The organism is Cryobacterium sp. Sr3 (genome assembly GCF_004402835.1).
GTDB classification, from domain to species: Bacteria; Actinomycetota; Actinomycetes; order Actinomycetales; family Microbacteriaceae; genus Cryobacterium; species Cryobacterium sandaracinum.
The window spans coordinates 1-57,671 of sequence record NZ_SOFA01000033.1; the positions used below are offsets into that span (position 1 = coordinate 1).

Annotated in this window: 49 protein-coding genes, 1 tRNA gene and 1 pseudogene (1 of these 51 running past the window's edge); 30 read left to right on the forward strand and 21 right to left on the reverse strand. The window is 67.8% G+C overall.

The window, feature by feature from the left end; genetic code table 11:
• Positions 1–225 precede the first annotated feature (225 nt).
• Both arsA and arsD read right to left on the reverse strand, forming a co-directional pair.
• Positions 226–2,043: an arsenical pump-driving ATPase gene (gene arsA, locus E3N94_RS09010; RefSeq protein ID WP_277870678.1), complete on the reverse strand. Its 1,818-nt coding sequence runs from the start codon at positions 2,041–2,043 to the stop codon at positions 226–228.
• Positions 2,044–2,051: 8 nt separating this feature from the next.
• Complete coding sequence (arsD, locus tag E3N94_RS09015; protein ID WP_134415774.1) at positions 2,052–2,516, reverse strand: arsenite efflux transporter metallochaperone ArsD; 465 nt, start codon at positions 2,514–2,516, stop codon at positions 2,052–2,054.
• 191 nt (positions 2,517–2,707) lie between these two features.
• Between arsD and E3N94_RS09020 the strand changes: the two genes are divergently transcribed.
• Together E3N94_RS09020 and E3N94_RS09025 are read left to right on the forward strand one after the other, a co-directional pair.
• A complete protein-coding gene (locus tag E3N94_RS09020) occupies positions 2,708–3,190 on the forward strand; it encodes a heme-degrading domain-containing protein (RefSeq protein ID WP_134415772.1) in 483 nt (160 codons plus the stop codon).
• A 154-nt stretch (positions 3,191–3,344) separates the two neighbouring features.
• Positions 3,345–4,349 (forward strand): acyl-CoA thioesterase, encoded by a 1,005-nt coding sequence (locus tag E3N94_RS09025; RefSeq protein ID WP_241973083.1) that lies wholly within the window; start codon positions 3,345–3,347, stop codon positions 4,347–4,349.
• A gap of 133 nt (positions 4,350–4,482) precedes the next feature.
• On the opposite strand, the gene E3N94_RS16550 is transcribed toward E3N94_RS09025, so the two are convergent.
• A complete protein-coding gene (locus tag E3N94_RS16550; RefSeq protein ID WP_166784790.1) occupies positions 4,483–4,650 on the reverse strand; it encodes a hypothetical protein in 168 nt (55 codons plus the stop codon).
• A 370-nt stretch (positions 4,651–5,020) separates the two neighbouring features.
• Here E3N94_RS16550 and E3N94_RS09030 point away from each other — a divergent pair, with 370 nt between their 5' ends.
• Positions 5,021–7,672 carry an excinuclease ABC subunit UvrA gene (locus tag E3N94_RS09030; protein WP_166784789.1) on the forward strand — a complete coding sequence of 884 codons (2,652 nt, stop codon included), beginning with the start codon at positions 5,021–5,023 and terminating at the stop codon, positions 7,670–7,672.
• 58 nt (positions 7,673–7,730) lie between these two features.
• Positions 7,731–9,017: a GNAT family N-acetyltransferase gene (locus tag E3N94_RS09035; RefSeq protein ID WP_104170965.1), complete on the forward strand. Its 1,287-nt coding sequence runs from the start codon at positions 7,731–7,733 to the stop codon at positions 9,015–9,017.
• 43 nt (positions 9,018–9,060) lie between these two features.
• Here E3N94_RS09035 and E3N94_RS09040 read toward each other — a convergent pair whose 3' ends face one another.
• The gene (locus E3N94_RS09040; RefSeq protein WP_158250247.1) at positions 9,061–9,756 is read right to left on the reverse strand and encodes an FCD domain-containing protein; all 696 of its coding nucleotides are present in this window, start codon (positions 9,754–9,756) and stop codon (positions 9,061–9,063) included.
• A 211-nt stretch (positions 9,757–9,967) separates the two neighbouring features.
• On the opposite strand from E3N94_RS09040, the gene E3N94_RS09045 reads away from it, so the two are divergent.
• The 8 genes from E3N94_RS09045 to E3N94_RS09080 all read left to right on the forward strand — a co-directional run bounded on the left by E3N94_RS09045 (position 9,968) and on the right by E3N94_RS09080 (position 17,090).
• Positions 9,968–11,371 (forward strand): gluconate:H+ symporter, encoded by a 1,404-nt coding sequence (locus E3N94_RS09045; RefSeq protein WP_241987094.1) that lies wholly within the window; start codon positions 9,968–9,970, stop codon positions 11,369–11,371.
• A 1-nt stretch (position 11,372) separates the two neighbouring features.
• Entirely contained in the window at positions 11,373–11,957 is a 585-nt protein-coding gene (locus E3N94_RS09050; protein ID WP_104100588.1) for a gluconokinase, read from the forward strand.
• Positions 11,958–12,036: 79 nt separating this feature from the next.
• Complete coding sequence (locus tag E3N94_RS09055) at positions 12,037–12,312, forward strand: hypothetical protein (protein ID WP_134375211.1); 276 nt, start codon at positions 12,037–12,039, stop codon at positions 12,310–12,312.
• A gap of 199 nt (positions 12,313–12,511) precedes the next feature.
• On the forward strand, positions 12,512–13,036 hold the full coding sequence (locus E3N94_RS09060; protein WP_134570107.1) for a hypothetical protein: 525 nt from the start codon (positions 12,512–12,514) through the stop codon (positions 13,034–13,036).
• Between the two features lie 95 nt (positions 13,037–13,131).
• Positions 13,132–13,725, forward strand: a complete 594-nt coding sequence (locus E3N94_RS09065) for a DUF305 domain-containing protein (protein WP_134375215.1) — start codon at positions 13,132–13,134, stop codon at positions 13,723–13,725.
• Between the two features lie 3 nt (positions 13,726–13,728).
• Entirely contained in the window at positions 13,729–14,691 is a 963-nt protein-coding gene (locus tag E3N94_RS09070) for a F510_1955 family glycosylhydrolase (protein ID WP_134401987.1), read from the forward strand.
• Positions 14,692–14,798: 107 nt separating this feature from the next.
• Complete coding sequence (locus E3N94_RS09075) at positions 14,799–16,028, forward strand: aminotransferase class V-fold PLP-dependent enzyme (protein WP_158250248.1); 1,230 nt, start codon at positions 14,799–14,801, stop codon at positions 16,026–16,028.
• A 36-nt stretch (positions 16,029–16,064) separates the two neighbouring features.
• A complete protein-coding gene (locus E3N94_RS09080; RefSeq protein ID WP_233191368.1) occupies positions 16,065–17,090 on the forward strand; it encodes a hypothetical protein in 1,026 nt (341 codons plus the stop codon).
• A gap of 20 nt (positions 17,091–17,110) precedes the next feature.
• Here the strand turns inward: E3N94_RS09080 and E3N94_RS09085 are convergent, their stop codons facing one another.
• From E3N94_RS09085 to E3N94_RS09120, 8 genes are all read right to left on the reverse strand, one after another.
• Complete coding sequence (locus E3N94_RS09085; protein WP_134401985.1) at positions 17,111–17,560, reverse strand: DUF2269 family protein; 450 nt, start codon at positions 17,558–17,560, stop codon at positions 17,111–17,113.
• Positions 17,561–17,633: 73 nt separating this feature from the next.
• Positions 17,634–18,281, reverse strand: coding sequence for a hypothetical protein (locus E3N94_RS09090; protein ID WP_134342761.1), 648 nt, complete (start codon positions 18,279–18,281; stop codon positions 17,634–17,636).
• Between the two features lie 110 nt (positions 18,282–18,391).
• Positions 18,392–19,582 (reverse strand): ferrochelatase, encoded by a 1,191-nt coding sequence (locus E3N94_RS09095; protein ID WP_241987095.1) that lies wholly within the window; start codon positions 19,580–19,582, stop codon positions 18,392–18,394.
• A 22-nt stretch (positions 19,583–19,604) separates the two neighbouring features.
• Positions 19,605–20,792, reverse strand: coding sequence for a TIGR04053 family radical SAM/SPASM domain-containing protein (locus E3N94_RS09100; protein WP_134570108.1), 1,188 nt, complete (start codon positions 20,790–20,792; stop codon positions 19,605–19,607).
• Positions 20,789–22,219 (reverse strand): protoporphyrinogen oxidase, encoded by a 1,431-nt coding sequence (hemG, locus tag E3N94_RS09105; RefSeq protein WP_134570109.1) that lies wholly within the window; start codon positions 22,217–22,219, stop codon positions 20,789–20,791. Before hemG ends, E3N94_RS09100 begins: the two co-directional genes overlap by 4 nt.
• Positions 22,220–22,411: 192 nt before the next feature.
• Positions 22,412–23,827 (reverse strand): aminotransferase class V-fold PLP-dependent enzyme, encoded by a 1,416-nt coding sequence (locus tag E3N94_RS09110; RefSeq protein ID WP_134419637.1) that lies wholly within the window; start codon positions 23,825–23,827, stop codon positions 22,412–22,414.
• 468 nt (positions 23,828–24,295) lie between these two features.
• Entirely contained in the window at positions 24,296–24,526 is a 231-nt protein-coding gene (locus E3N94_RS09115; protein WP_134342759.1) for a hypothetical protein, read from the reverse strand.
• Between the two features lie 663 nt (positions 24,527–25,189).
• Positions 25,190–26,218 (reverse strand): NYN domain-containing protein, encoded by a 1,029-nt coding sequence (locus E3N94_RS09120; protein ID WP_104100603.1) that lies wholly within the window; start codon positions 26,216–26,218, stop codon positions 25,190–25,192.
• A 157-nt stretch (positions 26,219–26,375) separates the two neighbouring features.
• Between E3N94_RS09120 and E3N94_RS09125 the strand changes: the two genes are divergently transcribed.
• Positions 26,376–27,194 (forward strand): pyruvate, water dikinase regulatory protein, encoded by an 819-nt coding sequence (locus E3N94_RS09125; protein WP_104194700.1) that lies wholly within the window; start codon positions 26,376–26,378, stop codon positions 27,192–27,194.
• 162 nt (positions 27,195–27,356) lie between these two features.
• Positions 27,357–29,795 (forward strand): phosphoenolpyruvate synthase, encoded by a 2,439-nt coding sequence (gene ppsA / locus E3N94_RS09130; protein ID WP_134570110.1) that lies wholly within the window; start codon positions 27,357–27,359, stop codon positions 29,793–29,795.
• A 236-nt stretch (positions 29,796–30,031) separates the two neighbouring features.
• On the opposite strand, the gene E3N94_RS09135 is transcribed toward ppsA, so the two are convergent.
• The 3 genes from E3N94_RS09135 to E3N94_RS09145 all read right to left on the reverse strand — a co-directional run bounded on the left by E3N94_RS09135 (position 30,032) and on the right by E3N94_RS09145 (position 33,353).
• Positions 30,032–30,796 carry a TIGR03943 family protein gene (locus E3N94_RS09135; protein ID WP_134570111.1) on the reverse strand — a complete coding sequence of 255 codons (765 nt, stop codon included), beginning with the start codon at positions 30,794–30,796 and terminating at the stop codon, positions 30,032–30,034.
• On the reverse strand, positions 30,786–31,808 hold the full coding sequence (locus tag E3N94_RS09140; RefSeq protein WP_134401981.1) for a permease: 1,023 nt from the start codon (positions 31,806–31,808) through the stop codon (positions 30,786–30,788). The genes E3N94_RS09135 and E3N94_RS09140 overlap by 11 nt, the downstream gene beginning before the upstream one ends.
• A gap of 81 nt (positions 31,809–31,889) precedes the next feature.
• A complete protein-coding gene (locus tag E3N94_RS09145) occupies positions 31,890–33,353 on the reverse strand; it encodes a hypothetical protein (protein WP_134570112.1) in 1,464 nt (487 codons plus the stop codon).
• Positions 33,354–33,683: 330 nt separating this feature from the next.
• On the opposite strand from E3N94_RS09145, the gene E3N94_RS09150 reads away from it, so the two are divergent.
• On the forward strand, positions 33,684–34,406 hold the full coding sequence (locus E3N94_RS09150; protein ID WP_104100609.1) for an HAD-IA family hydrolase: 723 nt from the start codon (positions 33,684–33,686) through the stop codon (positions 34,404–34,406).
• On the forward strand, positions 34,403–36,910 hold the full coding sequence (locus E3N94_RS09155) for a glycosyl hydrolase family 65 protein (protein WP_104100610.1): 2,508 nt from the start codon (positions 34,403–34,405) through the stop codon (positions 36,908–36,910). The genes E3N94_RS09150 and E3N94_RS09155 overlap by 4 nt, the downstream gene beginning before the upstream one ends.
• 237 nt (positions 36,911–37,147) lie before the next feature.
• Here the strand turns inward: E3N94_RS09155 and E3N94_RS09160 are convergent, their stop codons facing one another.
• Positions 37,148–37,942, reverse strand: coding sequence for an SGNH/GDSL hydrolase family protein (locus E3N94_RS09160; RefSeq protein WP_134419623.1), 795 nt, complete (start codon positions 37,940–37,942; stop codon positions 37,148–37,150).
• Positions 37,943–38,201: 259 nt separating this feature from the next.
• Entirely contained in the window at positions 38,202–39,677 is a 1,476-nt protein-coding gene (locus tag E3N94_RS09165; RefSeq protein ID WP_104100612.1) for a hydroxymethylglutaryl-CoA synthase family protein, read from the reverse strand.
• 189 nt (positions 39,678–39,866) lie between these two features.
• Here E3N94_RS09165 and mvaD point away from each other — a divergent pair, with 189 nt between their 5' ends.
• Genes mvaD through E3N94_RS09180 form a run of 3 tightly spaced genes read left to right on the forward strand, consistent with a single transcriptional unit; the run spans position 39,867 to position 44,319 of the window.
• Positions 39,867–40,877, forward strand: a complete 1,011-nt coding sequence (gene mvaD, locus E3N94_RS09170; RefSeq protein WP_241986092.1) for a diphosphomevalonate decarboxylase — start codon at positions 39,867–39,869, stop codon at positions 40,875–40,877.
• A 2-nt stretch (positions 40,878–40,879) separates the two neighbouring features.
• Positions 40,880–41,947 carry a hypothetical protein gene (locus tag E3N94_RS09175; protein WP_134570113.1) on the forward strand — a complete coding sequence of 356 codons (1,068 nt, stop codon included), beginning with the start codon at positions 40,880–40,882 and terminating at the stop codon, positions 41,945–41,947.
• A complete protein-coding gene (locus E3N94_RS09180) occupies positions 41,944–44,319 on the forward strand; it encodes a hydroxymethylglutaryl-CoA reductase, degradative (protein WP_134570114.1) in 2,376 nt (791 codons plus the stop codon). The genes E3N94_RS09175 and E3N94_RS09180 overlap by 4 nt, the downstream gene beginning before the upstream one ends.
• Positions 44,320–44,580: 261 nt before the next feature.
• Here E3N94_RS09180 and E3N94_RS09185 read toward each other — a convergent pair whose 3' ends face one another.
• The gene (locus E3N94_RS09185) at positions 44,581–44,862 is read right to left on the reverse strand and encodes a helix-turn-helix transcriptional regulator (protein ID WP_134342752.1); all 282 of its coding nucleotides are present in this window, start codon (positions 44,860–44,862) and stop codon (positions 44,581–44,583) included.
• Between the two features lie 199 nt (positions 44,863–45,061).
• Here E3N94_RS09185 and E3N94_RS09190 point away from each other — a divergent pair, with 199 nt between their 5' ends.
• Positions 45,062–45,820: a DUF222 domain-containing protein gene (locus E3N94_RS09190; protein ID WP_134419617.1), complete on the forward strand. Its 759-nt coding sequence runs from the start codon at positions 45,062–45,064 to the stop codon at positions 45,818–45,820.
• On the forward strand, positions 45,789–46,046 hold the full coding sequence (locus tag E3N94_RS09195; protein ID WP_134419615.1) for a DUF222 domain-containing protein: 258 nt from the start codon (positions 45,789–45,791) through the stop codon (positions 46,044–46,046). Before E3N94_RS09190 ends, E3N94_RS09195 begins: the two co-directional genes overlap by 32 nt.
• A gap of 611 nt (positions 46,047–46,657) precedes the next feature.
• Here E3N94_RS09195 and E3N94_RS09200 read toward each other — a convergent pair.
• Positions 46,658–46,824 (reverse strand): annotated as a pseudogene (locus tag E3N94_RS09200) (recombinase family protein); the annotation flags it as partial.
• A gap of 60 nt (positions 46,825–46,884) precedes the next feature.
• Between E3N94_RS09200 and E3N94_RS16555 the strand changes: the two are divergent.
• A complete protein-coding gene (locus E3N94_RS16555; RefSeq protein ID WP_166785317.1) occupies positions 46,885–47,232 on the forward strand; it encodes a cytidine deaminase in 348 nt (115 codons plus the stop codon).
• A 126-nt stretch (positions 47,233–47,358) separates the two neighbouring features.
• Here E3N94_RS16555 and E3N94_RS09205 read toward each other — a convergent pair whose 3' ends face one another.
• Positions 47,359–47,865: a DUF4395 domain-containing protein gene (locus E3N94_RS09205; protein WP_166784794.1), complete on the reverse strand. Its 507-nt coding sequence runs from the start codon at positions 47,863–47,865 to the stop codon at positions 47,359–47,361.
• Positions 47,866–47,961: 96 nt separating this feature from the next.
• Between E3N94_RS09205 and E3N94_RS09210 the strand changes: the two genes are divergently transcribed.
• Positions 47,962–48,315, forward strand: a complete 354-nt coding sequence (locus tag E3N94_RS09210) for a hypothetical protein (RefSeq protein WP_134415829.1) — start codon at positions 47,962–47,964, stop codon at positions 48,313–48,315.
• A gap of 232 nt (positions 48,316–48,547) precedes the next feature.
• Here E3N94_RS09210 and E3N94_RS09215 read toward each other — a convergent pair.
• A tRNA-Leu gene (locus tag E3N94_RS09215) sits at positions 48,548–48,631 on the reverse strand.
• Positions 48,632–48,870: 239 nt separating this feature from the next.
• Between E3N94_RS09215 and E3N94_RS09220 the strand changes: the two genes are divergently transcribed.
• The 7 genes from E3N94_RS09220 to pknB all read left to right on the forward strand — a co-directional run.
• Positions 48,871–49,620: a DUF3662 and FHA domain-containing protein gene (locus E3N94_RS09220; RefSeq protein WP_134570115.1), complete on the forward strand. Its 750-nt coding sequence runs from the start codon at positions 48,871–48,873 to the stop codon at positions 49,618–49,620.
• A complete protein-coding gene (locus E3N94_RS09225) occupies positions 49,617–50,201 on the forward strand; it encodes an FHA domain-containing protein (RefSeq protein WP_134570116.1) in 585 nt (194 codons plus the stop codon). Before E3N94_RS09220 ends, E3N94_RS09225 begins: the two co-directional genes overlap by 4 nt.
• A 4-nt stretch (positions 50,202–50,205) precedes the next feature.
• Positions 50,206–51,435, forward strand: a complete 1,230-nt coding sequence (locus tag E3N94_RS09230; protein ID WP_104100623.1) for a PP2C family serine/threonine-protein phosphatase — start codon at positions 50,206–50,208, stop codon at positions 51,433–51,435.
• Positions 51,419–52,825, forward strand: coding sequence for an FtsW/RodA/SpoVE family cell cycle protein (locus E3N94_RS09235; RefSeq protein WP_104100624.1), 1,407 nt, complete (start codon positions 51,419–51,421; stop codon positions 52,823–52,825). Before E3N94_RS09230 ends, E3N94_RS09235 begins: the two co-directional genes overlap by 17 nt.
• A complete protein-coding gene (locus E3N94_RS09240; RefSeq protein ID WP_104100625.1) occupies positions 52,825–54,276 on the forward strand; it encodes a penicillin-binding protein 2 in 1,452 nt (483 codons plus the stop codon). The genes E3N94_RS09235 and E3N94_RS09240 overlap by 1 nt, the downstream gene beginning before the upstream one ends.
• Positions 54,273–55,976, forward strand: a complete 1,704-nt coding sequence (locus E3N94_RS09245; protein WP_134570117.1) for a protein kinase — start codon at positions 54,273–54,275, stop codon at positions 55,974–55,976. Before E3N94_RS09240 ends, E3N94_RS09245 begins: the two co-directional genes overlap by 4 nt.
• Before the next feature lie 63 nt (positions 55,977–56,039).
• Positions 56,040–57,671, forward strand: partial view of a Stk1 family PASTA domain-containing Ser/Thr kinase gene (gene pknB, locus E3N94_RS09250; protein ID WP_134401973.1) — the 5' portion only. The gene runs 78 nt beyond the window's last position; only the first 1,632 of its 1,710 coding nucleotides appear in the window; its start codon is at positions 56,040–56,042; its stop codon lies off the right edge, out of view.

A 57,671-nucleotide genomic window follows, 5' to 3' on the forward strand; every position in this document is an offset into this window, starting at 1 on the left:
CGCATCGCCTTCGGCTTCAAATCACCCGACGCCCTCATCGCCCTGGCCATGCTCAGCCTCGGCGGCCACAAACCCGCACTCCCCGGCCGGGTTTAACCCACGGATGAAGCAGGAGAGCCAGAATCTCCGTCGAATTCGTTCGGGACGCAGGTACTGCGGGGCCTCAGACTCGACAGACGTAGGGGCTGGAACGCTGGCCGACCCCCTCGCTGGCCGACCGGCCAGCTAGCGAACGGATGCCGGCGCGGGCTGCCGCCCCGCGGCGAGCGCGAGCAGCGCCGGAATGCCCACCGGCTCCTCCGCCAGCAGCGGCACCACCGCGAGCCGCGGGGCGCGCTTCTCGTGCACGTGCTCGAGCTCGGGGAGCTCGTTCCGGGCCCGCGCGAGCAGCAGCGGGTTGGTCGGCGCCGCCGCGGCGATCGAGTTGTTCACGATCCACGCCCACGGGGTGATGCCGGCCCGCTCCAGGTCGGCCTGCAGCTCCGCGGCCTCGAGCACGGGCGTGGTCTCGGCGAGGGTGACCAGGATCACTTTCGTCTGCTCCGGGTCCTGCAGCCGCATCATCGGCGTCGTCAGACGGATGCCGTCGCCCAGCTGCCGGGTGACCTCGCGGTGGTACGACCCGGTCGCATCCAGCAGCAGCAGGGTGTGGCCCGTGGGCGCGGTATCCATCACGACGAAGGTACCCTTCGCCTCCCGGCTCACGCGGGAGAAGGCCTGGAACACGGCGATCTCCTCCGTGCACGGCGAGCGCAGGTCCTCGCGGAGCATGGCTTGGCCCTGCGCGTCGAGGTGAGCGCCCTTCGTGCGCATGACCCACTCGGTGTAGTTGGCGATTTCGACGGCCGGGTCGATCCGGGACACGGTCAGGTTCGCCAGCCGGCCGGCCAGGGTGTCGTCGAGGTGCGCGGCCGGGTCGGTCGTGGTGAGGTGCACGGGCAGCCCGCGTTCGGCGAGGCTGACGGCGATCGCCGCCGCGAGCGTGGTCTTGCCCACACCACCCTTGCCCATCAGCATCACCAGGCCGTGGCCGCCGGCCTCGATCTCGTCGACGAGAGCCGAGAGCGGGGCCCCCGGAGCGACCGTGGCGATTCCGGTGCCCGGTGTCGGGACGACTGCAGGCTCGAGCAGGCTGCGGAGCGCGGCCAAGCCGACCATGTTGGTGCTCTTCAGCCCCACGTAGTCGGTGGGCGCGGTGCGCAGCCCCGCGGGCATCGCGGCGAGCGCCTGCTGTTCTCGCACCCGGATGGCGTCGAAGAGCGGGTCGGCCTCGGCGGGCGTGCCCGTATCGGCATCAGAATCCGTTGCCGGTCCGGCCGGCAGGATGCCGTTGACCACCAGGTGCTGACGCTGCATGCCGATGGCGGCGAGTTCTGCCTGGGTGCGGGCGGCCTCCCGCAGGGCGCCGCCCTGGGCGCGCGCCACGAGCACCAGCCGGGTGCGGGCAGGGTCGGCGAGGGCGGCCACGGCGTCGGCGTAGACGGCGCGCTGCTTCTCGAGGCCGGAGAGCGGCCCGAGGCAGGACGCGTCGCCCGTGCCCTCGGTGAGGAAGTCGGTCCACGACCCGGGCAGCTGCAGCAGACGGATGGTGTGCCCGGTGGGGGCCGTGTCGAAGAGGATGTGGTCGTACGCGGCCGTCCACGCGGCATCCGTCAGCAGGTCGGTGAACTCGTTGAACGAGGCGATCTCGGTGGTGCAGGCACCCGAGAGCTGCTCCTCGATCGAGGCCATCTCGGCGGGCGGCAGCAGGCCGCGCACCGGGCCGACGATGCGTTCGCGGTACTGCGCGGCCGCCTGCTCGGGGTCGATCTCGAGGGCCGACAGGCCGGGCACCGCCGCGATCGGCGTGACCGTGTTGCCGATGGTCACCCCGAAGACCTGGCCCACATTGGAGGCCGGATCGGTGCTGACCAGCAGCACGGATGCCCCGGACTCGGCCAGACGCACCGCGCTCGCGCACGCGATGGAGGTCTTGCCGACCCCGCCCTTGCCGGTGAAGAAGAGGAAACGTGGGGCGTCGTCGAGGAAGCGCAGGGTCGTCATGATCGGCCCTAGCAGCAGCCGCCGTTGCCGCAGCAGCCGGCATCGGCGCCCGCGGTATTTTCAATGATCTCGGTGGCTGTGGCGCTACCGGACCCGGCCATGGCTAGCAGCCGCACCGTTCCCTCCGGCTGCACGGCCGCACGGTGACTGGCCGCGCCGGTGTCGACAGCCGCCACGTCGGTCCAGCTCGCGAGCTCGGCGCGGGTCGGGTAGCGGCCGGTGAGCACGGTGGCTCCCCCTACGAGCGTGACGGGCAGGCCCTCCTGGCCGACGGTGTGCAGGAACTGGCGGGCCACCTCGTTCTGCACGAAGGCGAGGGGCTCCTGGGCCAGGTTGAATCGGGCAATGTCGCCGCCGTTCGCGCGGGTGAAATCGAGGTCCGCGGAGAAGGTGACCAGCGCCTGGTCGACGTCGACTCCGCAGATGCCTGTGCCGCAGCACAGTCCCGGTTCGAAAATCTCGATGTGTGCCATGGGTGACCATCTCCTAGACCGGCATCCAGAGGGGACGACTTGTCCGTGATGACGGTCCTCCCAGTATATCGACGCTTATCGATATTTGGCGACTCGTTTGCGTTAGCACTGGCTCCCGTTGCGAGCGCGGGAGTGGAAGACTGACTGCGGGCGCCTCTGCCCTGTTCATCATTCAACCCGAAAGGCATGCGATGACCGACGCGCACGACGCCGCAGACCTTCTCCCGCTGCTTTTCGAGCAGGAACGTGTCATTCAGTTCGACTCCTTCGACGTGGGCGACGCCTGGGCCGTCGGGTCGCGGCTCGTGGAACTCGGAAACGCCCGGCGGCATCCGATCGCGGTGTCGATCATGTTCGGCGACCAGCGCGTCTTCCATGCCGCCCTGCCCGGTGCCTGCGCCGACAATGACGCCTGGCTCGAGAACAAGTTCCGGGTGGTGCGGCGCTTCGCCAACTCCTCCTACGCCGTGGGCATGCGCTTCCGAGCGAACTCCCGCGACTTCAGCACCGACTCGAACCTCGACCCGAACACACACGCCGCGCACGGCGGCGCCTTCCCCCTGCGCGTACGGGGCTCGCTCATTGGCGTCGTCGGCGTCTCCGGGCTGGCCCAGCGCGATGACCACGACCTCGTCGTCGAGGCGCTCGAGGAACACCGCCGCACCCACGGCTGACCGGCAACGGTCTGGCCCGCACCCGACTCCCCTGCCCCGGCTGCCCCGTCCCGGCTGCCCCGTCCCGCGGCCCTGTCCCGCAGCCTTGTCCCGCAGCCTGCCCGGATGTGAAAGTCTGGACCGAAGCCCCTGACCTGCTTTCGTTGGAGTATCCGTGACCGCCGCACCTGTCCGTTCGATGTCGCAATTCGACGCGGGCATGCCCGACGACCGCATCACCCTGCGGTTCATGGCCGTTCCCGCCGACGTCGCCGCTTCGGGCGCGACCGTGGCCGCTGGCAGCGTGCTCGAGTGGATTGACAAGGCCGCTTACGCCTGTGCGGTGGGCTGGAGCGCATCCGACACGGTCACCGCCTACGTCGGCAATGTGCACTTTACCCGGCCGATAAAGCCCGGCAACCTGGTCGAGGTGCACGCCCGCATCATCCACACCGGACGCACGAGCATGCACGTGCTTGTCACGGTCGAGACCACGGATGTCCGCGCCCGGGAATACAGTCCGGCGACCCACTGCATCCTCGTCTTCGTCGCCGTCGACGATGCCGGGAAGCCGCAGGAAGTTCCCTTGTGGGTGCCCCACTCCGACGTCGACCGGGAGCTGCAAGAGAACGCGACGGCCCGGCTCGAGCCGCGCAAGCGCATCCAGACTGTCATGCGCTCACAGGAATATACCGATGACAGCACCACGCCAGGCACGATGTTCCGGTTTTTGGCCGACCCCGCCGACGCGAACTGGGGCGGCAACGCCCACGGCGGAACCGTGATGCGCTGGATCGATGAGGCCGCCTTCGCTACGGCGGCGGCCTGGAGCTCCGTAGCGGCCGTTGCCGTCTACTCGGGCGGCATCCACTTCTACCGGCCGATCCACATCGGGCACATCGTCGAAGTGGATGCCCGGCTCATCCACACAGGCAAGCGCAGCATGCACATCAGCATCCGGGTGCGCTCGGGCAGTCCACGCACGCCCCACGATTTGCACCTCACGACGCAGTGCATGAGCATTTTCGTCGCACTCGGCGCGGACGGGCACGCCGAGCCGGTAGAACCACTGACGCTGATCACCCCGGAGGACAAGCGGCTCGACCAGCACGCCCGGGACCTGATGGAATTGCGCGCGCCGCTGGTCATGATGCCCGTTGACCACCTGCGCCTGCCGTGACCGGCGCGCCCTTACGGCCCGAACGAATTCGGCGGAGATTTTGCGCGAATCGGACCTAAATCCTGCGAAAGAGCGCTTTCACGCCAAAATCTCCGTCGAATTGGTTCTACACCGGCTCAGGGGAACCGACGGGTCACTCCGGGGGGTCGTTCGCATGCTCGGCGGCTGCGGCCAGTGCGGCGCGCTCGCTCTTCGAGAGCCGCGCGACGTAAGCGCGCTTGAGTTCGGCCCAGCGGGGCATCGAGACCTGGTTGGCAGGTACCTGCTGGTCGGAACCGGTGGGAGTGGTGCGGTCGGCCATGGGGTACTCAGCGACGCTCGCCGATTGGGGCGGCGCTCGGCGGGGACTGGCGGGACAGGAACGCTCTCTTCAGGGACGCCGAACGCAGCAGGGAAACGTAGTGGGTAGCGGTGGATCCGGATGTATCAGCCAATGGTTCTCTCAGTCTCAAACGTGGTTTGAACGGCACGCCGCTGAGCCTGGTTCAATAGAAGAGCGATCGAGATTGTCACGGTAGAACATCGGGATCTGTCACGGTTGAGCATCGAGATGAAGACCGGCCCACCACCATCAGCGGACGGGATCGCAATTCACCAGTATACCGCGTCGCCTCTCAGGTCCACTGTCTCTAGCCCGGCATCCGCCCAGACGTTCGGGCTAGAGTCGGCGGATGCAACCGCCTCGACCTGACGCCGACACCGCCGCCTCGACCCGGAACGCTCCGTCGACCGCACTAGGGAACGCGCCATTCGCGGGCTTCGTGCAGGTGCGCGGGGCTCGGGAGAACAACCTCCGGAACGTTGATGTCGACGTTCCCCGGGACGCCATCGTCGCCTTCACCGGGGTCTCCGGCTCCGGAAAGTCGTCGCTGGCGTTCGGCACCATCTTCGCGGAGGCCCAGCGCCGGTTTCTGGAGTCCGTCGCGCCCTACGCGCGTCGGCTGATCCAGCAGGGCCACACCCCGCAGGTTGACGAAATCATGGGGCTGCCGCCGGCCGTGGCCCTGCAGCAGCGCCGAGGCGCGCCCAGCTCCCGCTCGAGCGTGGGCACCCTGACCACCCTGTCCAACTCGCTGCGCATGCTGTATTCCCGGGCCGGCATGTACCCGGCGGCTGCCCCACGCCTCGAGTCCGACTCCTTCTCCCCCAACACCGTGGCCGGCGCCTGCCCGCAGTGCCACGGCCTCGGCACGGCGCACACCGTGACCGAGGCGACCCTCGTGCCCGACCCTGCCCTGAGCATCCGTGACGGCGCCATCGCGGCCTGGCCGGGCGCCTGGCAGGGCAAGAACCTGCGGGACATCCTGATCACCCTTGGCTACGACGTGGACACCGCCTGGCAGGACCTGCCGCGCTCTGCGCGGGACTGGATCCTGTTCACTGAGGAACAGCCCGTGGTGGAGGTCACCCCGCAGCGCGACCGCATCGCCAAGCCGTACCAGGGCCGATTCTGGAGCGCGAGGAGCTACGTGCTGCACACCCTGGCCGACTCCAAGAGCCAGAGTCAGCGGGAGCGCGCGCTGCGGTTCGTCGAATCCGGCCCGTGTCCGCTGTGCGACGGCAGCGGTCTCACGCCCGCGGCCCTGGCGGTCACGGTGGCCGGCCGGTCGATCGCCCAGCTCAACCTGCTGCCGCTGACCGTGCTCGCCGAGCTGCTTCGCCCGACGCTCCGGGCGAGCGGCGCCGAGCGCACCGCCGCGCCTGATTCCGCGGAGCCGCACACCGCGAGGCCGCACGCCGCGGAGCCCACGGAGGCCGCCGTGACCCTCACCCGGGACCTGCTCGCCCGCATCGAGGTGCTGCTCGAACTGGGCCTCGGCTACCTGAGCCTCGGGCGCGCGACGCCCACCCTCTCCCCCGGCGAGATGCAGCGCCTGCGCATCGCCACCCAGCTGCGCTCGGGCCTGTTCGGCGTGATCTACGTGCTCGACGAACCGTCGGCCGGGCTGCACCCGGCCGACGCCGAACCGCTGCTGCTCGTGCTGGAGCAGCTGAAGGCATCCGGCAACTCGGTCTTCGTCGTCGAGCACAACATGGACATCGTGCGCCGCGCCGACTGGGTCGTCGACGTGGGCCCGCTGGCCGGGGCCGGCGGCGGCGGCGTGCTCTACAGCGGACCCATCGCAGGTTTGGCCGATGTGTCGGAGTCGGTTACCCGGCAGTTCCTGTTCCCGGCCGCGCCGGAGCCGGCCGCGCCAGCCCCGCCCCAGCCCGACGCGCCCCAGCCCGCGGCGCTGCGCACACCAGAACGCTGGCTGGGCCTGCACGGTGTCACCCGGCACAACCTCCGAGGCGTCGACGCCGGCTTCCCACTCGGTGTGCTGACCGCGGTGACCGGCGTGTCCGGTTCGGGCAAATCCACCCTGGTCAGCCAGGTTTTGGCGGATGCCGTGCGGCTCGCGCTGCATCCGGAGTCCGACGTCGCCGTCGCCTCTGATCCGACGGCAGCCGCAGGCGCCGTCGACGACGACGACGGCGAACGCGGCGACCCCGAGCCGCGGGCGCGGGTCGACCGGATCACCGGCCTGGAGGCCGTGGACCGCCTGGTGCGCGTGGACCAGAAGCCGATCGGGCGCACTCCGCGCTCCAACCTGGCCACCTACACCGGGCTCTTCGACGCGGTGCGCGCGACCTTCGCGGCCACGGACGAGGCCCGGAAGCGCGGCTACGGCGCCGGGCGGTTTTCCTTCAACGTGCCCGGCGGCCGCTGCGAGACCTGTCTTGGAGAGGGCTCGGTGAGCGTCGGGCTGCTCTTCTTGCCCGGCAGCTACACGCCCTGCCCGACCTGCCTTGGCTCGCGCTACAACCCGGAGACCCTTCAGGTGACCTATCAGGGCAAGTCCATCGCCGACGTGCTCGGCCTGAGCGTCGAGGAGGCCGCCGGCTTCCTCGCCGACGTGCCGGCCGCTGCCCGCAGCCTCGCCACCCTGCGGGAGGTCGGGCTCGGCTACCTGCGTCTCGGCCAGCCGGCCACCGAGCTCTCCGGCGGCGAGGCCCAACGCATCAAGCTCGCCACCGAACTGCAGCGCGCCCGCCGCGGCCACACGATGTACCTCCTCGACGAGCCGACCACCGGACTGCACCCCGCGGATGTCCGCCTTCTCCTGGCCCAGCTGGGCCGCCTCGTCGACGCCGGCAATACGGTGATCGTCGTCGAGCACAACCTCGATGTGGTGGCCGCCGCCGACTGGGTGATCGACCTGGGACCGGCCGGCGGAGATGCGGGCGGCCAGATCGTGGCGACCGGAACCCCGGATGCCGTCGCGCGGCACCCGCACAGCCGCACCGCGCCTTACCTTGCCCGCCGCTTGGCTGATCGCTAGTTCGGCGACGCAAGTGCCATAGATTGGGAAGCGTACGTGTCGGCGCGAAGGAGCACTCATGACTGGTTGGCGGATCCGCGACTTTCACTCGGACGACCTCGACGGTATCCTTCGCCTCTGGGAAGAGATCACGGCCGCCAAGACGGAGCCCGTCTACGGCCTGTCCGAGGTGCTGGCCTCCTGCCAGAAGGATGACGCCGTGGTCGCCCTTGCCGGCGACGAGGTCGTCGGGGCCGCCGTGGGCCGCGCCGCCCACGCCCAGGGCTGGGTCGTCTTCCTCGCCACCGCGCAGCGCTACCAGGGCCGCGGCATCGGCACGGCCCTGCTGGCCGCCCTCGAGAAGAAGATGTCCCGGCACGCGTTGACCAAGCTGTCCGCGCTGATGCCCGAATCGGCCACGCGCGTCGACGCCTTCGTGAAGCGGGGCTTCGAGGTCAAGCAGCACCTGCGCTACTTCGAGCGCCACATCCCGGTGCAGCGCGAGGAGCTGCGATCGCTCAGCGAACTGGGCGGGCGCATCCTGCCGCGCGATCTCTGGGAGGGCGTCGGCGGCATGCGAACCGAAAAGGAGCTGCTCGAACGAAGGCTCGTCATGCCGCTGGCCAAACCCGACATGGCCGAACAGTACGGCGTCGTGCCACCGAAGGCGGTCGTGCTCTTCGGGCCTCCCGGAACGGGCAAGACCACCTTCGCAAAGGCCATCGCGTCGCGGCTGGAATGGCCCTTTGTCGAGGTCTTCCCCTCGCGGCTCGCGGCTGACCCCAAGGGCCTTGCCGGTGCGCTTCGGGAGACCTTCCTGAAGATCTCCGAGCTGGAGCACGCGGTCGTGTTCATCGACGAGGTCGAGGAGATCGCGGCGCAACGCGGCGGCGAGCCACCCTCGGCGCTGCAGGGCGTCACCAATGAGCTGCTGAAGATCATTCCCGCCTTCCGCGAGCAGCCCGGCCGGCTCCTGGTCTGCGCCACGAACTTCATCCGCGCCCTCGATTCCGCCTTTCTCCGGCACGGACGCTTCGACTACGTCATCCCGATCGGGCTTCCGGATGTCGCCGCCCGCCAGGCCATCTGGGAGCGCTACATCCCCGAGGGCAGGAAAAGCACGGTCGACCTGAGCGCGCTCGTCACCGCAAGCGACGGGTTCTCACCAGCCGACATCGAGTACGCCGCCCGGCGCGCCTCCCAGCAGGCGCTGGAACGCGCACTGTTCGAGGGGGAGGACGAGTCGACGCCCGGCGGCCCGGGCACCGAGGACTACCTGGTCGCGATCCGGTCGACCCGCACGACCGTGTCGGCCCAGGTCGCCAGCGAATTCCTGGAGGACATCGAGCGGCTCGCCCGGCTCTGAGCACGAGGTGCCGGGCAACGGACACTGCGCCAGGCCGGCAGCCTCAGGCCCCGAGGCCCCGTTCGGCGCGGCCCGATTCCTGGATGAACTCGGTCAGGGTGGCTTCGATCGTGGCATACGACCAGCGGTACGCGGCATCCTCGTCGCGCGCGAACAGCGCCTCGGCCAGCTGGTTGTGCCGGTGGGCCGACGGCGGCGTGTACTCGGTGATGGTGAAGCGCTTCTCCTCCTCGCGCGTGCGGAGGAGCGCCGCGACCGTGCCGGCGAAGTGCCCCATCACGCTGTTGCCGGAGGCGATCAGGATCAGGGAGTGGAACTCGATGTCGGCCTCGAGGAACCCGCGACCGTCGCCGGCAAGATCAGCCGCGACCATGCCCTCGGCTGCCGCCCGCACCGCGTCCAGCTGCTCGGCGGTCATCAGGCGCGCGCTCAGTCGGGCGGCCACAGGCTCGATTCCAAGGCGCAGTTCGAGCATCTCGCGCATCTGGGTGAGATAGTCGGTGCCGCGTCCGCGCCAGTAGATGATCTGCGGGTGCATCAGGTCCCAGGAGGTGCGGGGCAGCACCTGGGTGCCCACCCGCTGCCGCGGCTCGACCATACCCAGCGACTGCAGCACCCGCAGTGCCTCGCGCAGCACGGAGCGAGAAACCGCGAATTCCTCGCTGATCACGTCCAGGTTCAGGATGTCGCCGGTCAGGTATCCGCCGTCGACGATCTGTTGGCCCAGCGAGTTCACCACCCGCGCATGAAGCCCTCGCTCACGCCACACTCCTGCGCCCGCCCCACGGTTCATCTCAGCTTCTCCCTGCGGACTGGCCGCGCGCGTCGTCGCGACGTCGCCCATCGTGATCGTACCGGCGTTGGTCCCGGAGTCACGATTCGTGTGCCACACTCAAATATCTGATTAATCAGATTATTGGACGATGAGGTCGCAGTGAAGCAGCCTCGGAATGGAAATTCAGATGATTCTTCCCTACGCGGCTCCGGTGGTTCCGATTGAACCGGCCGGCAGCGACCTCCAGCTCATCCTCGCCGCCCTCGTCGGCGTCGCGGTGATCATCCTGCTCATCACCTGGCTCAAGGTGCATCCGTTCCTCGCCCTCTCGATCGGCGCCGTGGGCGTCGGCGTCGGGGCCGGCCTCGCTCCCGCCGCCGCCGTCACGAGCTTCAGCGCCGGCTTCGGCGCCACCATGGCCGGCGTCGGCATCCTGGTCGGCTTCGGCGCCATGTTCGGCAAGCTGCTGGCCGACTCCGGCGGAGCCGACCGCATCGTCGACTCGCTGGTGACGCGCTCGAGCGCCCGCACCCTGCCGTGGACGATGGCCCTGATCGGCGGGCTGATCGGCCTGCCGATGTTCTTCGAAGTCGGCCTCGTGCTGCTCATCCCGGTGATCATCCTGGTGGCCCGCCGCAGCGGGCTCTCGCTCATCCGCATCGCCATCCCGGCCCTCGCCGGCCTGTCCGTCATGCACGGCCTGGTGCCGCCGCACCCCGGTCCGCTCGTGGCCGTGACCACTCTCGATGCGAACCTCGGGCTCACTCTCGCGATCGGCGTGCTCATCGCCATTCCGACCGTCATCATCGCCGGCCCGATCTTCAGCCGGTTCGCGAGCCGCTGGGTCTCCGTGCCTGTGCCGGCCCTGTTCCTCACCAACGAGGATCAGGGTCTGGGCGAGAACATGCGGCGCCCGAGCTTCCTGATCACCATCTCGGGCATCCTGCTCCCCGTCGTGCTGATGCTCGCCCGATCGATCGCCGACGCGATCGACCCGGGATCCACCTCGCCTCTCAACGCCACGCTCGACTTCCTCGGCACGCCGATGATCGCCCTCGGCATCGCTGTGATCTACGCGATGATCGTCTTCGGTCGCGGTGGCGGCATGGACCGCGCCGGGGTCGCCAGGTCCCTCTCCGACTCCCTCCCGCCGATCGCGGGCATCCTGCTCATCGTGGGTGCGGGCGGCGGGTTCAAGCAGGTGCTCATCGACACCGGCATCGGCACCGTCATCGCCGACGCCGTGGCCGGCAGCAGCGTCTCGGTGCTCGTGCTGGCGTGGTTCGTCGCCGCCCTGATCCGCGTCGCTACCGGGTCGGCCACCGTCGCCACCGTGACGGCCGCCGGCATCCTCGCCCCCGTCGCGGCCAGCCTGGGCAGCACGGATGTCTCGCTGATGGTTCTCGCCATCGGCGCCGGTTCGCTCTTCCTCTCCCACGTCAACGATGCCGGGTTCTGGCTCGTCAAGGAGTATCTCGGCACGACCGTCGGGCAGACTCTGAAGACCTGGACCGTGATGGAATGTCTGATCTCCGTGGTCGGCCTTGCCGGCGTCCTCCTGCTGAATATCGTGATCTAGCATGTTCGAGACTCAGCAGCCCGTGCTCGTGATCATGGGCATCTCCGGATCCGGCAAGTCCACCGTGGCGGGGCTCCTCGCCGGCCAGCTGGGCTGGGATCTCGAGGAGGGCGACGACCTGCATCCCCAGGCGAACATCGACAAGATGTCTGCCGGTCGGCCTTTGAACGACGAGGACCGCGCGCCCTGGCTCGACACGGTCTCCTCGTGGATCATCGAGCACACCATGGCGGGGGCGCCGGGAATCATCACCTGCTCGGCGCTCAAGCGCCGTTACCGTGACGTGCTGCGCGAGCACAACGTGATCTTTGTGCACCTGACCGGGTCGACGGACCTGATCGGGCGCCGGCTTGCGACGCGCCTCGACCACTACATGCCGACCTCCCTGCTCGATTCGCAGGTGGCCACACTCGAGGCGCCTGACGCCGACGAGCGCGCGATCTCCATCGACGCCGGCCGCGCTCCGGCCGAGGAGGCCGCCGAGATCGTGCGGCGGCTCGGGCTCACGCCCCGGTCCGGCTCGTCGAGCCTGGGCGCGCGAGAACCGGGCAAGTCCTCGGTGCCGGGGTCGCGAGCAATTTCCTGATCGGGTCTGGCGAGTGTCGGCGGCATGAACTACACTCACAGAATCGAATAGATGTTCGAGAAAATCAAGGGAGCCACGCATGCCTCAGATCATTGACGCAGTCGTCGACGTGGAGCTGTCCATCGACGGCGACCCGCGGGCGTTCATCTGGAACCGGTTCGAACACACCGTCATCGGCCAGCCGCAGGCGATCTTCACCCGCACCCGCTGGTGGGAGAATGCCGGCGGCGTGCCGTCCCGCATCGACACCGAGCTCTGGCGCCTCGATGCCTCGCGCGGCGACGAGGAACAACACCGCTACGACCTGCGCCGCGACACCGACGGGTCGTGGGTGCTCGCGCTCGACTGGGGGTGAGCCCCGGCCCGGGTGTCGCCCCGGACCGAGGCTGCTCCCAGCTGACGCCGATCCGCCCGGTATACCCTGAGGGGGCATCCACGGTGAGCGACAGGCCGACGGAAGCCCAGACCACAGTTCGGACGGAGGCGGCAAGCTGCACACACGCGCTGCGATCTCGCTCCGTGGTGGACGCCGGGTCTTCCACTCCGCCCTGCTCATGATGGCCGCGCTGCTGCTCTGCCTGCTCGCGGCGCACACGGCCGGAACCGGACACGGGCCGGCGCACGGACCGGGCGGCCTGTCCTCGGCCCCGACCGCTCCCGCTCCCTCATCAACAACAGCGTCAACAACCATGACCACTGCGATGACCGCCGACGCACACTCCGCGGCCGGGCACACCGCATCATCCGCCGCGCCTCTCGCTGCATCCCTCGCTGCATCCCTCCCCGCATCCCTCACCGGCCCGCTGCTCGAGCGCATCGCGCCCGCGACCGCGACCGTGGTCGCCCTCTCCGCCGGCGCACTCGGCAGCGCCGACACCCACGCGATGTCCGGTCTGGCCACCCTCTCGATGACGTGTTCCCTGCTGCTTGTGCTGGTCGGCCTGATTCTGCTGGCACGGCGCCCGTCGGCCTGCCGTCGCCTGCTCGAGGCCGGCAGCTTCATCGTCGGCTCCTTTTGGGAGATTCCGCTGCACCTGCATCGGCCCCGCCTCACCCTGCTCTCCATCAGCCGCATTTAGGCCGAAACCCTCGCCAGCGCACCCCACCGGCCTGCGCGGCCCGGCCGCACCCCGGCCCCCGGTTTCTCAACCTTTTGTCAACGAATGGAACACCAATGCTCCGCACCATCCGCACCTCGCTGATCGCCGCCGCCGCGCTCACCACGGCGCTCACCCTTACCGCCTGCGGCGACCCGACCCCGGCCGCCGACGCCCCGGCCGCCGACGGACCCACCGCCACCGCGTCCGCCAACGCCAACGCCGCGGATGTCGACTTCGCCCAGATGATGATCCCCCACCACGAGCAGGCCGTCGCGATGAGCGACGACTTCCTCGCCAAGCACGGCACCGACCCGCGCGTCGTCGCCCTGGCGACCAAGATCAAGGCCGCGCAGGAGCCCGAGATCACCCAGCTGACCGATTGGCTGGGCGAGTGGGGCGCCGAAACGGGCGGCATGTCCGACATGAACCACGGCACCGACGGCATGATGAGCGAGGCCGACATGATGACGCTCGGCAACGCCTCGGGCGCAGACGCCGACCGGGTGTTCCTCAAGCTGATGATCGCGCACCACGAGGGCGCAATCGCCATGGCGCAGACGCACATCGACGAGGGCAGCAACGCCGACGCCCAGACCCTCTCGGCCACCATCGTCGCGTCGCAATCCGCCGAAATCGCCGTCATGACCGACCTCCTCGCCGCGTACTGACCCATGACGACGTCCAGCAGAACCCTCCGCCTCGGCGGCGCCGCCCTGATCACCGTCGGCCTCGCGGCCGCGCTGGCCGGTTGCGCGCCCACTCCGGCTGCTCCGCCAACCGGCACGTCCGCCCCCACCACGGCGGCTTTTGAACACATTCACGGCCTCGGCGCCGACCCGTCCACCGGCAAGACCTACGCCGGCACGCACCAGGGCGTGTGGCAGGTCCCGACCGACCTGCTGCCCGACAGCTACCTGGCCGGCGCGCCGGAGGCCGGGCTCACCCAGCCCACCCTGAGCGATGGCCCGGCCTTCGACGCCATGGGCTTCACGGTGGCAGCGCCGGGCCTGCTGCTGGCCTCCGGGCATCCGGGCTCCGACGAGTCAACGTTGGTGGGCCCCAACGTGGGACTGATCAGCAGCGTGGATGCGGCAGCCACGTGGTCGAACGTCTCTCTCGCCGGCAAGACCGACTTCCACGACCTCGACGCGGTGACCCTGCCGCCGGGAGCCTTGCGCGTCTACGGCTACGACGCCGCCGCCGGCAGGGTCAGCATCAGCGACGACGATGGGGCCACCTGGTCGCCCGGAGCCGCGGTGGCGCTGCGCGACCTCGCCGCCGACCCGGCGACCCCCAACCGGGTCTTCGCGACCACCGAGAACGGCCTCGCCGTGAGCAAGGATGCCGGGCGCACGTTCGCGCTGGTCCCCGGCGCACCGATGCTGTACCTGATCGACGTTCAGGATGCCGCGGCCGGCGGCGGTGTCGTCGGCATCGACCCGGAGGGCGTGCTCTGGCACGAGGAGGCCGGAAGCGGAACCTGGACCCGCGGAGGACAGACCGACGGCAGCCCGGAGGCCTTCGGCTTCGTCGGCGGGAGCGTGCCCTGGCTCCTCGCCGCCGACCGACGCGGGGTCGTCGCGAGCGACGACTTCGGTCTCACCTGGACCGTGCTCGTTGCGGCCCAGGCCTAGCCCGGTGCGACGGATGAAGCTATGACCACCACGCTCCCAGCCGGTTCCCAGCCGCGCCGGGCAGAACCCGCTGCTCGCCTAGAATGAGCCCGAAAGAATTGAAGGACATGAAGCACACTGGGTTGTTCCGGCGCACGCCACCGGTTGCGGTCGAAACCGGCCGTCTCGCCGATTTCGCTTACCTCGAACCCGGCGCGGTCTACCTCGACTCCGCCTGTCAGAGCCTCCGGCCGCAGCCGGTCCTCGACGCCCTGACCGAGTACTACACGGAGTACAACGCCTGCGGCGGGCGCGTGAAATACGCCTGGGGCACCCGCGTCGACCGGGAGGTGCAGGACGCCCGCCGGGCCGTGCTCGAGCTGCTCGGCCTCTCCGGCCGGGGTCACGCGGTCTCCTTCACCCTCAACACGACCTTCGGGCTGAACCTGCTGCTGCATCAGCTGCCGCAGGGCCGGTTCGGGCAGATGGTCACGAGCCACATCGAGCACAATTCGGTCTTCCTGCCCACCATGACGGCGGCGACCCGACTGGGGGTGCCCCGCCTGGTGCTCGACCGCGCCCCCGACGGCGCCCTGGTCTACCGGCCGGCCCAGCTCGAACGCGCGATCGTGGTCGTCAACGTGGCCTCCAACATCGACGGGCGTCTGCTTACCAACCTCACCGACCTGGTGCGCGACACCCACGCCCGCGGCGGCATCGTCATTCTCGACGCCGCCCAGGCCATGGCGCACGAACGCACCCTGCTGGCCAAAACCGAGGCCGACGCGCTCTGCTTCTCCGCCCACAAGATGTACGGCGCCAGCCTCGGCGTGGTCGTCGCCACCCACGAGCTGCTCAGTTCCCTCGAGCTCACCTTCGTGGGCGGCGGCATGGTGGCGGACGTCCGCGAAGACTCCTACGACCTTCTCGCCAACGACCCGGGCGCCCTGCTCGAACCCGGGCTGCAGGCCTGGGGCGAGATCATCGCCCTGCGCCGTGCGATCGAGTGGCTGGGACAGGTGCGCCCTGGCGGCCGGCCCGCGGCCGAGCACCTTCAGGGTCTCTCGCAGCGTCTCTTCGAGGGTCTCGGCGACATCCCCGGCCTCACTCTGGTCAACACCGCGGCCAGCCCGGTGATCAGCGCCTACGCCCCGAAACAGGATTCGCACCGGCTCGCCGTGTTCCTCTCCCAGTCCCACATCATGGTGCGCAGCGGCTACTTCTGCGCCCACCACTACCTGAAAGACCAGCTCGGGCTGCCGCCGCTGCTGCGCTTCTCGCTCGGACTGCACTCAACCACGGCCGATGTCGATCAGGCCGCACAGGCCCTCGCGCGCCTGATGAAAGGCCTCTCCTAAGTGTTCTGCATTGCCGCATTCATCGTTCTCGTTCTCATGGGGGCCGTGTCGGCACGATACCGCCGCTACCTAGGCAGGGCGTGGAACTGCACCCTCCGCCGTGTCACGTTCCGCCCCTGCGACACCACCTTCAAGCAGGACATCAAGGACCACCTGCTCGCGCCGCTGGCGGTGCGCCGTCCGAAGCTCGTCGGCCCGGCATCCGTCGCCCTCGAGGTGGTCGCGCTGCTCGTGGTGCTCACCACCGTCTGGAGCGCATACGTCGTCGTCAAGAGCGGTGTGAACCTGTACGTCTACGGCACCTGCAACAAGCAGGATTCCGCATCCTGCAGCCTGGGCGCCGAGGCCTGCTCGATCCCCGACCAGACGCCCACCTTCGGCGAGTCCCTGCTCTCCGGCGACGTGATCGGCGCCTTCGGCAACGACTTCGCCAGCCTCGGCGAGACGTTCTCGGCGATCCCCTCCCGCATGCAGAACTGGGAGGCCGAGGAATACCTGCCCGCCAACGCCAGCTACCTGGGCGTCTACGACGCGAAGAAGGAAACCGCGCTCGAGGTCATCGACCCCGGCTGCACCTACTGCCTGCAGCTGTTCAACAACATCGAGGAGGCCGGGTTCGACGACCGGATGAACCTCACCTACATCGCCTACCCGATCGCCGCCGCCGACGGCTACAAGTTCCAGAACTCGCTGCTCGTCACCCAGTACCTCGAGGCGCTGCGGCTGAACCCTCTCGCCGACGCCGCCACGCCGGTCGACTGGGAGATCCTGCGCCGGATCTACACGGAAGTCGATGACAAGGGCGTTTCCTGGCAGAGCGTGATCAACGGCGCCGAGCCGGCTGTCGCCACCGCGCTGCTGCAGGACTGGTCGGCCGAATTCGGCCTGAGCCAGGAACAGGTCGCCGACGTGGCATCCGTCGCCGCCTCCGACGAGGTCGCGGACATCATCGCCGCGAACACACGGCTGGTCGAGGAGAGCATCCACACCGTGAAGATCCCGACGATCATCTTCGATGGCCGCCGTCACGACGGCCTGGTCTCGGTGGGCGACCTGGACTAGCCCGGCGAGACTGTGAACGGCTAGACCGGCTTGACCACCATCAGCACGACCACGACCACCAGGAGCAGCGAGACGATGCCCGAGCCCATGGCCACGCGCGAGTAACCGGCGACCTTGGCGCCGGCGACCCGGGTACCGCCGGCGGACTGCTCGGCGAGGAGCTCCGAGACCGACTTCATGGCCGGAACCACCAGGAACAGGCTGAGTACGAGGGCCACCGCGTAGAGCACGATCGACAGCCAGATCCAGGTCGACGCAAGGGAGGCGTTGTCCCTGAAGCCCGCCGCGCCGAAACCGAGGAACACCACCAGCAGCGACAGCAGAGTGAAGAGATTGGTGGACTTCGCCAGTGAGGCCACCTGGCCGGCTTCCCCTGCACGCATGGAGCGCATGGCGGTCATGGGGAGGATGGCCATGGGCCCGACGATGAAGACGCCGGAGACAATGTGCAGGGTGTTGAGGGGTTCCATTTTTCCAGCGTAGGCCCCCGCCGTCCGCTCGCCGGTGCACCGACACGTTTGAGGGGTTGGCGGCCCGCACCTCTCACGGCTGTCGTCTCGAGGCCCGCACCTCGGGGTGGTCGTCGGGCAGGGCGTGCCGGGAGCCGGCGCGCAGCAGCACGAGGTTCTTCCGCTCCCAGTCGAGCACGGCCTGCCGCTGCGGATCGATCGCCCGACCTTCCGCGCAAGCCGCGGCGGCGCGCCCGCAGACGCAGGCCAGCGGCATGCCCTCCACGGCGTGGTGCAGCTGCCCGATCCGCCAGAGCACGGCCATAGCCCAGTCGAGCTGACGGTGCGCGAGCTCGGTCTTCCGCTCGGCGCGCCGCACCAGGTCACTCTCGAGGAGCGCGCGCACCCCGGCGCTCTTCGTGCGGTCGGACTCGCCGGCCACGACGCCGCGCAGCTCCACCACCTGGGCCGTGAGCCCGTCGATCACCGCCTGCTGCTCGGCATCCGCCCCCGCCGACTTCTCGGCGAACTGCCGGTGGTTCTCCTGCTGGTCGGCGTATTGCCCGACCCACAGCTTGATGTGCTCCGCGTCCCGGCGGGTGGCCTTTTCCGCCCCCAGGTGGTGCAGGCAGGATGCGCAGACCACCTGGTCGGTCGCCGAGGTGAACGTGAACGGCTGCAGCGACTGGCAGCAGAAGCACTGCGCCCGGATGGCCACATACAACGGATACGGGTGGGTCACGGTTGGTCCTTCGTTAGCCTTCTTGAGCCCTATCGCCGAGCGTACCCAATCGGTGGGAGGCCGGGGTCACCCGCGGATGGCGGCCATCCGCTCGGCCAGTTGCGCGGGCGTCAGCGGTGCGCCTCCCCCGATGAAGGACCTCCCTGGGCCGCGGGATTTCCTGCTGGGGATGAGGGTTCCGTCCCCGGCCTCCGGGCCGGCCCCTTTTCGCAGCATCCCACCGGGCACGCATCCGTCCATGGTCCGAGCGCGGTGAGCGCGCAGCGTTCCGGGGTCGTTGCCGGCGTCAGTCGCTCAAGCAACAGGTCGACGAGCCCCGCCACGAACGCCGGGTGCAGGCCGGGGGTCGACACCCGGGTAAACCCCAGGTCGTGCGCGGCGGCAGTGGCCGCCGCCTCCGTGTCGAGGTCCCAGGAGACCTCCATGTGGTCGGAGATGAATCCGATCGGCACCACGACGACGGCCCGCGTGCCGGCCGCGGCGAGCACGACGATGACGTCGTTGACGTCAGGTTCGAGCCAAGGCATTTCGGGCGGACCCGACCGCGACTGGAATGCCAGAGACCAGGCCGGGGTGGCGTCGGCCACTGTGTCGTCGTCCACCGCCGCTGAAACGGCGGCCATCACCACCTCCGCGACGGCCCGGTGCTGCGCCTCGTAGGCCCCGCCGGCACCGAAGGATCGCTCGCGTGGGCCACTCTGCTCGGCATCCGCCATCGGGATGGAGTGGGTTGTGAAGAGCACGTGAACGTCGTCCGGGGCCAGGCCCTGCCGCGCGAAGTCGGCGAGGGCGGAGCAGACGCCGAGCACGAACGGGGCGACGAAGCCGGGATGGTCGAAGTAGGGGCGAACCGCGTCGATGCGCACGGCGTCGCCGAGCCCGGTGGCGCACCGCGCCTCGGCCAGGTCTTCCCGGTACTGCCGGCAGCTCGAGTAGGAGCTGTACGCGCTCGTCGTGAGCGCGAGCAATCGGGTGTGGCCGGCGTCGACGGCCGCAGTCACGGCGTCTCGCAGGTACGGAGCCCAATTGCGGTTCCCCCAGTACACCGGCACGAAGGTGTCTCGGGCGGCCAGTTCGGTTTGAAGCGCGTCACGGAGCGCCCGGTTTTGGGCGTTGACCGGGCTCACACCACCCGAGGAGCGGTAGTGGGCGGCCACGGTTTCGAGGCGTGCCTCCGGAACTCCGCGGCCCCGGGTGACGTTCCGTAGGAACGGGATGACGTCGTCCTGGCCCTCGGGGCCTCCGAAGCCGAGGAGGACCACGGCGTCGTACCCGGCTGGCTCCGCGGGAGGCGCGGGCACGAGGCCATCCACTGGCTGGGACTCAGGCACCGACGTGGGCGCCGGCCGCGCCGGGCTGGAACGGGCAGGCCGGGTCTTCCCCCAGCGGATCGCCGCTCGACGCGAACGCGCGGGCTCGGGAGCCCCCGCACAGGTCCGCGTACTCACAGCTGCCGCAGCGGCCGGTGAACTCCGTGGCCCGGATCTGTTTGAGTAGCGGGTTGTCCCGATAGATCTCGGCCAGCGGGGTCGTGCACACGTTCCCGAGGCCGAGTGGCAGGAACCCGGCCGGGTAGACCTCGCCGTCGTAAGCCACGAAGACGATGCCCTTGCCGTCGCGGGTCGACGCGGTCTGCGCCCGCGGCAGGCCCGCGGGCGGCCCCATCAGGGCTTCCAGGCTCGCGGACAGGGTGTTGTACAGTGCGCTCATCGGTGCAGGGTCACCGGCGCGTCGGCGGGCGACGATTCGCCGGAAAAAGGGTGCCTCGACCGTGCGCACGATGAAGCCGTGCTGGGAGGCGTCGAAGAGGAAGTGGCAGATGTCTTCGTGCTCCGCTGGGCTGACGGCCTCGGTCGAGACGCCGCGGCCGACCTGGACGAGGAAGAAGACCTCCCAGATAGCGGCGCCGGCGTTCTTGATCAGGGCCGCGACATCTGCGAGCTCGTCGACATTGGCGCGCATGACGGTCGTGTTGACCTGGACGGTCAACCCCGCCGTGGCGAGAGCCCGGATCGCCGCCATGGTGTCGTCGAAGTGGCCCGGGATCCCGCGCACGCCCTCATGGGTCGCGGCGACGGCGCCGTCAAGGCTGATCGACACCGCCTTGACCCCGCTCGCCACGATCCGTTCGATCATCTGCGGAGTGAGACTCGGCGTGACCGACGGGGACAGCGCCGTCGGCAGTCCAAGGCCGGTGGCGTAGTCGACGAGTTCGAACAGGTCAGGGCGCATCAGGCAGTCGCCGCCGGTGAGCACCAGGATCGGGTACGGCCGGCCGAATCCGGCCACCTGGTCGATCAGGTCTTTGCCCGCTGCCGTGGTCAGCTCGCCCGGTAGGGCTTGCATCGTGGCGCTGGCCCGGCAGTGTTTGCAGGCAAGCGGGCAGGCGCGGGTGGTTTCCCAGAACACCAGCATCGGGCGCTGCGCGTAGTCCGGGCCCTTTCCACGGCGGGCGGTCGGCAGGGTCGGCAACACGGCGGTCTCGCCGAGGGGGATGCTGAGCCCGCTCATGCGGGCACCTCGCTCGCGGGACGCGCATCGGTCAGAAGCTGCGCGAGCTTGTCGGCGGTGCGCTCGGCATCGGCCACGCAGCTGGCCAGCCCGACCCCCCGGTAGGCGGAACCGGTCAGGTAGAGCCCCGGCAGCCGACCCAGAGCCACCTCCACGGCGGCGAGCCGGCCCTGATGGCCGACGATGTACTGCGGCATCGCCTGCAGCCAGCGCTCGATGTGCTGCTCGGTCGGGCGCCCGGTCAGACCCATGGCCTCGACGAGTTCGACGTGCACCTGGCTGACCAGGGTGTCCTCATCGAGGTCCATCCAGCGCTGGTCGCGGCGCCTGCCCACCATGCAGCGGATGATCATGGTCGTGTCATCGGCGAGGTGCGGCCACTTGGCGCTGGACCAGGTGCAGCCGACAATGAGTTTGCCTTCCTCCGGCGGCACCAGGAAGCCCGTGCCGACGAGGTTGTGGGCGACGGCGGAGCGCGGATAGGCCAGGCAGATCGTGGCAACATCGACGTAGGGAATACCCGCCAGCGCGGCGGCCAGGTCGGGGGCTTCCTTGCGCACCATGTCCGCCGCAGCGAACGCGGGAGTGGCGAGCACCACCGCGTCGGCCTCGAGCACCGTGCCATCGCTCAGTTTCACCTCATAGCCGGCGGTGCCGCGCGACACGGAGACGACCGCCGTACCGAGGCGCACATCGTCGCCCACGACGTGGACGGCCAGTGCGTCGATCAACCGGGCGAGTCCCCCACGGAGGGTGACGAGGACCGCACCTCCTGCTCCGGCGGGCTTGGGTGGGGCATTCCGGCGTCGGCGCCGCAGTCCGAGGTAGAGGCTGCGATTGCCGCGGGCGAGAGCGTCGATGTCAGGCGCGGTGCTCCGAGCACTGAGCTCGTCGGCCCTGCCGGCATGCACACCTCCGAGCAGCGGATCGACGAGGCGATCGAACACCTGCCCGCCCATCCTCGGGCGAACGATTTCGGCGATTGTGGGGTCGTCTGGCAATCCCGCCGGGGCCGCCTTCACGAGGTCCAGGGCCGCACGGGCAAGACCGAGCGGCGACAGCAGTCGGGATTTCATCAGGGGCAGCAGCCGATCGGGGATGCCGAAGAGGGTGCCGGCCGGGAGCCGTCGCAGCTTACCGCGCGACCAGATGCGTGCGCCGGACCCGGCGGGGGCCACGACGAGGTCGCTGACCCCGAGATCCTCGATGAGGGCTGCCACCACGGGTGCCCGCACCATCAGCGCGTCAGGTCCGACGTCAACGAGGTGCCCGCCGAATTGCTCAGTGGAGATCTTGCCTCCCAACCGCGCCCCACCCTCAACCAGAGTGAGACGCACCCCGTCGCCAAGCCGGCGGTGCAGGTAGTGTGCTGTCGCCAATCCGCTGATTCCGCCGCCAACGATGACGACCCGTGGTTGAGCGAGCATTCGACATACCTCCAGTTGCCGGTGAATCCGGGGCAACCGGCAACCTGTGGCAATCCTTGTTACTTCGATCCTACGACCGTCGTCTCCAGCGGCCTCTCGCGGGCCGTCGGTGGCGGCCGCCGATCGGAGCACGAATCGCCGCCCGGACCGGGCCCGGGCCAGCCCTGGAATCAGCCCGGACCACGGCCGTATTCACGCCTTCTCATATTCCGTCGGACGGTTGCGCGCGACCGCCGCGCAGGCCCGTTCGACGGCAGCCACGGATGCGGCGACGTCGTCCGCATCCGTCGACCAGTTGCTCACGGAGACCCGCAGCACATCCCGGTCCTGCCAACGCGAACCCGACATCCAGGCGGTTCCCTCCTTGAGTAGTTCTTCCGTCACCCGTCGGGTGCGCTCGTCGTCGCCGAAGCTGACGCAGACCTGGGTGAAGACCACGTCGTTGAGCACCTCGGCGCCGGTGATGCGACCCAGTCCGTCGGCGATGGCCCGGGCGTGATCGGCCAGCCGCTCCACCAGCATCACGGTGCCCGATCGGCCCAGGGAGCGCAGAGCCGCCCAGACCGGAACACCGCGCGCCCGGCGCGACAGCTCGGGCACCTTTTCGTAGGGGTCACCCGGACCGGTCTCGTCGGCGAACAGGTAGCTCGTGTGCACCCCGAAGGTGGACCGCAGCTCGGCGGGCCTGGCCACGATGGCCATGCCACAGTCGTAGGGCACTTGGAGTGTCTTGTGCGCGTCGGTGGCCCAGGAATCGGCGGTGTCGAGGCCTGCCAGCTGCTCGCGGTAGCGCGGGCTCACTGCGGCCCAGAGGCCGAAGGCGCCGTCGACGTGCACCCAGGCACCATGCTGGTGGGCGAGGTCGGTGAGTTCACCGACCGGGTCGAAGGCGCCGGAGTGCACATTGCCGGCCTGAAGGCAGACGATCGCGGGGCCAGTGCCCTGGTTGAGCGCGGCCGCCAGGGCCTCGGGGAGCATGCGGCCCTGGTCGTCGGCCGGGACGACAATGGGGGCGCCGAGTCCCAGGTAGCGCAGGGCCAGGTCAATCACCGCGTGGCGCTCATCGCCCACGTAGACGGCGACGCGGGGCGCCCCGGCCAGACCGGCGATCGCGACGTCCCAGCCGGCGCCGCCGAGCACATGATCGCGTCCGGCCGCCAAACCTACGAAGTTCGCCATGGTGGCCCCGGTGGTGAAGCCCACGTCGGCGCCGTCCGGCAGACCCAGCAGATCGAGGATCCAGCCGCCGGCGGCCTCCTCGGCGGCGGCCGTGGCCGGGGTCGCGAAGCGCATGCCGGCGTTCTGGTCCCACGCGCTGACCAGCCAGTCGGCTGCCAGGGCTGCCGGCAACGTGCCGCCGATCACCCAGCCGAAAAAGCGGCCGGACGTCATCGCCATCAGCCCCGGTTCGGCCAGCCGGGCCAGCTCGTCGATCACCTCCGCCGGGTCCGTCGGCTGCAGCGGCAGCGGCGCTGCGAAGCCCGCGGCGAGGGTGTCGGCGTCGACGCGTGGCCCCACGGGCCGGGTGGGCAGGGAGGAGAGCCAGTCCAGGGCATGGGCTTTCGCTCGCTCCAGGGCCTGACGATAGTCATCCGGGTCAGCAGACATGCCGAGATTTTATGCCCGCCGGGAGACCACCGAAAGAGCGCTGTTTTCCGGGCGCGGGTCGTCGCTGGCGAGGATGACCCATCGGAGGCGATCGCGACCCCCGTCCCGGCTCCGACGGCGATGCCCCCGTCGGCCTGCGTCGGCGAACACGCGGTCGATGCCCGGTTCCGCGGCGACCGGCCGGTTTTGTTCCGAAATGGGGGCTCGTCCAGCCGAAATTCAGCCCATCCGCCGTACCGTGGTCAATGGAGTTCCCCCACTCCAAACGAATCGGCCCCGGCAGATTCCTCGCCTCCCCCCAGGCGCGGTGAAGCCGGGGCTTTTTCGCGGCGGTCAGCGAACTCCCTTGAACAAATCACGGCCGATCGGCTCTCGCGACCGCTCTGAGACTCAGAGTCGCACTTCCCCCGGTTGGGGCGGCTCTGGGGTGACGCGCAGACCGGCGGGTGTGTTCGAGATGCGGACGAGTTACTCCACCCTTGCCCGGTTCAGGAGAGGCTCTTTGCTGCCTTGAAAGTTGAACTGCAACGGGATGGTGGGGTGGATCCAGATGGAGCTGTGGCCGCTGCCAGCCGCCGCCGTGTACTCCCAGGAGAAAGAGAAGCTCTCCCCTCGACGCACCTTGGCGAGGATGACGATCTTGAGCTGCGAGACCCCGATCATCGAACTCGACAATGACAGAGGGATTTCCGTAGACAAATTCGCCCATGATTATTGTCCGAGTCCCACGTCGATGTCGCCCATCATGGCATCGAAGTCCTTCGCTGTTGCCTCTGCGTCCCCGTTTTTTTCCACAGTTCCCTTGATGCCCACTTCCGGCAGCTGCGGAACGGGAAAACGACGTGCCTCCTCTTCTTCACCGTCGCCGACATCGGCGATATCCCTGGCCCCGAAGCCACGGCGGGTGTTGTTCGGGGCGCTCCAGCGCCCTGCACGGAGCAGAAGGCCCCTTGCGCGAAGCGTAGGGGGCCTCCTGTACGGACGCCGCGTCAAGGGCAGATCCGGTCCGTGCACCGAGTCAGTTAGCGGCGGTTGTCGCGCTCGTCACGGTCGTGGTTCTCACGGCTTCCCGATTTGGCCAGCCGCGGCTAATCATGTAACCGATGGTGAGGAGCGTGGCGGACAGACAGGCGGAGCTGGCCCCGAAACCCTGCCCGTCGTCCCCGTTATCGACCATGGCGGAAGCGATGAACGCGCGACGAGAATCAGCATTCAGGCGATGAATTCGGTCGTCTTGAAAGCAGCCTTCGTCTCGGTCGAAACGCTCACGGGCTCAGATCACACCGCTGTCTGTGTTCGACGGAACCTGGTTCTGACACACCACGCGTTGCTCCTGCTCGGCGCCGGACCGCACGGACCGACTCAGCGTCCGGCGTTGGCCTCCGGGCGCAGACGGATGAGCCGATGCGGGCCATCTTCCTGCAGCTCGGCCACCTCGCTGCGCGAGGAGAGGAAGTCGGTGAAGGAACGGAAGCCGAGCGGTTTTTCGTTGAACGAGGGGTCCATCCGGCGCATCTGGTTCTTTACCGTGCCGGTGTTCAGCCACTCGTCGTCGTCGCCCTTTGCGTGCCCGATCTGCAGGGCACGCACGAGGAGCTCCGACGCGATTGTCTGAGGGTCGATGTCCTCGGCCGGTTCCGGCTCCGGCTCGTCGAATTGCGAACTTGTGGTGTGCGAGAACATCGGGATCGTCGTCAGGGTGCGGGCTTTGACGGGCACCGTCTTGGGTGGCACGGTCGCGGGTTCTGCGGCCTTCCTGCCCGACGGGGGCTTCTGCACGAGCGCCACGGGGGCGGGCGCGGCGGCGGCGACCTTCGCTATGCCGGGGAGAGAGTCATAGTCTTCGAATTCGTCGCACGCAGCCGCGAGGGAGGTGCTGGTCGACCCGGCCACTCCAATGCCCACCACGAAGCGACCGAGACGTTTCGACTTCTGGGCGAGGGCGATGTAATCCGAGTCACCGGCGACGATGATGACGTGGGTGAGGTCGGGCAGCCGGAAGAGGTCTTCGACCACGTCGACGGCAAGACGGATGTCCGCCCCGTTCTTCGTTCCCCGCGTGGTCGTGGTGAATAGCTGGGTGAGGTCAACCGCTCGGGACATGAGCTGGCGTTGGTAGCTCGCATTCACGGGCACGGACCAGTCGGCGTACGCGCGATTGACAACCAGCGTGCCGAACGACGCGGCGAAATCAATGATCGCGTTGAAGTCGACCGTCGCGGCGTTCAGCTTCGCGGCAACCTCGGGCTCGGCATCCGCGCTCGATCTGTCGAAATTACGGATGCCATCGCGCTGGAAGGCATTTCGTCCGTGTAGTTGCTGATAGCGAGAGACGACGATGTTGTCGAAGTCGATGTAGAGGCCGACGCGTGCATCATTCGGTTCAGTCATGGTGGGTTCCTTAGCTACCGGGCGGACGAATCAGTCGCAACCCCAGACTCAAGTCTGCTGCGCACGATGCGACGACGGCAACTCGCGGAATCGACTGCGGCGCTCAGTACGCGCGCACCGATCCGCGCCGAGCCTGCCGGGAGGTACACAATGAGGTATGGCCACTGACGATCCATGCCCGGTTTTCTTTCTCTCGGATAGCACCGGAATCACGGCGGAAACGCTCGGGAGCACCCTCCTGTCCCAGTTCCCCACCGTGGAGTTCGACCGCACGACGATCCCGTTCATCCTGAATGTGGACCAGGCCCAGGCCGTGGTCGACCTGATCGACGCTCTGGTGGAGCGCGGCCAGAAGCCGATCGTATTCTCCACGGCCGTGACCAGCGACATCCGCCGCACCCTCGGCACCTGCACGGCCACCCTGATCGACCTGCTCGGAACCTATCTCGGCGAGCTCGAGGAGACCCTGGCGACGCAGGCCAGCAACGAACCAGGGCGCGCCCACGGCCTCGGCAACGCCGCCCGCTATCAGTCCCGCATGACGGCCGTCGAATACGCGATGGAGCACGATGACGGCCAGAGCCTGCGAGCGCTCGAGAAGGCGCAGCTGATCCTGGTGGCCCCGTCGCGCTGCGGCAAGACCCCCACCACGATGTACCTGGCGCTGCAGCACGGCATCTTCGCGGCGAACTTTCCTCTCGTCGACGAGGACTTCGAGCGGGAGGGTCTCCCCAAGCCACTGCGACCGTTCGTGGACAAGTGCTTCGGGCTCACCACCAATCCCCTGCGCCTGAGCCAGGTGCGCACCCAGCGCCGGGAAGGTTCGCCCTACGCGTCCCTGCGGCAGTGCGGGTTCGAGCTGCGCAGTGCGGAGCGACTCTATGCCTCCCACGGAATCCCGTTCCTCAACTCGGCGAGCATGTCCGTGGAGGAGATGTCGGCCATGATTCTGCAGCAAATGAACCTCAAGCGCTGACTCACATTCAAAACGCAGACAAGTGAACATGTCAATCAAGTAAACAAATTGCGCTCAGGCCGGATAGACCTGTCACTATGGGAACAGGGCGCTTATCCACGAGGTGAGCCTCCTCACCTCGTGGCCTCACCTCTGGTCGCACACTGCAAGGGAGCAGAACACATGACGACAGACATCCTCTGGTTTTCCGAAATCGGACTCACGGACCTGGACCGGGTGGGCGGCAAGAACGCTTCCCTGGGCGAAATGGTGCAGAATCTGACGTCGGCCGGCGTCAAGGTGCCCGACGGATTCGCCACCACCGCGGACTCCTACCGCCGGTTCCTGTCCGATTCCGGTTTGGACCAGCGGATCATCGAGCGCCTGCGGGGCCTCGACATCGACGACGTCACCGCGCTGGCAGCGGCCGGCAAGGAAATCCGCGGCCTGATGCGTGACACGCCCTTCCTGCCCGAGTTCGAGTCCCAGATCCGGGCCGCCTACGCGGCCCTGGTCCTGAAGCACGGCGGCTCCGACGACATTTCCTGGGCGGTGCGTTCCAGCGCCACCGCCGAGGACCTTCCGGATGCGTCCTTCGCCGGTCAGCAGGAGACGTTCCTGAATGTGCGCGGAATCGAGAACATCCTGCCAGCCATCAAAGATGTCTTCGCCTCCCTCTACAACGACCGGGCGATCGCCTACCGGGTGCACCACGATTTCGAGCACGCCGAGGTGGCGCTGTCGGCCGGGATCCAGCGCATGGTGCGCTCGGACATCGGCTCCTCCGGGGTCATATTCACGATGGACACCGAATCCGGCTTCCGCGACGCGGTCTTCATCACCTCCTCCTACGGTCTGGGCGAGGCCGTCGTGCAGGGCGCCGTCAACCCCGACGAGTTCTACGTCTACAAGCCGGCACTCGAGGCCGGCCGTCCCGCCATCCTCAAGCGCACCCTCGGCGAGAAGGCGCTGCAGATGACCTTCACGAAGAACCGTGAAATCGGGCGCACGATCGACTTCGTTCCCGTGGACGTCGACCTGCGCAACCTGTTCAGCATCACCGATGCCGACGTGGAGGAGCTGGCCCGCCACGCCCTCTCGATCGAGGCGCACTACGGACGCCCGATGGACATCGAGTGGGGCAAAGACGGCATCGACGGCGGCATCTACATCCTGCAGGCCCGCCCGGAGACGGTTCAGTCGCGAGCGACCGCGGTGTCCCAGAGCCGGTTCAAGATGAACGAGACCGGTAAGATCCTGGTCGAGGGCCGCGCCATCGGCCAGCGGATCGGCGCCGGAAGCGTGCGCATCCTCTCGTCCATCGACCAGATGGCGAGCTTTGCCACCGGCGACGTGCTCGTCGCGGACATGACCGACCCCGACTGGGAACCGATCATGAAGCGCGCCAGCGCCATCGTGACCAACCGCGGCGGCCGCACCTGCCATGCCGCGATCATCGCCCGCGAACTCGGCATTCCCGCGGTCGTCGGCACCGGGACCGCCACCGACATCCTCTCCGACGGCCTCGAAGTCACGGTGTCCTGCGCCGAGGGTGAGGCGGGCCTGATCTACGAAGGGCTGCTCGACTTCGGCATCGAGGAGACCGCGCTCACCACCCTGCCGCCGGCCCCGGTGAAGGTCATGATGAATGTCGGCACCCCGGAGCAGGCGTTCACGTTCGCCCAGCTGCCCAACCACGGCGTGGGTCTCGCCCGGCTCGAATTCATCATCAACCGTCAGATCGGCATCCACCCCAAGGCCTTGCTCAACCTGGCCGACCAGCCCGCCGACGTGGCCCGCGAGATCAACACCCGCATCGCCGCCTACGGCAATCCGCGCGACTACTACATCAAGCGCCTGGCCGAGGGCGTGTCCACGATCGCGGCCGCCTTCGCGCCGGAGACCGTGATCGTGCGGATGAGCGATTTCAAGTCCAACGAGTACGCCAACCTCATCGGCGGACCGGCCTACGAGCCGCACGAAGAGAACCCGATGCTCGGGTTCCGCGGGGCGTCCCGCTACCTCGAGCCCTCGTTCCGGGACTGCTTCGACCTCGAATGCGAGGCGCTCTCATTCGTGCGAAACGAGATGGGGCTGACCAACGTCAAGCTGATGATCCCCTTCGTGCGCACCCTGGACGAGGCCGCGGGCGTTATTGAACTGCTCGCCGAGAACGGGCTGCGCCGTGGGGAGAACGGCCTTGAGATCGTCATGATGTGCGAGCTGCCGGCCAATGCGCTGCTCGCCGACGAGTTCCTGGACTACTTCGACGGGTTCTCCATCGGCTCCAACGACATGACGCAGCTGGCGCTCGGCCTCGACCGCGACTCGGCGATCGTCGCCGGCGGCTTCGACGAGCGCGACCCGGCCGTGAAGAAACTGCTCAGCATGGCGATCGCGGCCTGCAAGGCCCGCGGCAAGTATGTGGGCATTTGCGGTCAAGGCCCCAGCGACCACCCGGACTTTGCCGAGTGGCTCGTCGCCGAGGGCATCGACTCCGTGTCGCTGAACCCCGACACCGTGGTCGACACCTGGCTGCGGCTCGCCGGCGTGACCGCGGGCAGCAACCACTTCGGCACGGATGACGCCGCCACCGACCCCAAGGATGCCTCGGCCGCCTGATCGGGGGTCGAGCTCGCCGAGCCCCGCGGGCGGCGCCCGAATCACCCGGGAACGTGCCACGCAGCTCGGCGCACTCCGGGCATCCGTCGTCGGTGCCTAAACTCGGGGCTTTTCACGACACGCCGCGAGATCAGGCTGGGGTGACCCAGCCGGCGTTTCGGCAATTTCTCCGAGTTTGCGTAGCGACGGATGCAGCGGGCACCGGGCGTCAGAGCGGCCCGATCAGCTTGCCGGCGTCAGTAGACGTACGGCTGGGCGGGCTGGTCCGTGGGCGTGATCTCGCTCGGAACAAGGGCGATGGTCTCATCGCTGCGGATGCTCGGGTTGGTGTTGAAACCGCTCTCGATGGCAACCCAGCTGTCGGTCGGGAATTCGTCCTGCCAGCCGGGGTAGTAGACGGGGATGCCGACCGGCTGCGCGTCGACCGCGCAGCAGGACACGACGAAGCGGGCCACGAAGAACACGTTCTCGGGGTCGCTCGTGTCGGGCGTGACGAACCCGGTCACGGTCGCGGTCTTGTCGGCGAAGAAGTCCTCGCCGGCGCCTTGGCGCAGCAGCGAGGACCAGTCCCGCACGGTGAAGGTCGAGTAGTCGCCGCCGACGAGGTCGCTCGCCTCTTTCTGCGTGATGAGCGAGGTCGAGCCGTTCAGGTCGCGCTTGGCGACCGTGGCCGTGGTCAGGGTCGCCGGCGGCAACACCAGGAGGCCCACGGTGGCCGCGACGATGATCAGGATGCTGCCGGCCGGCCAGAGCCACGCCCAGCGTCCTCCGTCGTCCTCAGGCAGCTTGTGCTCGTGCTCGTCTTCGGCTGCGGGCAGGAGAGCGAATGCGGCCACCACCAGCGCGGCGGCGATCACGGCCATCACCATGGTGAACACGAAGTACCGGGGGTGGATGTAGAGCCCGAGCTGCCCGCTGACCCCCAGGTAGACCGTGGCCACAATGCCCACGATGCTGAGAAGCGCGCCCTGCCAGCGCCGCAGGAGCCGTCTAAACGACATAGTTGATCGCCAATCCGAGAACCGCGGAGCAGAGAGCCACAATCAGGGTGAGCTGCATCAGGGTCTTGGCCGTGAAGGTCGTGCGCAGCAGGGCCAGCATCTTGATGTCGATCATCGGGCCGAAGACCAGGAAGGCCACGATGGCACCGGGCATGAACGTCGCACCGAACGAGAGGACGAAGAAGGCGTCGACGTTGGAGCAGATCGAAACCACGAAGGCCAGGGCCATCAGCGCCAGCACGGACCAGACCGGGTGGCTGCCGAGCGTCACGAGCACCTCGCGGGAGACGGCGGTCTGGATCAGCCCGGCCAGTCCGGCGCCGATAAAGAGCGCCGGCAACATCGCGCTGGTCTCCTTCGTGAACAGGCCGGCGCTGCGCTTGATCTTCCCGTCGGCCGCGTCATGGTGGTCGCCGAGTGCACAGGCATCCTGAAACCGGGGAGCGAGCAGGGACTCGGGTTTCGGGTGCCGGCTGTAGATGTAGCCGATCAGGTTGGCGATCAGGAATCCGCCGGCGATGCGCCAGACCAGGATGCCACTGTCCCAACCGAAGGCCTGCTGGGTGGTGATGATGGTCACCGGGTTGAGGATCGGGGCCGCGAAGAGGAACGTCATCGATTCGCCGACCGTCAGCCCCTTGGCGATCAGGCCGCGCGCCAGAGGCACATTGCCGCACTCGCAAACCGGCAGCAGCATGCCCAGCAGCGAGAGTACGACCCGCCGGGCGACCGGGTTCTTCGGCAGGCGCCGCAGCAGGAACCCCTCCGGCAGCCAGGTCTGCACCACGATCGACAGCACGATGCCGAGGAAGACGAACGGCAGCGACTCGATCACCACGCTGATCGACAGGGTGACGAAGTCGCGGAAGGTGTCCGCCAGGGTGTCGGCAGGGGCCGACGGCGCAAACACGCGCAGCAGGATCACCAGCCCGATGATGACGAGGCCGACGGAGAGGCCGCGGCCGGGCCTCCGGCGCGCGGTGAAGGGCCGCGCGGCGATGGTCTGACTCATGGGTATATCTTGTCCTGTTTCGACTCGGTTGCGCTCGGGACAGGAAGCCATCGGCAGGAGGTTGGCGGGGGCATCCCTCGGTTAGCCGCACCAATCAGGGAGAAAACCGGACACGCTACGGCTGCTGGTGCCGCGGTCGAGGTCTACCAGGGTGGTCGTCATGCCCGAGAACGCGGGCAGGGTCGGGTAGTCGTCGCCGAGGCCGGCCGCCGGGATCGTCTCCACCGCGAGGTACTGGCCGTTCGGCGAGACGCAGAAGTCCCGCACGCGCGACGCGTCCGACGCGGGAGTGAACGCGACGCTCGAGTCGGCGGCGTCGGTGACGGCGATCAGGTAAGCCAGCTGGTTGCTGTCGCCGGTTTCCTGCAGAAACAGGCGGGCGTAGCGCCCCTGCTCGGTGAGGAGCACGAGCTTGCCGGGGTAGGCGCTCGCTTCGAGCGGGCTGGGCGCGAGGTCGAGTGTGGTCACGGCCCCGTCGGCGAGGTCGATCGTCGAGCCTTGGTCGGGGTCGGCGACGACGAGCGCGCGGGTGCCGGGAACGAATCCGCGCATCTCGTCGTGCTCGCCCAACGGGGTCAGCACGGCGTCGCCGAGCATGTCGATCAGGAACAGGGTCTGCCCGGCGTTCTGCACGACGAGAGAGGTGCTGTCCGGCACGAAGCGCAGGTCCATCACCGTCATCGGCAGGCCGTCCACCCTGGTGACCTCGGCCGGGAGGCCCGAGTACTCGGTCAGGTCGTAGACGAAGGGGGTGCGGTCGTAGCGGCGCCCCGCCGTCTCCGGGGCGCTGGTGAAGGTGTACGCGATCAGGGTTTTCGACGGGGAGGCCGCCAGGTTCTCGATCACGCCCGCGCCCGGCACGGGCACCTGCACGTTGTCCCCGCCCCCGAACGAGACCACCTCGAGGGTGGCCGTGTCGTCTTCGGCGAGCGTGACGGCGGCGAGGTGGTTCTCCAGGGCGACATACTGCTGGATGCGCGGGGCGCTGAACACGATGTCTCCGTCGCCCCGGCCCTGCAGGGTCGTTCGGCGCACGGTGTCGGGCCGCTTCGCGCCGGCGTCATCCACCCGGCTGTCGCGCTGCAGCGCATAGATGTCGACGTCCGGGGTCGTGAACTCGTATTCCAGGGTGGCGGTGGCGTCCTGGGTGATGCTCGCGACATCCGTCACCGTCACCGTATAGACGGTGTTGTAGCGCAGGATGCCGGCGAACTCCACCGTCAGGGCGCGGTCGGCGACACGGGCGGAGACCTCTGTAGCCGGGGATACCGCCACCTGGCCGGCTTGGACCTCGGCCAGCGGCTGGTTCGCGGTGAGCAGCAGGCGCGCGTTGCCACGCGTGACGGCGGCGTCGAGGTTGATCTCGGCGGAGGCCAGGCGGGGACCCTGGCTGAAGTTGGCCATCGCGAGGCCCGCCACCAGCAGGACGAGAACCGCGACCGTGACCGAGAAGAGCTGTCGGAAACGCCGGCCCGCCAGCCGCGCGGAGCGCGATCGATTCGCGGACGCGGGTGCGGCCGAGAGCGCGCTCCGTTCGCGGTTCATCCTGCCAATAGTATCGGCCGATTTTCCGGGCGCGCCGGAGACCGGGGGATCAGGGCCGCGCAACCGGAGAAATCGGCGCAACGCCTTCGGGGGCATAGGATCGGGGGGAGTATTCAGGCGTATGCAGTCCTAGCCCTGGTCCGCAGCGTCGTCAATCGCATTCCTCGCCGCGTTGGCGCACATCACGTCGATCCCCCGATCGAGATCGTGATCATTTGACCGCTTCGATCAGACCTCCCACTGTCTCAGGACCTACCAAGCAAGGCATCAGTTATGACTTCTACGCGATTCCCCCTGTCGCGCGCGGAAACGCGCGCCCGGCTCCTGTCCATGCGCGGTGTACTCTTCGACCTCGACGGGGTGCTCACGCCCACCGCCGATGTTCACATGGCCGCCTGGTCGCGCCTGTTCACCCGCTTTCTCGAGGACCAGGGAGTGAGCCCCGCCTACAGCGAGGCCGACTACTTCCAGTACATCGATGGCAAGCCCCGCTATGACGGCGTGCGGTCGCTGCTCGCCTCCCGGGGCATCCAGCTGCCCGACGGCGACCCGACGGACGCCCCGGAGCGCAACACCGTCTGCGGCCTCGGCAACCGCAAGAACGAGGCCTTCAACGAGACCCTCGCCGAAAGCGGCGTCACGCCCTACCCGGGATCGATCGAGTTCCTCGACTACGTCGTGGCCGCCGGCCTCGCCGTGGCCGTCGTCACCAGCTCGCGCAACGGGGAGAAGACCCTCGCGGCAGCCGGCATTCGCGGACGCTTCGAAATCGTCGTCGACGGCCTGCTCTCGGCCGAGCGTGGCCTGGCCGGCAAGCCGGCCCCCGACACCTATGAGCTCGGCGCGGCACTGCTCGGCCTCGATGCGGCCCAGTGCGTCGTCGTCGAAGACGCGCACTCGGGCATCCAGGCCGGCCGCGCCGGCAACTTCGGCCTCGTGCTCGGAGTGGACCGCGGCGTGGGCACGCAGACCCTGCTCGACGCCGGGGCCGACGTCGTCGTTACCGACCTGCACGAGCTGCTCCCCAACGTCGAAACGGAGGCCGGAGAATGAACCGGATCACCGACACGAACGACCCGCTCGACCGCAACCGATTTCCGATCGACGAGTGGGCCCTGGTCGAGAAGGACTTCTCGGGTGACGACATGGGACGCACCGAGACGCTGTTCGCCATCGGCAACGGGTACCTCGGCCTGCGCGGCAACGTGGACGAGGGCCGGGACGGCCACGCCCACGGCACGTTCATCAACGGGTTCCACGAGACCTGGCAGATCCGGCACGCGGAAGAGGCTTTCGGCTTCGCACGCGTCGGGCAGACGATCGTCAACGCGCCGGATGCCAAGATCATTCGCATTTACGTCGACGACGAGCCGCTCGTCCTGACCCTCGCGGATCTGCTCAGCTATGAGCGCCGCCTCGACTTCGCCGGCGGCATCCTCTCCCGATCCCTCGAATGGCGCACGCCCTCGGGCAAGCGCGTGCTGATCCAGTCGCGCCGCCTGGTGTCGTTCACGGAACGCCACCTCGCAATCCTCGAGTACGAGGTCACCATGCTGGACGCCGACGCGTCGGTCGTGATCTCCAGCCAGATCCTCAACCGCCAGGACGGCATCGGCGAGTACGACGCCCCGAAGCCCACCAACGGCAAGGACTTCGACCCGCGTAGGGCCGAGTCGTTCACCGACCGGGTGCTGCGCCCCCGCTTCAAACGGGCATCCGAGGGCCGCTACATCCTCGGCTTCCGCTGCACGAACTCGGGCATGACCATCGCCTGCGCCGCCGACCACCAGCTTGAGACGCTCAATGAGTACGACGAGGCCTCGCACATCGGCGACGACCTCGCCAAGCACGTCTACCGCATCAAGGCCAAGCAGGGCCAGTCCATCCGACTGACCAAGACCCTCAGCTACCACACCTCCACCGGCGTGCCCACGCACGAGCTCGCCGACCGGTGCGACCGCACGCTCGACCGCGCCGTCGCAGCCGGAACCGAGCAGTACGTCGCCGAGCAGCGCGACTGGCTCACCGCTTTCTGGGCGCGCACGGATGTCGAACTCGCCGGCCAGCCTGCCCTCCAGCAGGCCACCCGCTGGAACTTCTTCCAGCTCGCGCAGGCGTCCATGCGAGCCGACGGCCAGGGCGTGTCCGCGAAGGGCGTGTCCGGATCCGGCTACGGCGGTCACTATTTCTGGGACACGGAAGTGTACGTGCTCCCCTTCCTGACCTACACGTCACCGAACGCCGCGCGCAACGCGCTGCGGTTCCGGCACGCGATGCTCGAGCACGCCAGGATGCGCGCCACCGAACTGAACCAGCTGGGCGCGCTGTTCCCGTGGCGCACGATCAACGGCCTGGAGTCGTCCGCGTACTACGCCGCCGGCACCGCGCAGTATCACATCGACGCTGACATCTCCTATGCGCTGACCCAGTACGTGTCGGCCACCGGCGATGAGGACTTCCTCTCCCGCGAGGCCATCGACATCCTGGTGGAGACGGCGCGCATGTGGGCCGACCTCGGCTTCTGGCGCGGCAACGGCAACGACGTCTTCCACATTCACGGCGTTACCGGGCCCGACGAGTACACGACCGTCGTCAACGACAACCTCTACACGAACATCATGGCCCGCTCGAACCTGCGGGACGCGGTCACCAGTGTGCGCAGACTGCGCGAGGTCGACATCGCCTCCTACGACTTCATGGTCGCCCGCCTCGGACTCGGCGAGGCCGAGATCATCGAGTGGTCGTTCGCCGCGGAAGCAATGCACATCCCCTTTGACAAGACCCTGGGCATCCACCCGCAGGACGCGCAGTTCCTGGAGAAGGAACGTTGGGACCTCTCGCAGACGCCGCCCGCCAACCGCCCGCTGCTGCTGCACTACCACCCCCTCGTGATCTACCGCTTCCAGGTGCTCAAGCAGGCGGATGTCGTGCTCGCCCTCCTGCTGCAGGGTGACCAGTTCACGCCGGAGCAGAAACGTGCCGACTTCGACTACTACGACCCGATCACCACGGGTGACTCGACGCTGTCCGACGTCGTGCAGTCGATCATCGCGGCCGAGGTCGGCTACCACGAGCTGGCGCTCAAATACTTCACCTCGGGCCTGTTCGTCGACCTCGCCGATCTGCACCACAACGCGGCGGACGGCGTTCACGTGGCATCCGCCGGCGGTGTCTGGAGCGCGCTCGTCTACGGCTTCGGCGGCATGCGCGACCACGGCGGCAAGATCACCCTCGACCCGCGACTGCCTGAGACCTGGGAGGCGCTGACCTTCCGCGTCACGCTCCGGGGAACCCGGCTGCGCGTGGACGTGCGGCAGAGCGAGGTCAACCTCACGATCGAGGAGGGCGTCGACGTCATGCTGTCCGTGCGCGGTGTTTCCGTCATCGTGCGGATGGGCCTGCCCATCACGGTCGCGCTGACCCACCAGGGCCCGCGCGACCCGGGAGCACCCTCTCGGACCTTGGTCGAGGGCGGGCGACGGGCCGACGGCACCGTCATCACGTCCTCGATCCCGACGATCGCGCACACCACCGAGTTCCTGGAGCCGAACGACTAGTTCGCTTCCGCGGGGAGGGCCACGGCACATCGTCGGGGACCCTCCCTCGTTTCTAGCCCTGGCCCTGGCCCCGGCCCCTCGTCCGTCGCTCTGGCAATAACCAATTCGACGGAGATTTCGCGATAGTGACCGCATTTCACATGAAATAGGTCGATTTTCGTCAAAATCTCCGTCGAATTGGTTCGCGGCGTCGGCAGGCCAGTGCCCGGGGAGCCGGGAACCGGGACTGCTACCGAGTTACAGCGCCGCCTGGATGGCCGCCGCGTAGGCCTGGTAGCCGGCGGGGGTCGGGTGGAAGGCATCCGGACCAGCGAAGTAGACCCACGAGTCGACGTCTCCGATGCCGTGGCCCGCGAAAGCCGCGGACACGTCGACATATTCGATGCTGGAGTTCGGTCGGATTGCCTGGGCCTGGGCTACGACGCCCTGGATGGTCTGGTTTAGCAGCATGGTTGCCCCGTTGAGCTGGGCGATCAGCGGGTTAGCCGAGGGGGCAAAGAGCAGCGGGTAGCCGGTGACGACCACGTGGGCATTCGGGGCGGCCGCCGCGACGCGCGCGTAGGTGTCGGCCAGACGGGCTGTAAGCTCGCCGGAATAGATCAGGGCGCCGGCGGTGGAGATGGCGTTCCCGCACGCGACCGGATCCGCGGACGCGCACGCCGCCGCCACGCCGGCCACATTCAGATCGTTGCCGCCCACGGTAAGTGTCACCAGGGTGGTCCCCCGGTTCAGGGACGACAGCTGCGTGGTGGTCACAGTCCCGGTGGTGGCCAGGCTGCAACTGACGTTGCGCAGCAGGTTCGTGCCCTTCACCGCGTCCAGAAGGGCGGGGTAGCCGTTCGGGCTCTGCAGGCAGCTGTCCACGTAGTCACCGCCGCCTTGCCCGGCCGCGTAGGAGTCGCCCAAGGCGACGTACTTGTTGGCCGCAGCCGTGGGTGCGGCGGATGCCGGTAGAGCACCAGCGGCAAGCACGCCCGAGGCGGCGAGGATGGCGGCGAGGACGCTGGACAGGAGTCGGATTCGGGGTTTCATGGCCCGACTTTACTCGGATCTGCGCTCTAGGTGCAGGGTTGATTTCGGCACGACCTCAGCGACTCCCGCAAAGCGGCCTGGCGCTCAGCCAGCTCGGCTTTCTGGGCCGCCCGTGCTCACGGTGCCGACCTCACCAATTCGACGGAGATTTTGCCGGGATCACCCCGATCGGTGCGAAAAACCGGGTTCCGGAGCAAAATCTCCGTCGAATTGGTTCGCGCGCTCAGGGGATTGAATCGCGCGTCAGGCGGCAAGAACGTCAGGCGGTAAGGGGCACGTAGCGGTAATACTCGATGCCCTGGTCGTAGAAGTCGGGGCCGTTCGCGGTGCCGAGGTGGTCGACGACGAACTGGTCCTCGGCCGGGGCCGGCACGAGGTCACCGGGGCGCCCCTCGTGCAGCGCGATGTACTGCGCCTCGGTCAGGTCGACCGGGCCGTGCAGGGCGGTCTCGAAGTTGATGCGTGCGGCGGCGGCCTGCCAACCCTCGGCGACCCGCATCGGGAGAGCCTCGGCGGCGTCGCCGCTGCCGTAGCCGAGCGCCAGCCACTCCTGGCCGGCGAGCTCGAGGCCCTCCGTCAGTGCGTGCTGCAGACCGGATGCGAGCCACGCCGGCAGGGCGGCCGTGTAGAGGTTGCCCAGGTCGCGCATGGCGTCCGAGCCGAGGCCGAGCTTCTCGCTGACCAGGGTGTTCCAGACTTCGGTGCTGCGCAGGTGCTGGCGCAGGCGGCGGGACAGCGGGAAGACGTCACCGATGATCTCGCCGATGTCGGCCCCGTTTCCGTGGAACGGCGAGGGTGCGCACATCTCGGCGAGCAGGAGGTCGGCGTCGATCCCGGCATCCGCGCAGTGCGCGCGCAGCTGGTCGCGGCCCGATTCCTCGTCGGCCGCGAGCGTGAACAGGTAGGCCATCACCCAGCCGGTCGCCGGCATCTGGTGGTACGGGCGGTGCATGAACACCCGGTCGACCTCGTTGAAGTAATCGAGGGAATTGCCGGGGCGCTTTCCCAGCATGGCCGTCATCGCGTGGTGGGTCGCGTCGATGTAGCAGCTGGTCGAGTACCGGCCGTTGAACACGGGCAGGTCCTGCATCTGCCCGTCGTCGCGGGGCGGCTGCCCGCGGAAGCGCGCGAACGGCTTGCGGAAGTCGGCCACCCGGTAGTCGGAGTCGCTGCCGGACCCGGCCAGATTTACTTCCAGCAGTCGGGCCTCGCTTTCCAGGAGCACAGCGACGGCGCCTGCACCTTGGGTGGGCTCGCCGCTGCCGCCGCGAGCGTATTCGGCGATGTCGGCGGAGACGACGATGGCCTGGCGGCCCACGCCATCCGTCGCCAGGTAGCGCAGGGCGGCCTTGATGCCGTAGACGCCGGCGAGGCAGGCCTGCTTGAACTCGGGCACCTCGCAGTCGCGCGCGAGCAGCGGCATGCCATGGGCGGTGAGGGCATCGTTGACCATGCCCTTGACGATGACCGCACCGGCCGAGTTGTCGCTGCTGGATTCGGTGCCGAGGGCCAGGAGGCCGACCTGACCGGGGTCGATGTCGTAGTCGCGGATCAAACGCCACACCGCGTTCGCCGCGAGCGTGTAGACACTCTGGCCTGGGCCGCGCATGCGGAAGCTGCGTCCAACGACGTTCCGGACCTTCCCCCACGGCTGGTCGTTCCAGTCGCACCAGGCTTCGAGCTGCACCCGGTAGGGCGGCACGAACAGGGAGAATCCACTAATTCCAGGCGTCAACAGTTCCCTCTTCAGGTTTGGCGTGGTTGTTCACCCACACCGGGTCTCAAACGCACCACTCCATTATCAACGGATCGGTTGGTGAAAGTGGTGACCAGGATCAGATCGTCAGGCGGAACCGACCCGATCACGGCGGTGCGGCCCCCCGGGAAGCGACTAAAATCGAGTGAACCCGATCGGAGCACCACTGTGGACCAACCCATCGATGGTGGCGCCACCGCCGTGGCCCGCGCGCACAGCAACATCGCCCTCGTCAAATACTGGGGCAAGCGCGACGCCGCCCTGAACACGCCCGCGGTCGGCTCCATCTCGGTCACGCTAGACGCGCTCTACACCGACACCCGCGTCACCTTCACGCCCGGTCTGGTCGCCGATGAACTGTGGCTGGCCGGATGCCGCGTCCCGGCCACGCGCATCAGTCACGTTCTCGATCTGGTGCGTGGGCATGCCGCCAGCATGGGCCTGTCCGCCGCCCGACTGAACGCCATCGTGACGTCGACGAACAACTTTCCGACCGGGGCCGGCCTCGCCTCGTCGGCATCCGGCTTCGCCGCCCTCGCGGTTGCCGCGTCCGGCGCCGCCGGCCTCACCCTGGCCGACCGGGAACTGTCGATCCTGGCCCGGCGCGGCTCGGGCTCGGCCGCCCGCTCGATCTTCGGCGGCTTCGCCGAGATGCACGCCGGCACCGCCGCCGACGGATCGGACGCCTACGCGGAAGAGCTGCTCGACCGGGCGGGCTGGCCGCTGGCGGTCGTCGTGGCGATCACCGAGCACGGCGAGAAATCGATAAATTCCACTATCGGCATGAACGAGAGCAAGGCCTCCTCGCCGTTCTACCAGGCCTGGCGTGACTCGGCCGACGACGACCTCAACGAGATGCGCTCCGCCATCCGTGACCGCGATTTCGCCCGGCTCGGGCAGCTCTCCGAGTACAACTGCCTCAAACTGCACGCCCTGATGCTCACGACCCGACCCGCACTGATCTATTGGAACGCCGCGACCGTCGCCGCGATGCACGCCGTGGCGGGTCTTCGCGCCCAGGGCGTGCCGGCCTATTTCACCATCGACGCCGGGCCGCAAGTCAAGGTGCTCTGCCTGCCCGGCGACGCCGCCGCGGTTCAGCGGGCGATGGTGCTCGTGCCCGGCGTGCTCGAGGCGCGCATCAGCGCGCTCGGCCCGGCCGCCTGCCGGCTGGAATGACCATGGCGACGACTCTGCCGACGCCTCCGCCGAAGCCGACGATCCGGGCGTCCGCGCCCGGCAAGCTCTTCCTGCTGGGCGAGTACGCCGTGCTCGAGGGCGCGCCGGCCCTGCTCACCTCCGTCGACCGACGCGCAGAGGTGACGGTCGACGAGTCACCCACGGGCTCCTGGCAGGTCAGCGCGTCCAATTTGGGCATCCGGAACCTGGTGTTGGGCACGGATGGCGCCCTCCCGGCCGGGCTCACCGACCAGCAGCGCGACCACCTCCGCGTCTTCGACCAGGTGCGCGTCGCCGTGCAGGCCGCTGCGCTGCAGGCGCGGGTGCTGCCGCAGAGTCAGGCCCCGCTCGCCATCACCATCGACAGCAGCGCGCTGTCCCGGGGCGGCCACAAGCTCGGCCTCGGTTCCAGCGCCGCCACCGCTGCCGGCCTGACCGACGCCCTGGCCCGCGCCCTGGGCCTGACGCTCGACCGGGACGAGCTGTTCCGCCTGGCCCACGCCGCCCACCGCAGCGCGCAGAACGGCGCCGGCAGCGGCGGAGACGTGGCCGCGAGCGTGCACGGCGGGTTGATCCGCTATGCCCCGGGTGCCGCAGTGGTGCCTCTGCGCTGGCCGGAGGAGCTCTGTATCTCGGCCGTCGTCACCGGCGAGGGTGCGCTGACCACCCGTCTGGTGGGCCGCGTGGCCGACTACGCCGCCGAGAACCCCGCCCGGCACCGGGCCGACCTCGACCGGCTGAAACACCTCGCCGAACAGGCCGAGGCGGCGCTGGCCAGCCCGGCCGATTTTCTGAGCCTCGCCTCCGACTACTTCGCGGCGCTCACCCAACTCGACGCGCATGCCCAGGCCGGCATCGTGAGCGAGCGACACCGTGAACTGCACGCCCTCGCCCGGCGCAAGGGCGGCATCTTCAAGACCAGCGGGGCCGGCGGCGGAGACGTCGGTCTGGCCTTTAGCTACGCTGGAGAACCCACCGAGCGACTCGCCAGGGCACTCGCCCGGGCCGGGGCCGCCATCGTCCCGCTCGGCTTCTTCGCCGCCGGCCTACAGGGAGGCACCGCGTCATGAGCCGGTCCCGCATCCCCCGCTTCTACCAGTTGTCGGTCAGTGAACGCATCGCGCTCCTCCGGCAACGTGGTGTCCTGTCGACGGATGCCGCCGCGCACCTCGCAGACGGAACGTCCGCCCTCGACGTGGAGGCCGCCGACCGGTTGATCGAGAACGTGATCGGCGTCTTCTCAATGCCGATGGGACTCGGCCTGAACTTCCGGATCAACGGCCGGGACCACCTGGTGCCGATGGTGGTCGAAGAGCCCTCGATCGTCGCCGCGGTCAGCTCCGCGGCCCGGCTGGTGCGCCAGGCCGGCGGGTTCACGAGCGTCGCCGACGAGCCGCTGCTGATCGGCCAGATCCAGGTCGTCGACCTTATCGACCCCGAGCGCGCCCGGGCTGACCTGCTCGCGCGCGGCGACGAGCTCGTGGCGTTGGCCGACAGCGGGCATCCGAAAATGGTGGCGCGCGGCGGCGGCGCCCGCGGCATCGAGGTCTTCCTGCGCGGTGCGACGGCGCAGAACGGCGAACTGCTCGTCGTGCACCTGCTGGTCGACACCCGCGATGCGATGGGCGCCAATCTCGTCAACTCGATGTGCGAACGGCTCGCCCCACTGGTCGAGGAGATCAGCGGCGGCCGCGTGTTCCTGCGCATCCTCTCCAACCTCACCGACCGGGCCCTGGTGCGCGCCCGTGCCGTGATCCCGCACGCGCTGCTCGAGACCGCCGACTTCCCCGGCGAACGCGTGCGCGACGGTATCGTGCTCGCAAACGAGTTCGCGGCCATGGATCCCTACCGGGCCACCACGCACAACAAGGGCATCATGAACGGCATCGACGCCGTCGCCCTCGCCACCGGCAACGACTGGCGGGCGATCGAGGCGGCGGCCCACGCCTACGCCGGCCGCGGCGACGGCTACGGCCCGCTCACCACCTGGAGCGTGAACGACGCCGGCGATCTCGTCGGCGAACTGACCATCCCGTTGAAGGTCGGCACGGTCGGCGGCCAGGTGGAGTCGAACCCGGCCGTACGGCTCGCTCACACGATCCTCGGGGTGTCTTCAGCGCCCGAGCTGGCCGAGGTGATGGCCGCCGTGGGGCTGGCCCAAAATCTCGCCGCCCTCAAGGCCCTGTCGACCAACGGCATCCAGCACGGCCATATGCGCCTGCACGCGCGGGCCGTGGCGGCTGCCGCCGGCGCCAGTGGAGCCCGGTTCGAGGAGGTCGTCGAGAGGCTCATTGCCGACGGCGAGATCAAGGTGTGGAAGGCGCGCCAGATCATGCAGGCCCTCGAAGAGAGCAGTGACGGCGACCGGGTTATTGAGCCGGCCGCGCCGGATGCCGGGTACGGCACCGCCGCCGTCGTCGCCTTGCCCGCGGCTCACCCCGCACCCACGGCCACCCTTACGCCCAGCGCTTCCGCCACGTGCGCTGCTGCCCTCACCCCCGGCGCCCCCGGCCCGGATGCCCACCTCGGCTACGGTAAAATCATCCTGATGGGCGAGCATTCCGTCGTCTACGGCTACCACGCGATCGCCGCGCCGATCGGTCTGTCGGTGCGCGCGCAGGTCACCCGCCAGGCGTCGCTCCGCGAACCGGTCATCGCCGACCGGGACGTCGACGGCTCGGTGCGCGAACCGATCCGAGCAGACCTCTCGCACCGGGTGGCGGCGCTGATCGTCACCCGGCTCGGCGTGCCCGACGCCGGCCTTCGGGTCGACGTGTTCTCTCACCTGCCGCGCGCCAGCGGCCTGGGTGCCTCCGCCGCGTTCGCGGTAGCGTTGATCCGCGCCGTCGCCGACAGCTTCCAGCTCACGATCAGCGACGCCGAGGTCTCGAGCCTCGCCTTCGAGTGCGAACAGATCGTGCATGGCACCCCGTCGGGCATCGACAACACCGTCGCCACCTTCGGCCGGTCGGTTCTTTTCCAGAGATCGGATGCCCCGGGCGGCCACACGATCCGCGACATCTTCACTCCCCACCCGATCCCCATCGTCATCGGGCTGTCCGGGGTGGAGTCGCTGACGAAGCAGACCGTGGGCCTCGTGCGCAGCGCCTGGCAGCGCAACCCCGCGCGCTACGACGCGATCTTCAGCCAGATCGACGGGCTGGTGTTGGCCGGGGTAGACGCGCTCCGCCGCGGCGACATCGCCGAGCTCGGCGAACTGATGAACATCAATCAGGGACTGCTCAACGCGCTACAGGTGTCGAGCCCGGAGATCGAGTCACTCGTGGCAATCGCCCGCCGCGCCGGCGCCCTCGGAGCGAAGCTGACCGGTGGCGGGGGCGGCGGCGCCATGATCGCTATCGCCGAACCTGGCGGCACCGAACCGATCATCACCGCGATGCGCAGCGCCGGCTACACGACTTACCTCACCGAGATTCGCTGAGCACCCGAAATTCGAACCTGTATTTGAGGTATTCGGAGCTGGGCATCTTGCCATTCCCGACAGCGATAAAAGGCGATTATGGCAGTCGTCCACAGGTTTCACGCGTAGTTATCCACACCGGGCGTTCCAGTAATTATGCGGGCAAAAGCCACATTTCACTCTGCTGTCCACAGGGTTATCCACAAGGCTGTGGATAGACGTATCTTCGACGTCTGCCAGGCCTGCCTGCCCGCCTCGCGGCGCAGGTCTCAATCGGCGGCCCTACGGCGGGCCCACGCGCCCCGGCCACAGGTCGACACCCAAACCGTTCTCCAGACGGGCCACGGTCGCCAGGTCCGGCCAGGACCGCCCGTGCAGCACCGAGAGCAGTGTCGTGTGGTCGAGCCCGGCATCGCGCGCCGCGGCGCGCACGCTCCGCTCGCCGATTGCGGCCTGCACGTTCACCGCGAACTGACGGGCCACCTCGCCGACGGCGCCCGCCGACGGCACGTCGGGCCACCCCACCACGAGGTCACGGGGAGCAGGTCGCGCCGGTCTGGACATAGCCCGAGCGTAGACGACGGATGTCCCCCTCGGATCGCCCACCCCAACCCGTCAGTCGAATCCACGGTGGTCGGGCTGGTCGAGACCCGGTGAGCCGCTCTCTGAACTTGTGAACAAACCTTCGAGATAAACTCTGAATCGAGTCTCTAAATACTGACAGACTCTCGACTCTGTGTTCGCTTTGAGGTATTCTCGTATCATGATCAATCTCGCGGATGACCTCAGGCAAGCGGCCGATGCCGTCGCCCTGCTGGGTTCCTCGAGTGCCGATTATGAGGCGCTGGCTGATGCCGCGGTATTGTCCGGTCAGAAGCAGATCGCGGCGGCTCGCCGCCTGCTCGACACCCGCGCCGCGTGGATGGCCGGCACCATCGCCCGGCGGTCCCGGCCGGAGTTGGGCCACTCCGGGTTGGCGGCGCAGCAGGGGTTTCTCTCGCCGGAGGCCCTCATCCAGAAGTGGACCGGCTCCTCGAAGGGCGACGCCTACAAAATGGTCGCCGTCGGCACCATGATGGCTGATGCCGAAGCAGCCGAGAAGCAGGTCGAGGCGGCGCTCTCCTCGCCCGACGCGGATGCCGCCGAGGTCGCCGAGTTCGAGGCGAAGGTGCCGTGGCAGGCGCCGATCGCCCGGGCCGTCACCGCCGGCACCCTCTCCGTCGACGCGGCCGAGTCGATCCGCTCAGGGCTCGGCCAGATCGACGCCGCGGTCACCGCCGAGAAGCTCGGTGCGGCACTCGAAGCGCTACTCACCGAGGCGTCGTCACTGAATGCCGACGAGGTCTTCAAACGGGCGAGACGGATGCGCGACCGGCTCGATGAGGCCGGCATCGCCGCCCGCGAGAAGCAGGCCTACGACGACCGCTACCTGCGGGTCTACCGGCTGGGCAACGGCGACGTACGACTCAGCGGGCTGTTCGCGCCCGAAGATGGCGAGTTCGTGCTCTCCACCTTCGACTGAGCAGGTCAACGAACACGGGCCGGCCGAACCCGCCGCTCACGGGCAGATCGAGGGCAGCCCTTTCCCCATCTCCCAGGAAACCATCGACCGGCTGCTCTGCGACGCCGGCACCCGCGGCATCAAATTCGACGACAACGGCCAGATCATCAACGTCGGCCGCGACGAACGACTCTTCACCGAGAAACAGCGCGCCGCGATGGCTGTGCGTGACGGCGGATGCCTCTGAATCGACTGCGACAGATCACCGGCCTGGAGCGAAGCCCACCACACCAACGAGTGGTCGAAAGGCAACGGCTACACCGACCTCGCCGACGGGGTACTCCTCTGTCATCCCCACCATCTGCTGCTGCACAACCAGCATTGGACGATCAGCCGCACCGGAACTCAGCATTGGTTGCGGCCACCGGTGGAGGTTGACCCGAAGCGGACACTGATCGCTCTGCCGAGCAAGCGGGCGAACCTGTAGGGCGGGACGGGTCGCCGGGTCTCGACGGGCTCGACCACCGGAGCTGAAACTACCGGAACGACACAAGGCCCCCAATCTCTCGGGGGCCTTTCTGTCCGAATGGGTGGACGGCAATCAACCCATCGTGTTCGCTGTGGGTAGATTGCAAAACTCAAAACTTCGGCCTGACCCCGTGTGCTGGTTACGTAGTTCCTCGCGATTCTTCTAAATGATCTTGCCGATCCTCTGGCGTTCGACGAAAATCTTCTGAAAATTCATGGAATCGAGGGACACGCCTCCGCTGGCTCCACCGCGCTGTAGCGCCCGCGAGCGCCACGAAAGCTAGCCTTCCTGAACCGCCTACACCCGTGTGTGGTGTGGTGCAGTTTCTGGTCATCGACGATGTCTTTCCCGTCGCGCAGTGACCGGGCGAGGCGGTCGAGCTTGGCGACCACAAGCGTGTCCCCGGCCCGGCATGCAGCCAGCGCTTCTCGTAGTCCTGGCCGCGCCCGGTTCGTGCCGGTCACCCTTGATCGGTGAACGTCCGGCTATCGGGCACCCGGTAGATATAGATCCAGCACATACGTCGGCGACGGACGTCCCAACAGCGAATGCTGGAATGGATGTGCGCCAACTCACCGGTGACGACCTGGAACTCATTGCGAGAGCGGAAGAGGCAATTGATGCCAACGCGGACGTTGAAGGCGGGGTACACACAGTCGGGGCTGCCGTTTGTGATGCCACGGGACATATCCACGTCGGCGTCAACGTTTATCATTTCACGGGTGGCTCCTGCGCTGAGCTCGTCGCGCTGGGATCAGCACGAACCTCCGGAGCGCGCGAGCTCACGGCGATTGTCGCCGTGGGCGACAGTGGGCTTGGCGTGAAAACCCCGTGCGGCCGCGATCGCCAAGTTCTTGCCGAAGAGAAAGCGACAGCTGATGCGGCGAGCTCGGTTGCTGGCTAGTTCGACCATGAGTTGTCACGGGACGGCCGGGTGCCTCACGAACGGATAGCTTCCCATAACGCCGTTGACAGTTCCTGATGAGGCAACCCGACCGAGCTGTGGTTCTGCGGCGTGGACCCGACCTTTTCACCTTGCTGCTGCGTGAGGAAGAATTAGTCTGTACAACCACGATCCGAGACACCAATGGGTCGTGGTGAGAATTGTGCCGCCGAGAGCTACCATTCCTCCCAGCACGATTCCCAGTGCTGATAATCCGAAATAGAAGGACAAGGCCGCACCTGCAAGTAGCACGGTGGACAGCAGGTAGGAAAACCGTCGTGGACTCGGCGTGGGGGGAAGCGCCGGAGCGCGAAACATATGGCGAACGACCAAGTTATAGACCAGATCGAGAATCATGCCACGGGGAAATAGTGCACCTGTGAGAGGAACGATTGCACCCAATCCAAGAATGATAGGCGACTGCAAAATCAATCCGAGAACGATCAAGACAGTGCCCACTGCCGGTGTGAATCGTAGGGGCCATGCGTAACAAGACTTGGCTTCATCATCGAGGCCTCCGAATCCCTGCTTATCCAGATTGGTCTTCGTTAGTTCTCTCAGTGCCGCCACCTTCGATTCCTTAATGCTGGCCATAGGCAACCCCATTTCGCAGACAGGGGCTATTCGTCTTTTCTTAAGACATCTCAATGTTCCTAGGATATCGAACCCATGCCTCCGGCCCGGCGATGAGTGTTCACTCCCACTCCCGGCACCTACATGGCAATCGACCGTGCCAGTGGCAAGCGCGTCACCAGACCCGTCACACCAGTGACCGTCACCATCCCGATGGATGCCGGAGCCCCAGCCGAACGGAATCAGGACCCCCGGTTGGCCGTGAAGCACCTCCAGAAGTTCGCCTTCAATTACCTCGCGGCGACCATCGCCGCCGTGTCATCGAACCTGCGGAAGATATTCGACTTCTTCGTGAAGACCGCCGAACGTGACAGCGGCGAAAGTCTCTCCCGAGAACGCCGACGCAAAGAAGCCACCGGAACACCGTTGAACAAACACAGCGCACTTCCCGCCCTGGCACCGCCGCAGTAACGGAAACCAACGCCAATTCCGAACGTCACCCCGCGCACCGAACGCTTCAGCTTGCCCACCAGCAGGCTGATTGGCGTTTAAAGCGCAAACCCCCGAGCGGCGAGCGTTAAAACGGCCACCGAACGCGCACTGAGTCGTTAAAAGAAGAAGGCCGGCCGAGCATTTCTGCTCAACCGACCTGTCCACTTGGATTTCATGACAACCATTCCTGGATTTCCTGAAACACCCACTGTGCGCGAGGGGGGACTTGAACCCCCACGTCCTTTCGAACACTGGCACCTGAAGCCAGCGCGTCTGCCAATTCCGCCACTCGCGCGAACTTAGGCAGATTAGCACTTTCCGAGGGCACAACGCCATTCGAGACAGGCAGGCCGCGCGAACACAGGTCTGCGCGGCGTGCCGAACATCCTGAACACGCGCCCGATATGCGCCCGACATGGTGACCCGGACTGGCTCCCGTAGGATGACAACCCTCACCGGGTATTGCCCGGCGGGTGAGTTAACACTTGAGACAAGTAACATGCTCATAGCCGAAAGGATCGGATCGGGAGACCTGTGGGCATTCTGGATAGTTTTGAAAAGGGTCTCGAACGCGCCGTCAACGGTGCGTTCGCCAAGACCTTCAGGTCGGGGCTGCAACCGGTTGAAATCACCTCAGCACTGCGTCGCGAACTCGACACAAAAGCAGCGGTCGTGTCCCGCGATCGCATTCTCGCGCCCAATCGCTTTACGGTGCGAATGAGCCATGCCGACTTCCAGCGCATGTCCGCCCTTGGCCAGACCCTCCTAGACGAACTCACCGAACTCGTGCAGCTGCACGGCCGCGAGCAGCGTTACCAGTTCGCCGGCGGCGTCTCGATCACCCTGTCCGCGGATCGCGGCCTCAGTGAGGGCATGGTCCAGATCGACTCCAGCACGATCAAGGGCAGCGTCTCCTGGATCCCCGTGGTCGAGGTCAACGGCAAGCGCTATCCCCTGACGCAGTCGCACACCGTCATCGGCCGCGGGAGCGACGCCGACATCACCATCGACGACTCCGGCACCTCTCGCCGGCATGTCGAGATCCTCTGGGACGGCTCCCGTGCCCAGGTGCGCGACCTCGGCTCGACAAACGGCTCCCAGCTCAACGGTTCACCGGTCACGCAGGCCATCCTCGAGCCCGATTCAGTCGTCACCATCGGCCGCACCCGCATCGTCTTCCGGGTCATCGCGCAGGCATCCTCTTCCGAGCCGGTGACCGAGCGTCACCGCGACGGCGGCCGCGAACGTCACGACATGGACGGATTCTGGGGACCCACCGCATGAGCGTCAGCGAGCTCACCCTGCTGGTGCTGCGCCTCGGCTTCCTGCTGGTGCTCTGGCTCTTCATCTTCGGCATCGTCTATGCCCTGCGCAGCGACCTGTTCGGCCAGCGCGCCCGCAAGATGCAGGCGGATGTCACTGGCTCGGCCGGCGCGCCCGCCGCGTTCCCGAGCGCCACGCCCGTGCCGAGCGCCACCCAGCCTCCCGCCGCCGCGGCCTCCGCGCCGACGGAGCAGTTCACGGCTCGGCCTGGCCCGGCGTTCACCGCCGTGGACGACAAGGCCACCAGCCAGAACGCGACCCGCCTCGTGATCACCTCCGGCCCGAAGTCCGGCACTGAGTTCCCGCTCACCGGCGACTCGATCACGATCGGGCGGTCGGGCGACTCGAGCCTCGTCATCCGTGACGACTACACGTCTACCCACCACGCGCGTCTGATGCTCTGGCATGACAAGTGGATGATCCAGGATCTCGATTCAACCAACGGCACCTTCCTGGATGGCAACCGTTTGGCCGTGCCGACCCCGGTCCCCCTGAACACCACCGTCAAGATCGGCGCAACCAGCTTCGAGCTTCGGCGGTAGCTGCATGGCGACAGTCAGTCACAGCGCGGCCGCGTCCCACGTTGGAAAGATTCGGTCCAACAACCAGGACTCCGGCTATTCCGGGCGCCATCTCTTCCTGGTTGCCGACGGCATGGGCGGGCACGCCGGCGGCGACGTCGCTTCGGCGATCGCCACCAAACGCATCATGGATGCTGACCGGGACTTCCAGTCCCCGCAAGACGCCGAGTTCGCCCTGCAGGCGGCGCTGATCGCCGCGAATTCGCAGCTCGCCGAGACCGTGTTCGAGCACGCCGAACTCACCGGCATGGGCACCACCGTCAGCGCGCTGATCGTGCTGGAAGACGAGGTGGCGATCGCGCACATCGGTGACTCGCGCATCTACCTGCTCCGCGAGGGCGAACTCTCCCAGATCACCATCGACCACACCTTCGTACAGCGGCTCGTCGACAGTGGCCGCATCACCGAGGCGGAAGCCATGGTGCATCCGCGCCGCTCGGTGCTCATGCGCGTGCTGGGCGACGTCGAATCGGCGCCGGAGATCGACACCTCCATCCTTGCGACCTTCCCCGGTGACCGCTGGCTGATCTGCTCCGACGGGCTCAGCGGCGTGGTCTCTAATTCGGGCATCGCCGCGGCCCTGCTCAGCCCACTTGACGCCCAGGGCGTGGCCGATCGCCTGGTCAAGGAAAGCCTCGACGGCGGAGCCCCTGACAACGTCACCATCGTCGTCGTCGACATCGGCTCACCCGCCGAACGCATCGACATGCCCACCGTGGTTGGGTCGGCATCCGCTCCCCTCGCCTTCGGCGAGGAGCCCACCCGCGGCCGGGCGCTGCGCATGTCGAGCTTGCGCCTGCACCCCGTGCGTGAAACGCACTTCGAGCCTGACTCCCAGGACTATCTCTCGGAGCTGATCGAGGAAGACAATCGCCGGGCCCGCCGCCGCAAGATCACCTGGCTGGTCGGCATCATCCTGCTGATTCTGGCCATCGTCGGCGCCGGCTTCCTCGGCTACCGGTGGACCCAGTCCCGTTACTACGTGGGGGTGGAAGGCAGCACGGTCGCCATCTTCCAGGGCGTGCAGCAGGACCTCGGCCCCCTCTCCCTGTCCTCCGTCTTCGAGGACACCGACCTGGAGCTGTCCGAACTGCGGGTCTACGACCGGCAGCAGGTCGAAAAAACCATCAGCGCAACCTCCCTCGCGGATGCGTTGCTCATCGTCGAACGGCTCCAAGATGCCAGCGTCCAGTAACCGGTCCACGACGACGGATGCGCCTGCGCGCCCGCCCCGCACAGGTCGCGTGCGCCGACTGCACCTGCCCCAGAAGCTGCGCAACCTCGAGTTGGTCCTGCTGCTCATCGCCTGCGGCATCAACGCGGCCACCGTTGTGCTCGTGCAGCTCGGCGCGCTCGGCCGAATCGACACGACACTGGTGCTGCTCGGCGCCGGCCTGTCGGTGCTGGTTCTGGCCATGCACGTGGTGCTGCGCGTCGTGGCCCGCGAGGCCGACCCGTTCATCCTGCCCATCGCCACCCTGCTCAACGGCCTCGGCATCGCCATGATCTACCGCATCGACCTGGCCAACGAAGAGTCCGGCTGGGCCAGCGCCTCCGTACGCCAGACCGTGTGGAGCGCCCTGGCCATCGGCTGCGCGATCGCGGTCATCCTGATCATCCGCAACCACCGGGTGCTGTTCCGCTACACCTACATCGCCGGGTTCGTCGGTGTGGCACTGTTGCTGCTCCCGCTCGTTCCCGGCCTCGGTCGCGAGGTCAGCGGGGCGCGCGTCTGGATCGGCGTCGGATCCTTCGCCACCTTCCAGCCGGGCGAGATCGCGAAGATCGCCCTGGCCGTCTTCTTCGCCGGCTACCTCGTGCGCAACCGCGACAGCCTCTCCATGGTGGGCAAGAAATTTCTTGGCATGCGTTTCCCGCGCCTGCGCGACCTCGGCCCGATCCTTGTCGTCTGGGCGCTGTCCATGTCCGTGATCATCTTCCAGCGCGACCTCGGAACCGCCCTGCTCTACTTCGGTCTATTCCTGGTCATGCTCTACCTGGCCACCGGCCGCCTCAGCTGGGTGCTGTTGGGCATGTCCCTCTTCCTCGGCGGTGCCCTCATCGCCAGCCAGACCCTGGACTACGTCAACGGCCGGTTCCAGAACTGGCTCGACGCCCTCAACCCGGATGTCTACGGGGCCGACGGCGGCAGCTACCAGCTGGTGCAGGGGCTCTTCGGTCTCGCCAAAGGCGGGCTCATCGGCACGGGCCTGGGCCAGGGGCGTCCAGAGATCACCCCCGTCCCCCAAAGCGACTACATCATCGCCAGCCTCGGCGAGGAACTCGGCCTGGCCGGCATCTTTGCGATCCTCGCGCTCTACCTGCTCCTCGTCGCGCGCGGCTTCCGCATCGGCTTCGCCGGCAATGACGACTTCGGCAAGCTGCTCGGCGTGGGTCTCTCCTTCGTCATCGCCCTGCAGTGCTTCATCGTGATCGGCGGCGTCACCCGTGTGATTCCCCTCACCGGTCTGACCACACCCTTCCTCGCCGCCGGCGGGTCCTCCCTCGTCGCGAACTGGATCATCGTGGCCCTGCTCCTGCGCCTGTCCGACACGGTGCGCAACCAACCCAGGCTGGTGGTCTGATGAATCGTGAACTCAAACGAGTGAGCATCGTGGTCATGCTCATGTTCGTGGCCCTGCTCGTCTCCACGACAATCGTGCAGGTCTTCCAGGCAGACAGCCTGTCCGCGGATGCCCGCAACACCCGCACGCTCTACGACAGCTACTCCGTCGAACGCGGTCCGATCCTCGTCGCGGGCGAGCCGATCGCCCAGTCGATGCCCGCCGACGATGAATACAAGTTTCAGCGCACCTACAGCAACGGGCCGCTCTACGCCCCGATCACCGGGTTCATTCCGCTCAACGGTGCGCCCACCGGGCTGGAGCATTCCCTTAACGGCGAACTCAGCGGAACGTCCGACGCCCAGTTCTTCGACAAGATGAACGCCCTGATCACCGGCCAGAACCCCAAGGGGGCTTCTGTGGAGGTCACGATCGACCCGGTCGCGCAGCAGGCCGCCTGGGATGCCCTCGGCGACCTCACCGGCTCCGTCGTCGTCTCCGAGCCGGCGACCGGTCGCATCCTCGCCCTGGTCTCCAAGCCCAGCTACGACCCGAACCTGCTCACCGTGCACGACAACCAGCAGGTCACCGACAACTATCAGTCGCTGCTGAACGACGACGGTAACCCGCTGCTCAGCCGCGCCACCAAAACCCTCAACCCACCCGGCTCGGTGTTCAAGCTGGTCGTGATGACGGCCGCCTTGGAATCGGGCAAGTTCACCCCGGAGAGCACCTTCCCGAACCCGCCCACGTACCAGCTGCCCGGCTCGTCGGCGGTCGTCATCAACTCCGGCGGCGGCACCTGCGGCGGAGGGGACACCGTCACTCTCGCCACCGCCCTGCGTCTCTCCTGCAACATTCCACTGGCCGAACTAGGTCTGCAGCTGGGCAACAAGGCCATTCGCGACACGGCCGAGAAGTTCGGCTTCAACAGCGACTATTCGATCCCCCTCGACGTGTCTCAAAGCGTGTACCCCACGGTTCTCGACGACGCCCAGACCGCACTCTCGGCCTTCGGCCAGACGGATGTCCGTGCGACGGCCCTGCAGATGGCGATGGTTTCAGCCGCGATCGCCAACGGCGGCCAGCTGATGACGCCCAACCTCGTCGACAAGGTGACCGCACCGGACCTGAGTCCGATTCAGGTCTTCGAGCCGGAAGCAATGAAACGGGTGATGAGCGCCGAAACGGCGGCAACACTGAACCAAATGATGGTCAACGGAGTCCAGGATGGCGCCGCCAGCAATGCAAGAATAGACGGGGTTAAGGTGGCAGGTAAAACGGGCACGGCGGAGAACGCCGAGGACGAGCCTTACACCCTGTGGTTCACCGGATTCGCTCCTGCGGAGGATCCGAAATATGCGATCACCGTTCTCGTTGAAAATGGCGGGGGACTTGGCCAGACAGGGTACGGCAATCTGCTTGCCGCACCTATTGCAAAGGAAGTACTAGAGGCGGTGCTGAACAAATGAGACCCACATCAGGGCTCACCTTCGGGGGACGATACGAGCTGCAGTCCCGGATCGCCATTGGCGGGATGGGCGAGGTTTGGAAGTCGATCGACCTCGTAATCGGTCGCACGGTCGCCATCAAGATTCTCAAGGACGAGTACCTCGGTGACCCTGGGTTCCTCGAGCGGTTCCGCGCCGAGGCCCGTCACGCCGCGCTCGTCAACCACGAAGGCATCGCCAACGTGTTCGACTACGGCGAAGAAGACGGCAGCGCCTTCCTCGTGATGGAACTCGTACCCGGTGAAGCACTGTCCACCATCCTCGAGCGCGAGCATGTCCTCCCCGCGGACAAGGTGCTGGACATCGTCTCCCAGACGGCCGCCGCACTTCACGCCGCGCACGCCGCCGGACTCGTGCACCGCGACATCAAGCCGGGCAACCTGTTGATCACGCCCGAAGGCCGCGTCAAGATCACCGACTTCGGCATTGCCCGCATCGCCGACCAGGTGCCGCTTACCGCGACTGGCCAGGTCATGGGCACCGTGCAGTACCTCTCACCCGAGCAGGCCAGCGGCCGCTCCGCCTCGCCGACCACCGACATCTACTCGCTCGGCATCGTCGCTTACGAAAGCCTCGCCGGCCGCAGGCCGTTCACGGGCGAGTCCCAGGTCGCGATCGCCATGGCGCAGATCAATGAGACCGCCCCCGACCTGCCCGACACGGTGTCGGAGCCGGTGCGCAACCTGGTGATCTCCTGCCTGGCCAAGAACCCCGCGGACCGTCCGGCCTCGGCCGCGCACCTGTCCCGTGCCGCCGCAGCCCTCCGCCGCGGCGACATCGCGGCCGCTGCGGCATCCGTGCCTGCCATCATGAACGGCGTCACGCCCACCTCCGCGACCATGTTGATGCCCGGCGCCGGCGGAATGCAGGCCACGACCGTGCTGCCCACCGGAGCGCCCGCGACGCGTGCCTCCGCGACGGCGGAACCCGAGGAAAAGAAGCGCAGCCCGTGGACCTGGCCGCTGATCGGCCTGATCGGCCTGCTCGCGCTCGTACTCACCGGCACCCTGATCGCCCTGTTCACACAGGACAACACGACGCCGGTGGAGACGCCGACCACGTCGGCACCGGCATCGGTGACTCCGTCCCCGAGCAAAACGCCCACCCCCTCGGCGACCCCCGCGCCATCGCCGACCCCAACGAGCAACACCGTCGAAGTCAGTCTGGCCGACTACCAGGGACTGACCAGCACGGAGGCGCGCGACAAGCTGTCCGGGCTGGGATTCGTAGCGGATGTCCAAGCCGGCAACGCGGCCACCACCCCGGAGCAGATCGCCGACACCGTCTACGACGTGAACCCCACCGGCCCGGTGACGAAGGGTTCCACGATCACGGTCACGGTCTACGCCCCCGCCGTCACCCCCGACGAACCGACCGCGGCGCCCACCGTCGCCCCCGCCTCGGTCGCCGCCGGAGCAGAGGCCACGGTCACCTGGGCTGCACAGTCCTGCCCAAGCGGCCAGACCCTCTCCGGCTATGAGGTCGTGGCCGACGGCGACGCCGTCTCCCCCGGCCCGATCAGCCCGGACGCCACCTCTACGAAGATCACCGCGGGTCCCGACGCCGGCACCTTCACGGTCAAGTTCCGCTACATCTGCGGCCAGGTCGCATCGGCCTACTCGAAGTCCAGCACACCTGTCACCGTCACCCCGGCGGCGTAGCGGAGGCTCAGGAAGGTACGGCTAAAATACGGTGAACTGTGTGCGCGAGCTGGGAGTAATGCTTTGACTGATGAAGGCCGTCTGCTCGCCGGTCGTTACCGGGTGGGTGCGCTCCTCGGGCGAGGTGGAATGTCCGATGTGCACATCGGCACCGATTCCCGGCTCGGCCGCACGGTCGCGATCAAGCTGCTCAAGTCATCGCTTGCCGCCGACCCGGCATTCCGCACCCGCTTCCGCCAGGAGGCGCAGGCGGCCGCCCGTATGGCTCACCCCACCATCGTGCGCGTCTTCGACGCGGGCGAGGAGTCTGTCTCCGAGATCGGCGGCCACGAATCGCAGATCCCGTTCATCGTGATGGAATACGTCGACGGTCGACTGCTCAAGGACATCATCCGCGAGGGCGCGGTTCAGCCCGACGAGGCCGTTCGCATCATCGTCGGCGTTCTGACAGCCCTCGAATACTCTCATCGCGCGGGCGTCGTGCACCGCGATATCAAGCCCGGCAACATCATGATCACCAAGACAGGTCAGGTCAAGGTGATGGACTTCGGCATTGCCCGGGCCATCTCCGACTCCTCGACGACCGTGGCGCAGACCACGGCGATCCTGGGCACCGCCTCCTATTTCTCCCCCGAGCAGGCCAAGGGTGAATCGGTGGATGCCCGCACCGACCTCTACTCCACGGGCGTGGTCCTGTTCGAGATGCTCGCCGGTCGCCCTCCATTCCGCGGTGACTCCGCCGTGGCCGTCGCCTACCAGCACGTCAGCGAAGCCCCGGTCGAACCGAGCTCGATCAACTCCCGGGTGTCCCCCGCACTCGACGCCGTCGTGCTGCATTCCCTGGCGAAGGACCGTTTCACGCGCTACCAGAGTGCCGTGGAGTTCCGCACCGACGTCGAGCTGGCCGGGTCAGGGCAGATTCCGGAGTACCACACGTCCGATGACTCCAGCGGCGGGCTGTTCGCTGCTGCCCCGCTGGCGGCTTCCGGCTCCGAGCTCGCGCTCAAGCAGCTCACCGAAGACGAAACCATGGTGCGCACACAGCGCCGCCCACCCGTGATCTGGATCTGGGCCGGTATCCTCAGCGTCATCGTCATCGTGCTCTCCGTCATGATCTGGGCCTTCAGCCTCACGCCAAGCGTTGATCTGCCCGACAACTCGCGCCGGGTGCCGTCGCTCACCGGATTCAGCTATGAGAACGCCCAGAATTCACTTCTGGACCGTGACCTGGCCGCGATCCGGGCCGAGGAGGCCAGCGCCACGGTGCCCAAGGACCAGGTGATCCGCACAGACCCTCCGGCAGGCACGATCGCCCAGCCGACCGACCTGATCGAGGTTTATGTCTCCACCGGCGCCCAGCCGGTCGACGTTCCGGATGTCACCAACCTGCCCCTCGCCGACGCCCAGACCGCGGTGACGGACCTCGGCCTCACCGCGGGGTCGGTCACTCGGGAGAACTCTCCGACCATCGCCGCCGGTCTGGTGCTCCGAACCGACCCAGTCGCCGCGACGACGGAAAAAACCGGTGTCACGGTCGATTTCATCGTCTCCAGCGGCCTCGTAGCCCTCCCCGACCTCGAGGGTCAGCTCCTGAGCGCGGCGATCGATATGCTCGCCGCAGCCGACGTGCAGTTGTTCCCCATCCCCACACCCGATGAGACATGTCCCCAGCGGGATGGCTCGCCGGTGACCCAG

What these genes read in the sequence shown, in the direction of transcription:
- ppsA (WP_134570110.1), top strand. Translation starts at nt 27,357, where the DNA reads ATGACGACAGACATCCTCTGGTTTTCCGAAATCGGACTCACGGACCTG.
- E3N94_RS09155 (WP_104100610.1), top strand. Translation starts at nt 34,403, where the DNA reads ATGAACCGGATCACCGACACGAACGACCCGCTCGACCGCAACCGATTT.
- E3N94_RS09055 (WP_134375211.1), top strand. Translation starts at nt 12,037, where the DNA reads ATGCCTCAGATCATTGACGCAGTCGTCGACGTGGAGCTGTCCATCGAC.
- E3N94_RS09240 (WP_104100625.1), top strand. Translation starts at nt 52,825, where the DNA reads ATGAATCGTGAACTCAAACGAGTGAGCATCGTGGTCATGCTCATGTTC.
- E3N94_RS09235 (WP_104100624.1), top strand. Translation starts at nt 51,419, where the DNA reads ATGCCAGCGTCCAGTAACCGGTCCACGACGACGGATGCGCCTGCGCGC.
- E3N94_RS09045 (WP_241987094.1), top strand. Translation starts at nt 9,968, where the DNA reads ATGGAAATTCAGATGATTCTTCCCTACGCGGCTCCGGTGGTTCCGATT.
- E3N94_RS09195 (WP_134419615.1), top strand. Translation starts at nt 45,789, where the DNA reads ATGGCGAGTTCGTGCTCTCCACCTTCGACTGAGCAGGTCAACGAACAC.
- E3N94_RS09080 (WP_233191368.1), top strand. Translation starts at nt 16,065, where the DNA reads ATGGGGGCCGTGTCGGCACGATACCGCCGCTACCTAGGCAGGGCGTGG.
- E3N94_RS09120 (WP_104100603.1), bottom strand. Translation starts at nt 26,218, where the DNA reads ATGACTGAACCGAATGATGCACGCGTCGGCCTCTACATCGACTTCGAC.
- E3N94_RS09145 (WP_134570112.1), bottom strand. Translation starts at nt 33,353, where the DNA reads ATGAACCGCGAACGGAGCGCGCTCTCGGCCGCACCCGCGTCCGCGAAT.
- E3N94_RS09150 (WP_104100609.1), top strand. Translation starts at nt 33,684, where the DNA reads ATGCGCGGTGTACTCTTCGACCTCGACGGGGTGCTCACGCCCACCGCC.
- E3N94_RS09205 (WP_166784794.1), bottom strand. Translation starts at nt 47,865, where the DNA reads ATGGCCAGCATTAAGGAATCGAAGGTGGCGGCACTGAGAGAACTAACG.
- E3N94_RS09065 (WP_134375215.1), top strand. Translation starts at nt 13,132, where the DNA reads ATGCTCCGCACCATCCGCACCTCGCTGATCGCCGCCGCCGCGCTCACC.
- E3N94_RS09160 (WP_134419623.1), bottom strand. Translation starts at nt 37,942, where the DNA reads ATGAAACCCCGAATCCGACTCCTGTCCAGCGTCCTCGCCGCCATCCTC.
- E3N94_RS09020 (WP_134415772.1), top strand. Translation starts at nt 2,708, where the DNA reads ATGACCGACGCGCACGACGCCGCAGACCTTCTCCCGCTGCTTTTCGAG.
- E3N94_RS09225 (WP_134570116.1), top strand. Translation starts at nt 49,617, where the DNA reads ATGAGCGTCAGCGAGCTCACCCTGCTGGTGCTGCGCCTCGGCTTCCTG.
- E3N94_RS09140 (WP_134401981.1), bottom strand. Translation starts at nt 31,808, where the DNA reads ATGAGTCAGACCATCGCCGCGCGGCCCTTCACCGCGCGCCGGAGGCCC.
- E3N94_RS09110 (WP_134419637.1), bottom strand. Translation starts at nt 23,827, where the DNA reads ATGTCTGCTGACCCGGATGACTATCGTCAGGCCCTGGAGCGAGCGAAA.
- E3N94_RS09100 (WP_134570108.1), bottom strand. Translation starts at nt 20,792, where the DNA reads ATGAGCGGGCTCAGCATCCCCCTCGGCGAGACCGCCGTGTTGCCGACC.
- E3N94_RS09180 (WP_134570114.1), top strand. Translation starts at nt 41,944, where the DNA reads ATGAGCCGGTCCCGCATCCCCCGCTTCTACCAGTTGTCGGTCAGTGAA.
- E3N94_RS09135 (WP_134570111.1), bottom strand. Translation starts at nt 30,796, where the DNA reads ATGTCGTTTAGACGGCTCCTGCGGCGCTGGCAGGGCGCGCTTCTCAGC.
- arsA (WP_277870678.1), bottom strand. Translation starts at nt 2,043, where the DNA reads ATGACGACCCTGCGCTTCCTCGACGACGCCCCACGTTTCCTCTTCTTC.
- arsD (WP_134415774.1), bottom strand. Translation starts at nt 2,516, where the DNA reads ATGGCACACATCGAGATTTTCGAACCGGGACTGTGCTGCGGCACAGGC.
- E3N94_RS09060 (WP_134570107.1), top strand. Translation starts at nt 12,512, where the DNA reads ATGATGGCCGCGCTGCTGCTCTGCCTGCTCGCGGCGCACACGGCCGGA.
- E3N94_RS09175 (WP_134570113.1), top strand. Translation starts at nt 40,880, where the DNA reads ATGGCGACGACTCTGCCGACGCCTCCGCCGAAGCCGACGATCCGGGCG.
- E3N94_RS09075 (WP_158250248.1), top strand. Translation starts at nt 14,799, where the DNA reads ATGAAGCACACTGGGTTGTTCCGGCGCACGCCACCGGTTGCGGTCGAA.
- E3N94_RS09230 (WP_104100623.1), top strand. Translation starts at nt 50,206, where the DNA reads ATGGCGACAGTCAGTCACAGCGCGGCCGCGTCCCACGTTGGAAAGATT.
- E3N94_RS09035 (WP_104170965.1), top strand. Translation starts at nt 7,731, where the DNA reads ATGACTGGTTGGCGGATCCGCGACTTTCACTCGGACGACCTCGACGGT.
- E3N94_RS16550 (WP_166784790.1), bottom strand. Translation starts at nt 4,650, where the DNA reads ATGGCCGACCGCACCACTCCCACCGGTTCCGACCAGCAGGTACCTGCC.
- E3N94_RS09190 (WP_134419617.1), top strand. Translation starts at nt 45,062, where the DNA reads ATGATCAATCTCGCGGATGACCTCAGGCAAGCGGCCGATGCCGTCGCC.
- E3N94_RS09245 (WP_134570117.1), top strand. Translation starts at nt 54,273, where the DNA reads ATGAGACCCACATCAGGGCTCACCTTCGGGGGACGATACGAGCTGCAG.
- E3N94_RS09085 (WP_134401985.1), bottom strand. Translation starts at nt 17,560, where the DNA reads ATGGAACCCCTCAACACCCTGCACATTGTCTCCGGCGTCTTCATCGTC.
- E3N94_RS09125 (WP_104194700.1), top strand. Translation starts at nt 26,376, where the DNA reads ATGGCCACTGACGATCCATGCCCGGTTTTCTTTCTCTCGGATAGCACC.
- E3N94_RS09070 (WP_134401987.1), top strand. Translation starts at nt 13,729, where the DNA reads ATGACGACGTCCAGCAGAACCCTCCGCCTCGGCGGCGCCGCCCTGATC.
- hemG (WP_134570109.1), bottom strand. Translation starts at nt 22,219, where the DNA reads ATGCTCGCTCAACCACGGGTCGTCATCGTTGGCGGCGGAATCAGCGGA.
- E3N94_RS16555 (WP_166785317.1), top strand. Translation starts at nt 46,885, where the DNA reads ATGGATGTGCGCCAACTCACCGGTGACGACCTGGAACTCATTGCGAGA.
- E3N94_RS09050 (WP_104100588.1), top strand. Translation starts at nt 11,373, where the DNA reads ATGTTCGAGACTCAGCAGCCCGTGCTCGTGATCATGGGCATCTCCGGA.
- E3N94_RS09185 (WP_134342752.1), bottom strand. Translation starts at nt 44,862, where the DNA reads ATGTCCAGACCGGCGCGACCTGCTCCCCGTGACCTCGTGGTGGGGTGG.
- E3N94_RS09030 (WP_166784789.1), top strand. Translation starts at nt 5,021, where the DNA reads ATGCAACCGCCTCGACCTGACGCCGACACCGCCGCCTCGACCCGGAAC.